50 protein-coding genes (2 of these 50 only partly in view) are annotated in these 56,948 nt (G+C 60.4%); 27 read left to right on the forward strand and 23 right to left on the reverse strand.

Translation table 11 applies throughout. The annotated features are described in order from the left end of the window. The 10 genes from LOY52_RS05285 to LOY52_RS05330 form a co-directional block, all read left to right on the forward strand. A protein-coding gene (locus LOY52_RS05285; RefSeq protein WP_258678595.1) for a hybrid sensor histidine kinase/response regulator crosses the window boundary here: on the forward strand, positions 1-2,196 show its 3' portion. Its footprint begins 99 nt before the window's first position; the window shows 2,196 of its 2,295 coding nt (coding positions 100-2,295); its start codon lies beyond the left edge, outside the window; it ends in the stop codon at positions 2,194-2,196. After that, positions 2,193-3,203, forward strand: coding sequence for a chemotaxis response regulator protein-glutamate methylesterase (locus LOY52_RS05290; protein WP_096795804.1), 1,011 nt, complete (start codon positions 2,193-2,195; stop codon positions 3,201-3,203). The genes LOY52_RS05285 and LOY52_RS05290 overlap by 4 nt, the downstream gene beginning before the upstream one ends. Positions 3,204-3,251: 48 nt before the next feature. Next, entirely contained in the window at positions 3,252-4,253 is a 1,002-nt protein-coding gene (locus LOY52_RS05295) for a PleD family two-component system response regulator (protein ID WP_007964207.1), read from the forward strand. Positions 4,254-4,475: 222 nt separating this feature from the next. Further along, a protein-coding gene (gene prfB / locus LOY52_RS05300; protein ID WP_103485386.1) for a peptide chain release factor 2 occupies positions 4,476-5,571 on the forward strand; the annotation gives its coding sequence in 2 pieces (ribosomal slippage) (positions 4,476-4,547 and positions 4,549-5,571; 1,095 coding nt in all). Positions 5,572-5,683: 112 nt separating this feature from the next. Next, positions 5,684-7,186, forward strand: coding sequence for a lysine--tRNA ligase (gene lysS / locus LOY52_RS05305; protein ID WP_041063265.1), 1,503 nt, complete (start codon positions 5,684-5,686; stop codon positions 7,184-7,186). Positions 7,187-7,291: 105 nt separating this feature from the next. Further along, the gene (locus tag LOY52_RS05310; protein WP_007964212.1) at positions 7,292-8,005 is read left to right on the forward strand and encodes a TetR/AcrR family transcriptional regulator; all 714 of its coding nucleotides are present in this window, start codon (positions 7,292-7,294) and stop codon (positions 8,003-8,005) included. A gap of 142 nt (positions 8,006-8,147) precedes the next feature. Next, positions 8,148-8,705 (forward strand): hypothetical protein, encoded by a 558-nt coding sequence (locus LOY52_RS05315; protein ID WP_258678596.1) that lies wholly within the window; start codon positions 8,148-8,150, stop codon positions 8,703-8,705. Between the two features lie 24 nt (positions 8,706-8,729). Beyond that, the gene (locus LOY52_RS05320) at positions 8,730-10,007 is read left to right on the forward strand and encodes a flavohemoglobin expression-modulating QEGLA motif protein (RefSeq protein WP_003222055.1); all 1,278 of its coding nucleotides are present in this window, start codon (positions 8,730-8,732) and stop codon (positions 10,005-10,007) included. A gap of 151 nt (positions 10,008-10,158) precedes the next feature. Then, complete coding sequence (locus LOY52_RS05325; RefSeq protein ID WP_027610999.1) at positions 10,159-11,064, forward strand: alpha/beta hydrolase; 906 nt, start codon at positions 10,159-10,161, stop codon at positions 11,062-11,064. Then, complete coding sequence (locus LOY52_RS05330; RefSeq protein WP_007964217.1) at positions 11,061-11,390, forward strand: hypothetical protein; 330 nt, start codon at positions 11,061-11,063, stop codon at positions 11,388-11,390. The genes LOY52_RS05325 and LOY52_RS05330 overlap by 4 nt, the downstream gene beginning before the upstream one ends. Before the next feature lie 138 nt (positions 11,391-11,528). On the opposite strand, the gene LOY52_RS05335 is transcribed toward LOY52_RS05330, so the two are convergent. The 3 genes from LOY52_RS05335 to LOY52_RS05345 form a co-directional block, all read right to left on the reverse strand. Beyond that, the gene (locus LOY52_RS05335) at positions 11,529-12,317 is read right to left on the reverse strand and encodes an OmpA family protein (RefSeq protein WP_007964218.1); all 789 of its coding nucleotides are present in this window, start codon (positions 12,315-12,317) and stop codon (positions 11,529-11,531) included. A 56-nt stretch (positions 12,318-12,373) separates the two neighbouring features. Next, positions 12,374-12,778 (reverse strand): DUF4398 domain-containing protein, encoded by a 405-nt coding sequence (locus LOY52_RS05340; RefSeq protein WP_007964219.1) that lies wholly within the window; start codon positions 12,776-12,778, stop codon positions 12,374-12,376. 365 nt (positions 12,779-13,143) lie between these two features. Continuing rightward, positions 13,144-13,488, reverse strand: a complete 345-nt coding sequence (locus LOY52_RS05345) for a hypothetical protein (protein ID WP_003222064.1) — start codon at positions 13,486-13,488, stop codon at positions 13,144-13,146. Positions 13,489-13,701: 213 nt separating this feature from the next. Between LOY52_RS05345 and ppc the strand changes: the two genes are divergently transcribed. The 7 genes from ppc to LOY52_RS05380 all read left to right on the forward strand — a co-directional run bounded on the left by ppc (position 13,702) and on the right by LOY52_RS05380 (position 20,992). Further along, positions 13,702-16,332 (forward strand): phosphoenolpyruvate carboxylase, encoded by a 2,631-nt coding sequence (ppc, locus tag LOY52_RS05350; protein ID WP_258678597.1) that lies wholly within the window; start codon positions 13,702-13,704, stop codon positions 16,330-16,332. A 289-nt stretch (positions 16,333-16,621) separates the two neighbouring features. Then, entirely contained in the window at positions 16,622-17,269 is a 648-nt protein-coding gene (gene adk / locus LOY52_RS05355) for an adenylate kinase (RefSeq protein WP_258678598.1), read from the forward strand. A gap of 93 nt (positions 17,270-17,362) precedes the next feature. Next, complete coding sequence (gene tsaB / locus LOY52_RS05360; RefSeq protein WP_258678599.1) at positions 17,363-18,037, forward strand: tRNA (adenosine(37)-N6)-threonylcarbamoyltransferase complex dimerization subunit type 1 TsaB; 675 nt, start codon at positions 17,363-17,365, stop codon at positions 18,035-18,037. 221 nt (positions 18,038-18,258) lie between these two features. Next, positions 18,259-18,567: a hypothetical protein gene (locus tag LOY52_RS05365; RefSeq protein ID WP_003222071.1), complete on the forward strand. Its 309-nt coding sequence runs from the start codon at positions 18,259-18,261 to the stop codon at positions 18,565-18,567. Further along, positions 18,567-19,427, forward strand: coding sequence for a DUF72 domain-containing protein (locus LOY52_RS05370; protein ID WP_258678600.1), 861 nt, complete (start codon positions 18,567-18,569; stop codon positions 19,425-19,427). Before LOY52_RS05365 ends, LOY52_RS05370 begins: the two co-directional genes overlap by 1 nt. A gap of 33 nt (positions 19,428-19,460) precedes the next feature. Continuing rightward, complete coding sequence (locus tag LOY52_RS05375; RefSeq protein WP_258678601.1) at positions 19,461-20,297, forward strand: oxaloacetate decarboxylase; 837 nt, start codon at positions 19,461-19,463, stop codon at positions 20,295-20,297. Between the two features lie 2 nt (positions 20,298-20,299). Next, the gene (locus tag LOY52_RS05380) at positions 20,300-20,992 is read left to right on the forward strand and encodes an extensin family protein (protein WP_258678602.1); all 693 of its coding nucleotides are present in this window, start codon (positions 20,300-20,302) and stop codon (positions 20,990-20,992) included. A gap of 4 nt (positions 20,993-20,996) precedes the next feature. Here LOY52_RS05380 and LOY52_RS05385 read toward each other — a convergent pair whose 3' ends face one another. After that, positions 20,997-21,617 carry an energy transducer TonB gene (locus LOY52_RS05385; RefSeq protein WP_258679828.1) on the reverse strand — a complete coding sequence of 207 codons (621 nt, stop codon included), beginning with the start codon at positions 21,615-21,617 and terminating at the stop codon, positions 20,997-20,999. 93 nt (positions 21,618-21,710) lie between these two features. Here LOY52_RS05385 and LOY52_RS05390 point away from each other — a divergent pair, with 93 nt between their 5' ends. Further along, positions 21,711-22,493, forward strand: a complete 783-nt coding sequence (locus tag LOY52_RS05390; RefSeq protein ID WP_408980421.1) for a class I SAM-dependent methyltransferase — start codon at positions 21,711-21,713, stop codon at positions 22,491-22,493. 104 nt (positions 22,494-22,597) lie between these two features. Here the strand turns inward: LOY52_RS05390 and LOY52_RS05395 are convergent, their stop codons facing one another. Beyond that, positions 22,598-23,233 (reverse strand): TetR/AcrR family transcriptional regulator, encoded by a 636-nt coding sequence (locus tag LOY52_RS05395; RefSeq protein WP_123587117.1) that lies wholly within the window; start codon positions 23,231-23,233, stop codon positions 22,598-22,600. 94 nt (positions 23,234-23,327) lie between these two features. Between LOY52_RS05395 and LOY52_RS05400 the strand changes: the two genes are divergently transcribed. From LOY52_RS05400 to LOY52_RS05410, 3 genes are all read left to right on the forward strand, one after another. Further along, positions 23,328-24,428, forward strand: coding sequence for an efflux RND transporter periplasmic adaptor subunit (locus LOY52_RS05400; RefSeq protein WP_258678603.1), 1,101 nt, complete (start codon positions 23,328-23,330; stop codon positions 24,426-24,428). A gap of 6 nt (positions 24,429-24,434) precedes the next feature. Beyond that, on the forward strand, positions 24,435-27,503 hold the full coding sequence (locus LOY52_RS05405; protein ID WP_258678604.1) for an efflux RND transporter permease subunit: 3,069 nt from the start codon (positions 24,435-24,437) through the stop codon (positions 27,501-27,503). A gap of 1,533 nt (positions 27,504-29,036) precedes the next feature. Then, positions 29,037-29,432, forward strand: a complete 396-nt coding sequence (locus tag LOY52_RS05410; RefSeq protein WP_258678605.1) for a DUF6124 family protein — start codon at positions 29,037-29,039, stop codon at positions 29,430-29,432. A 62-nt stretch (positions 29,433-29,494) separates the two neighbouring features. Here LOY52_RS05410 and LOY52_RS05415 read toward each other — a convergent pair whose 3' ends face one another. The 4 genes from LOY52_RS05415 to plsB all read right to left on the reverse strand — a co-directional run bounded on the left by LOY52_RS05415 (position 29,495) and on the right by plsB (position 33,937). Beyond that, positions 29,495-30,184, reverse strand: a complete 690-nt coding sequence (locus LOY52_RS05415) for a DUF4197 domain-containing protein (RefSeq protein ID WP_123587114.1) — start codon at positions 30,182-30,184, stop codon at positions 29,495-29,497. Positions 30,185-30,205: 21 nt separating this feature from the next. Beyond that, on the reverse strand, positions 30,206-30,604 hold the full coding sequence (locus LOY52_RS05420) for a YbaY family lipoprotein (RefSeq protein WP_003222082.1): 399 nt from the start codon (positions 30,602-30,604) through the stop codon (positions 30,206-30,208). 50 nt (positions 30,605-30,654) lie between these two features. Further along, a complete protein-coding gene (locus LOY52_RS05425; protein WP_258678606.1) occupies positions 30,655-31,341 on the reverse strand; it encodes a hypothetical protein in 687 nt (228 codons plus the stop codon). Between the two features lie 97 nt (positions 31,342-31,438). Then, positions 31,439-33,937: a glycerol-3-phosphate 1-O-acyltransferase PlsB gene (gene plsB / locus LOY52_RS05430; protein ID WP_258678607.1), complete on the reverse strand. Its 2,499-nt coding sequence runs from the start codon at positions 33,935-33,937 to the stop codon at positions 31,439-31,441. A gap of 237 nt (positions 33,938-34,174) precedes the next feature. Here plsB and LOY52_RS05435 point away from each other — a divergent pair, with 237 nt between their 5' ends. After that, positions 34,175-34,384, forward strand: a complete 210-nt coding sequence (locus LOY52_RS05435; protein WP_003222087.1) for a cold-shock protein — start codon at positions 34,175-34,177, stop codon at positions 34,382-34,384. Between the two features lie 126 nt (positions 34,385-34,510). Here the strand turns inward: LOY52_RS05435 and LOY52_RS05440 are convergent, their stop codons facing one another. From LOY52_RS05440 to LOY52_RS05455, 4 genes are all read right to left on the reverse strand, one after another. After that, positions 34,511-34,888, reverse strand: a complete 378-nt coding sequence (locus tag LOY52_RS05440) for a hypothetical protein (protein WP_258678608.1) — start codon at positions 34,886-34,888, stop codon at positions 34,511-34,513. 75 nt (positions 34,889-34,963) lie between these two features. Then, positions 34,964-35,773, reverse strand: coding sequence for a putative RNA methyltransferase (locus LOY52_RS05445; protein WP_258678609.1), 810 nt, complete (start codon positions 35,771-35,773; stop codon positions 34,964-34,966). Next, a complete protein-coding gene (dapE, locus tag LOY52_RS05450; protein WP_258678610.1) occupies positions 35,773-36,924 on the reverse strand; it encodes a succinyl-diaminopimelate desuccinylase in 1,152 nt (383 codons plus the stop codon). Before dapE ends, LOY52_RS05445 begins: the two co-directional genes overlap by 1 nt. Positions 36,925-37,129: 205 nt before the next feature. Then, complete coding sequence (locus LOY52_RS05455) at positions 37,130-39,718, reverse strand: glycosyltransferase (RefSeq protein ID WP_258678611.1); 2,589 nt, start codon at positions 39,716-39,718, stop codon at positions 37,130-37,132. A gap of 381 nt (positions 39,719-40,099) precedes the next feature. On the opposite strand from LOY52_RS05455, the gene tcdA reads away from it, so the two are divergent. Next, positions 40,100-40,918, forward strand: coding sequence for a tRNA cyclic N6-threonylcarbamoyladenosine(37) synthase TcdA (gene tcdA / locus LOY52_RS05460; RefSeq protein WP_039762445.1), 819 nt, complete (start codon positions 40,100-40,102; stop codon positions 40,916-40,918). Positions 40,919-41,048: 130 nt separating this feature from the next. Here tcdA and LOY52_RS05465 read toward each other — a convergent pair whose 3' ends face one another. The 4 genes from LOY52_RS05465 to LOY52_RS05480 all read right to left on the reverse strand — a co-directional run bounded on the left by LOY52_RS05465 (position 41,049) and on the right by LOY52_RS05480 (position 44,165). Continuing rightward, positions 41,049-41,459: a SufE family protein gene (locus tag LOY52_RS05465; protein ID WP_258678612.1), complete on the reverse strand. Its 411-nt coding sequence runs from the start codon at positions 41,457-41,459 to the stop codon at positions 41,049-41,051. After that, positions 41,456-42,661: an aminotransferase class V-fold PLP-dependent enzyme gene (locus LOY52_RS05470; RefSeq protein ID WP_258678613.1), complete on the reverse strand. Its 1,206-nt coding sequence runs from the start codon at positions 42,659-42,661 to the stop codon at positions 41,456-41,458. Before LOY52_RS05470 ends, LOY52_RS05465 begins: the two co-directional genes overlap by 4 nt. A gap of 128 nt (positions 42,662-42,789) precedes the next feature. Next, positions 42,790-43,824: a 2,3,4,5-tetrahydropyridine-2,6-dicarboxylate N-succinyltransferase gene (dapD, locus tag LOY52_RS05475; protein WP_007954762.1), complete on the reverse strand. Its 1,035-nt coding sequence runs from the start codon at positions 43,822-43,824 to the stop codon at positions 42,790-42,792. A gap of 32 nt (positions 43,825-43,856) precedes the next feature. Next, complete coding sequence (locus LOY52_RS05480) at positions 43,857-44,165, reverse strand: arsenate reductase (RefSeq protein WP_042607053.1); 309 nt, start codon at positions 44,163-44,165, stop codon at positions 43,857-43,859. A gap of 333 nt (positions 44,166-44,498) precedes the next feature. Between LOY52_RS05480 and LOY52_RS05485 the strand changes: the two genes are divergently transcribed. After that, positions 44,499-46,130 (forward strand): Na+/H+ antiporter, encoded by a 1,632-nt coding sequence (locus LOY52_RS05485; protein WP_258678614.1) that lies wholly within the window; start codon positions 44,499-44,501, stop codon positions 46,128-46,130. Between the two features lie 20 nt (positions 46,131-46,150). Here LOY52_RS05485 and LOY52_RS05490 read toward each other — a convergent pair whose 3' ends face one another. The 6 genes from LOY52_RS05490 to map all read right to left on the reverse strand — a co-directional run bounded on the left by LOY52_RS05490 (position 46,151) and on the right by map (position 53,910). Next, the gene (locus LOY52_RS05490) at positions 46,151-46,804 is read right to left on the reverse strand and encodes a hypothetical protein (RefSeq protein ID WP_258678615.1); all 654 of its coding nucleotides are present in this window, start codon (positions 46,802-46,804) and stop codon (positions 46,151-46,153) included. A gap of 387 nt (positions 46,805-47,191) precedes the next feature. Next, entirely contained in the window at positions 47,192-47,863 is a 672-nt protein-coding gene (locus LOY52_RS05495; RefSeq protein ID WP_258678616.1) for a M12 family metallopeptidase, read from the reverse strand. A gap of 252 nt (positions 47,864-48,115) precedes the next feature. After that, positions 48,116-48,808 carry a M12 family metallopeptidase gene (locus tag LOY52_RS05500; protein WP_258678617.1) on the reverse strand — a complete coding sequence of 231 codons (693 nt, stop codon included), beginning with the start codon at positions 48,806-48,808 and terminating at the stop codon, positions 48,116-48,118. Between the two features lie 165 nt (positions 48,809-48,973). Beyond that, positions 48,974-50,173 (reverse strand): succinyldiaminopimelate transaminase, encoded by a 1,200-nt coding sequence (dapC, locus tag LOY52_RS05505; RefSeq protein ID WP_258678618.1) that lies wholly within the window; start codon positions 50,171-50,173, stop codon positions 48,974-48,976. Between the two features lie 210 nt (positions 50,174-50,383). Further along, positions 50,384-53,086, reverse strand: a complete 2,703-nt coding sequence (locus LOY52_RS05510) for a [protein-PII] uridylyltransferase (RefSeq protein WP_210558092.1) — start codon at positions 53,084-53,086, stop codon at positions 50,384-50,386. 41 nt (positions 53,087-53,127) lie between these two features. Continuing rightward, on the reverse strand, positions 53,128-53,910 hold the full coding sequence (gene map, locus LOY52_RS05515) for a type I methionyl aminopeptidase (RefSeq protein WP_007964271.1): 783 nt from the start codon (positions 53,908-53,910) through the stop codon (positions 53,128-53,130). A 373-nt stretch (positions 53,911-54,283) separates the two neighbouring features. Here map and rpsB point away from each other — a divergent pair, with 373 nt between their 5' ends. The 3 genes from rpsB to pyrH all read left to right on the forward strand — a co-directional run. Continuing rightward, positions 54,284-55,021: a 30S ribosomal protein S2 gene (rpsB, locus tag LOY52_RS05520; protein WP_003222119.1), complete on the forward strand. Its 738-nt coding sequence runs from the start codon at positions 54,284-54,286 to the stop codon at positions 55,019-55,021. A gap of 203 nt (positions 55,022-55,224) precedes the next feature. Continuing rightward, a complete protein-coding gene (gene tsf / locus LOY52_RS05525; protein WP_003222121.1) occupies positions 55,225-56,088 on the forward strand; it encodes a translation elongation factor Ts in 864 nt (287 codons plus the stop codon). A 212-nt stretch (positions 56,089-56,300) separates the two neighbouring features. Further along, positions 56,301-56,948 carry the 5' portion of a UMP kinase gene (gene pyrH, locus LOY52_RS05530; protein ID WP_003222124.1) on the forward strand. Its footprint extends 96 nt past the window's final position, so 648 of the gene's 744 nt are visible here — the first part of the coding sequence; it begins with the start codon at positions 56,301-56,303; the stop codon falls past the right edge of the window.

Below are 56,948 nucleotides of genomic sequence, written 5' to 3' on the forward strand. Positions count from 1 at the left end.
GAGCGTAACCCGACTCAGGCCGACTATCTGGAATCGTGCATGCGTGCGGCGCACTCGCTCAAGGGCGCGGCGCGGATCGTCGGCATCGACAGCGGTGTCAGCGTCGCCCACGTGATGGAAGATTGCCTGGTCAGCGCGCAGGAAGGGCGGCTGTTGTTGCGTCCCGAGCACATCGATGCGCTGTTGCAAGGCACTGATCTGTTGATGCGCATCGCCACGCCGGCCAATGCTCCGCAAGCGCCGGACATCGAAGCGTATGTGGCGTTGATGGGGCGCCTGCTCGACCCTTCGGCAGCGCCCGCAGTCGCGCCACCGCCGATGGCCGAATTGCAGATGCAGGCGCCGACGTCTGCACCGGCACCGATTGAAACCCCGGCGCCAGTGATCGAGACACCGCTGGAAACCTCCGACCCGGCACCGCGCAAGAACAAGCGCACCACCGAGGGTGGCGAGCGCGTGTTGCGGGTCACCGCCGAACGCCTGAACAGCCTGCTCGACTTGTCGAGTAAATCGCTGGTCGAAACCCAGCGCCTCAAACCGCATCTGGCGACCATGCAGCGTCTCAAACGCATGCAGAACAATGGTTTGCGGGCGCTGGAAAGCCTCAATGTGCACCTCAAGGAACATGCGCTGAGCCTCGAAGCCCAGGAAGCCCTTGAAGACGCGCGGCGCCTGCTGGCCGAATCCCAGCAATTGCTCGCGGAAAAGAACGCCGAGCTCGACGAGTTCGCCTGGCAAGCCAGCCAGCGCGCCCAAGTGCTCTACGACACCGCGCTGGCCTGCCGCATGCGCCCGTTCGCCGACGTGCTCACCGGTCAGGTGCGCATGGTTCGAGACCTGGGGCGCAGCCTCGGCAAACAGGTGCGGCTGGAGATCGAAGGCGAGAAGACTCAGGTCGATCGCGACGTGCTGGAAAAGCTCGAAGCGCCGCTGACTCATTTGCTGCGCAACGCCGTCGATCACGGCATCGAAACCCCGGAGCAACGCTTGCTCAAGGGTAAGTCCGAAGAGGGCCTGATCCGCCTGCGTGCCTCGCATCAGGCCGGTTTGCTGGTGCTGGAGTTGAGCGATGACGGCAATGGCGTCGATCTGGAAAAGGTCCGCCGCAGCATCGTCGAACGCCAATTGTCACCGGCAGAAACCGCCGCGCAGTTGAGCGAAGAAGAACTGCTGACGTTCCTGTTCCTGCCGGGTTTCAGCCTGCGCGACACGGTCACCGAAGTCTCCGGACGTGGCGTCGGCCTCGACGCGGTGCAGCACATGGTCCGCCAGTTGCGCGGCGCGGTGGTGCTGGAGCAGACGGCAGGCGAGGGCAGCCGCTTTCATCTGGAAGTACCGCTGACCCTGTCAGTAGTGCGCAGTCTGGTGGTGGAAGTCGGCGAGGAAGCCTACGCGTTTCCGCTGGCGCATATCGAACGCATGTGCGATCTGGAGTCACAGGACATCGTGCAGATCGAGGGTCGCCAGCATTTCTGGCATGAAGGCCGACATGTTGGATTGGTCGCGGCCAGTCAGTTGCTGAATCGTCCGGCCAGTCAGAGCAGCGGCGAAACCCTCAAGGTCGTGGTGATCCGCGAGCGTGACGCCATCTACGGGGTGGCGGTCGAGCGGTTTGTCGGCGAGCGCACGCTGGTGGTGCTGCCGCTGGATGAGCGGCTGGGCAAGGTTCAGGACATTTCCGCCGGCGCCTTGCTCGACGATGGTTCGGTGGTGCTGATCGTCGATGTCGAGGACATGCTGCGCTCGGTGGACAAACTGCTCAACACCGGGCGGCTGGAGCGTATTGCTCGCCATGGCAATCAGGCCGCCGAAGTGGTGCGCAAACGGATTCTGGTGGTCGATGACTCGCTGACCGTGCGCGAGTTGCAACGCAAGTTGCTGCTCAATCGCGGCTATGACGTGGCGGTCGCGGTAGACGGCATGGACGGCTGGAACGCGCTGCGTTCGGAGGACTTCGATTTGCTGATCACCGACATCGACATGCCGCGCATGGACGGCATCGAACTGGTCACCCTGTTGCGCCGCGACAACCGTCTGCAATCGCTGCCGGTAATGGTGGTTTCGTACAAGGATCGTGAAGAGGACCGGCGTCGTGGACTGGACGCTGGCGCCGACTATTATTTAGCCAAGGCCAGTTTTCATGACGACGCCCTGCTTGATGCAGTGGTTGAGCTCATTGGAGGAGCGCGGGCATGAAAATCGCAATCGTCAACGACATGCCCCTGGCGGTGGAGGCTTTGCGCCGTGCGCTGGCCTTCGAGCCGGCGCATCAGGTGGTCTGGGTCGCCAACAACGGCGCCGAGGCGGTGCGTCTGTGCGCCGAAAACACCCCGGATCTGATCCTGATGGACCTGATCATGCCGGTCATGGATGGCGTCGAGGCCACGCGACGGATCATGGCCGAGAGCCCGTGTGCCATCGTTATCGTCACGGTCGACCGTCAGCAGAACGTGCACCGGGTCTTCGAAGCCATGGGTCACGGCGCGCTGGACGTGGTCGACACCCCGGCCATTGGCGCGGGGAACGCGCAGGAAGCGGCGGCGCCGTTGCTGCGCAAGATCCTCAACATCGGCTGGCTGATCGGCGAGAAAACCCCGCGCTCGCGCCCGGTGCCAACGCCCCACCGCAGTTCGGCGTCGTGCAAGCGGCTGGTGGCGATCGGCTCGTCTGCCGGCGGACCGGCCGCGCTGGAAGTCCTGCTCAAGGGCCTGCCACGGCATTTCTCGGCCGCCATCGTGCTGGTACAGCACGTGGATCAGGTGTTTGCCGCGGGCATGGCCGAATGGCTGGCCAGCGCCAGTGGCCTCGATGTACGCCTGGCCCGCGAAGGCGAGCCACCGCAGGCCGGCGCAGTGTTGCTGGCCGGCACCAACCACCATATTCGCTTATTGAAAAACGGCACGCTGGCCTACACCGCCGAGCCGGTCAACGAGATCTACCGGCCTTCGATCGACGTGTTTTTCGAAAGTGTCGCCAGTTATTGGAACGGCGATGCCATCGGGGTTTTATTGACCGGGATGGGACGCGACGGGGCGCAAGGGCTTAAGCTCATGCGCCAGCAGGGTTATCTGACCATCGCGCAGGATCAGCAAAGCAGTGCGGTGTACGGCATGCCCAAGGCTGCAGCGGCGATCGATGCGGCCGTCGAAATCCGTCCACTGGAAAAGATAGCGCCACGGTTGCTGGAGGTATTCCCCAAATGAACAGGCTATTCCGCAATCCTGGCCCCCGCAGTACTCAGGTGACCGCCCATGAATGATTTACAGATCGACGACATTAAAACCGACGAAAACGCCGCCATGGTGTTGTTGGTGGACGATCAGGCGATGATCGGCGAAGCCGTGCGCCGTGGGCTGTCGAATGAAGAGAACATCGACTTCCACTTCTGCTCCGACCCGCACCAGGCCATCGCCCAAGCGGTACGGATCAAGCCGACGGTGATTCTGCAGGACCTGGTGATGCCCGGCCTCGACGGCCTGAGCCTGGTGCGCGAATACCGCAATCATCCGGCGACCAAGGACATCCCGATCATCGTGCTGTCGACCAAGGAAGACCCGCTGATCAAGAGCGCGGCGTTCTCCGCCGGGGCCAACGACTATCTGGTCAAGCTGCCGGACACCATCGAACTGGTGGCGCGCATCCGCTATCACTCGCGCTCCTACATGACCCTGCTGCAGCGCGATGCGGCGTACCGTGCGTTGCGCGTCAGTCAGCAGCAGTTGCTCGACACCAACCTGGTGCTGCAACGGCTGATGAACTCCGATGGCTTGACCGGACTGTCCAACCGCCGGCACTTCGACGAGTACCTGGAGCTGGAATGGCGCCGCTCGCTGCGCGACCAGAGCCAGTTGTCGTTGCTGATGATCGACGTCGATTACTTCAAGTCCTACAACGACAGTTTTGGCCACGTCGAAGGCGATGAGGCGCTGCGCAAGGTCGCCACGGCGATCCGCGACGCCAGCGCCCGACCGTCGGACCTGCCGGCACGCTACGGCGGTGAAGAGTTCGCGCTGGTGCTGCCGAACACCTCGCCGGGCGGCGCACGCCTGGTGGCGGAGAAACTGCGCCAGACCGTGGCGGCGCTGAAGATTCCGCACAACACCCCGAGCGAAGGGGCGAGCCTGACCATCAGCATCGGCCTGGCGACCATGGTGCCGCAGGCGGGCAGCGATTGCCGCCTGCTGATTTCGGCGGCGGATCGCGGGTTGTACCTGGCCAAGAATAACGGCCGTAACCAGGTCGGCATCGAATAACCCACGCAAGCCCACTGTGGGAGCGAGCCTGCTCGCGAAAGCGGCCGCACGGGCGACATTGATGTTGTCTGATGCACCGTCTTCGCGAGCAGGCTCGCTCCCACAATGGATCGGCGGCATGTCAAGTGAATCGCCTTAACAGCCGCCAGACGGGCTGCCGTGACAGCGTGATTACGTTATACTCGCCGGCTTTCAAAAGTTCGCCAACGAGTGCTGCCTGTCATGGAAATCAACCCGATCCTGAACACCATCAAGGACCTGTCCGAGCGCTCCGAAACTATTCGGGGGTATCTTTGACTACGATCAAAAGCATGAGCGTCTGACCGAGGTCAATCGCGAGCTTGAAGATCCGAGTGTCTGGAACAAACCTGAATACGCCCAGGAGCTGGGCCGCGAGCGTTCGGCGCTGGCGCAGATCGTCGACACCCTCGACGAACTGAACGGCGGTCTGGCCGATTGCCGCGACCTGCTGGACATGGCTGTCGAAGAAAACGACGAAGGCGCAGTGGGCGATGTCGTCGCCGAGCTGGCCCGTCTCGAGGAAAACCTCGCCAAGCTTGAATTCCGCCGCATGTTCAGCCACGAGATGGACCCGAACAACGCCTACCTGGACATCCAGGCCGGTTCCGGCGGTACCGAGGCTCAGGACTGGGCCAATATCCTGTTGCGCATGTACCTGCGCTGGGCGGACAAACGCGGTTTCGACGCGACCATCATGGAACTGTCGGCCGGTGAAGTCGCCGGTATCAAAGGCGCGACCGTGCACATCAAGGGCGAATACGCCTTTGGCTGGCTGCGCACCGAGATCGGCGTGCACCGTCTGGTGCGCAAGAGCCCGTTCGACTCCGGCAACCGTCGCCACACCTCGTTCTCTGCCGTTTTCGTCTCGCCAGAGATCGACGACAAGGTCGAAATCGAAATCAACCCGGCAGACCTGCGGATCGACACCTATCGTTCCTCCGGTGCCGGTGGTCAGCACGTAAACACCACCGACTCGGCCGTACGTATCACCCACGTACCGACCAACACCGTGGTCAGCTGCCAGAACGAACGTTCCCAGCACGCCAACAAGGACACCGCCATGAAAATGCTGCGGGCCAAGTTGTACGAGCAGGAAATGCAGAAGCGCAACGCCGCTTCCCAGGCGCTGGAAGACACCAAGTCGGACATCGGCTGGGGTCACCAGATCCGTTCGTACGTGCTCGACGCGTCGCGGATCAAGGACCTGCGCACCAACATTGAACGCAGCGACTGCGACAAGGTGCTCGACGGCGACATCGACGAATACCTGGAAGCCAGCCTGAAATCGGGGCTGTAAAAGACGCACGCAGGGTCGCTGATGCAACGCGATCCCTGTAGGAGCCAGCTCAGCTGGCGATTCCCGGGCCGCCAGGCCCGGGGGCAACGAACCTGATGGAATATCTGAAGACATGAGCGACCAACAACTCGACCCGCAAGCCCTGCAACAGGAAGAAAACTCCCTGATCGCCCTGCGCAAGGAAAAGCTGGCTGCCGAGCGCGCCAAGGGCAACGCCTTCCCGAACGACTTCCGCCGCGAAAACTACTGCGAAGATCTGCAGAAGAAATACGCGGACAAGACCAAGGAAGAGCTGGCCGAGGCTGCAATCCCGGTCAAGGTTGCCGGTCGCATCATGCTCAACCGTGGCTCGTTCATGGTGATCCAGGACATGACCGGTCGCATCCAGGTCTACGTCAACCGTAAAACCCTGTCCGAAGACACCCTGGCCGCAGTCAAGACCTGGGACATGGGCGACATCATTGCCGCCGAAGGCACCCTGGCGCGTTCCGGCAAGGGCGACCTGTACGTCGAAATGACCAACGTGCGCCTGCTGACCAAGTCGCTGCGCCCGCTGCCGGACAAGCACCACGGCCTGACCGACACCGAACAGCGCTACCGTCAGCGTTACGTTGACCTGATCGTCAACGAAGAAGTGCGCCAGACGTTCCGCGTGCGTTCGCAAGTGATCGCGCACATCCGCAGCTTCCTGATGAAGCGCGACTTCCTCGAAGTCGAAACGCCGATGCTGCAGACCATTCCTGGCGGCGCTGCGGCCAAGCCGTTCGAAACCCACCACAATGCGCTGGACATGGAAATGTTCCTGCGTATCGCGCCAGAACTGTATCTGAAGCGTCTGGTGGTCGGCGGTTTCGAGAAAGTGTTCGAGATCAACCGCAACTTCCGTAACGAAGGCGTTTCGACTCGTCACAACCCTGAATTCACCATGCTGGAGTTCTACCAGGCTTACGCCGACTACGAAGACAACATGGACCTGACCGAAGAACTGTTCCGTGAACTGGCGCAGCTGGTGCTGGGCAGCACCGACGTGCCGTACGGCGACAAGGTGTTCCACTTCGGCGAGCCGTTTGCCCGTCTGTCGGTGTTCGACTCGATCCTCAAGTACAACCCTGAGCTGACTGCCGATGACCTGAACGACATCGACAAGGCGCGCGCCATCGCCAAGAAGGCCGGCGCCAAGGTGCTGGGCTTCGAAGGTCTGGGCAAGCTGCAGGTGATGATTTTCGAAGAGCTGGTCGAGCACAAGCTGGAGCAGCCGCACTTCATCACTCAGTACCCGTTCGAAGTGTCGCCGCTGGCCCGTCGTAACGACGAGAACCCGAACGTCACCGACCGTTTCGAGCTGTTCATCGGCGGCCGTGAAATCGCCAACGCCTACTCCGAGTTGAACGACGCGGAAGACCAGGCCGAACGCTTCATGGCGCAGGTGGCCGACAAGGACGCCGGCGACGACGAAGCCATGCACTACGACGCCGACTTCGTGCGTGCGCTGGAGTACGGCATGCCGCCAACGGCCGGTGAAGGTATCGGCATCGACCGTCTGGTGATGTTGCTGACCAACTCGCCGTCGATCCGCGATGTGATCCTGTTCCCGCACATGCGACCGCAAGCGTAAACGTTTCAGTTAAAAAGCCGCCTAAAACAGGCGGCTTTTTATTGCCTGTCTGGTACAAATGTATCAATTGGTTAATTTTGCAATAGCAGAGGAAGTCCAGTCGTGATGGTTGCAATCGCTCAAGAAGGTGCAGCGGGTATCGCCACTGCGGTCGCTGAAAGTGTTCAGTACCAGGGCCGCAAGGCCAGCCGACAGGGCAGTGAGCAGCGTCGACAGGACATTCTCGATGCGGCGATGCGCATTGTCGTGCGTGACGGCGTGCGCGCCGTGCGCCACCGTGCGGTGGCGGCCGAGGCCGGTGTGCCACTGTCGGCCACTACTTATTACTTCAAGGATATCGATGACCTGCTCACCGATACCTTCGCCCAATACGTCGAACGCAGCGCGGCCTACATGGCCAAGCTGTGGATCAACAACGAAGGCCTGCTGCGCGAGATGGTCGTCAGTGGTGACGGCAGCCCCGAGTCGCGCTCGCAACTGGCGGACGATATCGCGCGGCTGATGGCTGACTATGTGCACCGGCAACTGGTCAATCGCCGCGAACACCTGATGGCCGAGCAGGCGTTCCGCCAGGAAGCGCTGCTCAACCCGCGTCTGGCGGATCTGGTGCGCTCGCATCAGCAGATTCTGCTGCAGGGCACCTGCCAGTTGTTCCAGGTGCTGGGCTCGCGTGAACCGCAGCAGGATGCCAAGGTGTTGACGGCGATTATCGGACGGATGGAATATCAGGGCCTGCTCAACGACGCCGAGCCTTTGGCCGAACAGGACATGCTCGGGATTCTGACGCGGTATATGCATCTGGTCCTCGCCTCGGTGTAACGCAATGTTGTGCGTCTGACGCTGATCCAATGTAGGAGCTGCCGCAGGCTGCGATCTTTTGATTTTCAAGATCAAGATCAAAAGATCGCAGCCTGCGGCAGCTCCTACAGGGGAGGTGTGGTGGGTTCATAGGGAGTATTGAATGAAAGCCTGGCGTGGCGTGCTGATCGCCTTGTCGTTCCTGCTGCTCAGTGGCTGTCTGGTGACCTTCAAGGATCCGCTGCCTGCCAGTGACCCGGCGCCCAAGGGCCTGCTGGGCAGGTGGTCGAGCACCAATGCCTGGGGCGAGCCGATGAACCTTGAGCTGACCCGCGTCGGCAACGATCGCTATCAGGCCGTCACCTGGTTCAAGGCCCGGCCTCACGAGCGCGAGGCGTACCCGATCACCGTGTCGCGCCATGGCAGTCGCTGGTACCTGTCGGCGAAAGTGCCGGCGCGTTACGGGGGTCAATACACCATCGCCGGTTTCGAACTCACCGACAAACACGAGCTGGTGGTGTACAACCTCGACCTCGAACAGATCAATCAGGCGATCAAACAGCAAGCCCTCGACGGCAAGGCTTTCCAGACTGAGGACGACGGCGACGGCGTGCAGGTCGACAGTAGCCTCGACAAGGTCTTTGCTTACCTCGACGATCCGGCCAATTCCGATGTCTTCGTCGAGGCCGCGCGCTATCAGCGCCAGGCCCGCGCCAAATAATTCAGTTTTCTACAGGAGTTTCGGGTGGACGATTACCAGCAGACGATACGCACGCTGTCCGATCGCATTGTGCTGGCGCAGACGCCGATCCGCGTGCTCGATGCGGTGAAGTGGGACGAGAACATCCGCAAGGGGTTCCTCAAGGCCAAGGGCAAGGAAATGCCGGCGGTGGATCGCGACTACTACCTCAATCGGCCGCTGTCCTTCGATTCGAGCAAGGTCAAACTGGAATTCCAGAACATCGAGCGCGACATCACCCGCCAGCTCGGCCAGTTCAATCCGGTCGGGCAGATCATGCGGCGCATGTGCAAGGAATACCGCATGGTGGTGCGCATGCTCGAAGCGCGCGGCACCGAGGATTTCGGCCTGATCTCCCAGGAACTCTACGGCGCCGCCTCCGATGCGTTCCACGCCGGCGACCCGACCCTGGCCGACCTCGGCCTGATGATGTCCGACTACCTGAACAACATCGATGGCCGTGGCGACCTGAAGGACGAGCCGAAGATCCTCACCGCCAAGGATGCCGTGCACCTGCTGCAAACCCGCTTGAACAAGGTGTTCGGCGAGGCCGAGGAAACCATCCGCGTGTTCGAGTCCGACGGCATCGTCGCCGACGCGGCGGCAGGCGCCGACTACATCAAGATCCGCACCGACGCGCTGTTCAACGACCGCGACGTGCGTGCACTGGAAGTCCACGAAGGCCTGGTGCATGTCGGCACCACGCTCAATGGCTTGAACCAGCCGATCTGCACCTTTCTGTCCAAAGGCCCGCCGTCGTCGACGGTGACCCAGGAAGGCCTGGCGATCCTGATGGAAATCATCACCTTCGCTTCCTACCCGAGTCGCCTGCGCAAACTGACCAACCGCACCCGCGCCATTCACATGGTCGAGGAGGGCGCGGACTTTTTGCAGGTGTTCGAGTTCTTCCGCGAGCAGGGCTTTGAAATGGCCGAAAGCTACGGTAACGCCAGCCGGGTGTTCCGTGGTTCGACCCCGACCGGTCTGCCATTCACCAAAGACTTGTCCTATCTCAAGGGCTTTATCATGGTTTACAACTACATTCAGTTGGCCGTGCGTAAAGGCAAGCTCGAACAGGTGCCGCTGCTGTTCTGTGGCAAGACCACGCTGGAAGACATGCGTACCCTGCGGCAGTTGGTCGATGAAGGTCTGGTGGTGCCGCCGAAATATCTGCCAGAACAGTTCCGCGACATGAACGCGCTGTCGGCGTGGATGTGCTTCTCCAACTTCCTTAATCACTTGAGCCTGGACCGGATCGAGGCGGATTACTCCAATATCCTCTGAACAACCAATATTTCCTGTGGGAGCGAGCCTGCTCGCGAATGCGATTTAACATTCAACATGATTGTTGGCTGACACACCGCTTTCGCGAGCAAGCCCGCTCCCACAATTTTTGATTTGTGTTTAGCTCTCAATTTTTGCGAGGTTTCACCGGATGAGAATCCTCGGCATCCTTTGCCTGCTCCTGACCCTCAGTGGTTGCAGTTCGTTGTTGTTCTACCCCGAACCGGGCCAGATCTTCACCCCGGAAAAAGCCAAGCTCGAATACCGCACCGTCACATTGGTCACGGCGGATGGCTTGAAGCTGAACGCCTGGTGGCTACCGGCCAAACCTGGCGTCGAAGTCAAAGGCACAGTCCTGCACCTGCACGGCAACGGCGGCAACCTGCCGATGCACCTCGGCGGCAGTTGGTGGTTGCCGAAAAACGGCTATCAGGTGCTGCTGGTGGACTATCGCGGGTATGGCTTGTCCGAGGGCAAGCCGAGCCTGCCGGCGATCTATCAGGACATCGACGCTGCGTTCGCCTGGCTCGACAAGGCGCCAGAAGTCAAAGGCAAACCGCTGATCCTCCTCGGCCAGAGCCTCGGCGGCTCGATGGCCGTGCATTGGCTGGTGCAGCACCCGGAGCGGCAGAAGCAACTCAAGGCCTTCGTGCTCGACGGTGTGCCCGCCAGTTATCGCAGCGTCGGCCAGTACGCCCTCAGCACTTCATGGCTGACCTGGCCGTTTCAGGTGCCGCTGTCGTGGCTGGTGCCGGACGGCGACAGCGCGATCAACTCGATGCCGCAGCTCACGGGCGTGCCGAAGCTGATCTTTCACAGCATCGACGACCCGCTGGTACCAATGGCCAACGCCATCCGCCTGTATCAGGCTGCGCCGCCACCGCGCGTGCTGCAACTGACCCGTGGCGGCCACGTGCAGACCTTCGGTGACCCGGTCTGGCGCCAGGTGATGCTGCGCTATCTGGAAGATCCCGAACATTTCAACGGCCTGCGCCGCCTCGGCGAGATCCCGAACTACCCGCAACCCCCGAATTCTGAAGATGAGAGTCCGCAATGACTGAAGAACGTAACGCCATCCCGCTGATCATCACCGGTATCTGCAGCATCCTCGGCACCGTCGGCGCCCTGTGGTACTACGGTTACCTGCACTTCGCCAAACCCGAGGATGCGCTACTGCTCAACGAATTCACCATGCTCAAAACTGTGCCGGGCGAAGACTACAAAGTCTCGCTGGACCCGGCGCCGCAAGTGGCGCAGTGCATCGATGGCGTGCTGGTATTGTTCGACACCGAGCAGAAAGGCCTGACCGGGGTGCTGATCAATGCGCAGAAAAAAGCCGTGCGCTGCATGGGCCAGGAAACGCCGCAGAAACTTGAACCTTAAAAGCAAAAGATCGCAGCCTGCGGCAGCTCCTGCAGGAGAATGCATTCCAATGTAGGAGCTGCCGAAGGCTGCGATCTTTTGATCTTAAAAAGCCCCGCCTGATCACTCAGGCGGGGCTTTTGCGTTAGCGCGTGTTGCTTAGTTCGAGCTGACCGCCGAACGTGGCATCACTGGCTGGTTGTCGTTGGAAATGGTCACTTCCACACGACGGTTCATTGCACGACCCGAGACGCTGCTGTTATCGGCAACCGGGTATTCCTTGCCATAACCCTGAACCACGATGCGCGAAGGATCTACGCCCATCTTGATCAGAGCGACTTGTACCGAAGTCGCGCGACGCTCGGACAGCGACTGGTTGTACGAAGCAGCACCGGTGCTATCGGTGTAACCCTCGACGATCACTTTACGATCAGGGTTTTCCTGAAGGAATTGCGCCAGTTTGTTGATGTTCACCAGACCGCTGGATTTCAGGTCAGCCTTGTTGGTGGCGAACAGCACGTCACCGAAGGTCACCAGGGTACCGCGATCGGTCTGCTTGGCATTCAGGCTCTGCTGCAGTTGTTTGATCTGCTGATCACGAGCGTCCAGACGCGCCTGGGCACGTTGCGCGGCAGCGTTTTTCAGGTTGTTTTCAGCGGTGCGCAGGGCGATGGTCTGCTTGGCCACTTCCACGCGCTGGTTGGTCAGGTAGGCCAGTTGGTCAACCTTGGCTGCGTCTTGCTTGTCCAGATAAGCCTTGTCGGCCTTGTCCAGGTAATCGCTGGCGTCCTTGGTTTCCAGGGCAGCGACTTTGCTCGCCTGTGGGTTGGCCTGCAGGCCGGCGTAGTTGGTGCGCGCCTGTTCCAGGTTCGGGTTAGGCGGGGTGGAGCAGGCAGCCAAGGCAACGCTTGCGGCCAGAAGAGCGGGGATCATCAGTTGCTTACGCATAATTTGTCGTCCTTTCTATCGATAAAAGTTTCAGCTTTGCGATTCGGGATGCGCGCTTACTGCACGGTGCGCTGACTTTCCTGACGCAGTTCCTGAACACCTTTCTGGGAATCCTTCACAGCCTGTTCGGCCTTGGCAGCCTGAGCCTTGCGTTCTGCTACGCGAGCGTCCCATTCAGCTTGCTCGGCGAGGGTACGAGCCTGTTCATATTTCTTGTCGTGCATGGCGATTTCGGCTTGCTTGAGCTTGTCCTGAGCCTGCTTCATTTCCACTGCAGCGAACTCGGTACCACCGGCGCTGACGGCGCTGTTGACGGCCGATTGAGTCACGGCGTACTGCTCGGTCGGCGGGTTACCGGCGCAACCGGCCAGAACGAAGCTGGTACCGATAGCCAGAGCAGCCAGTTTCAGACCGCGCAGGTGGGAGAACGAGGTTTGGGTCTTCATGGTCTTCAACTCCATTGTTTAACTCCTGATAAAACCGAAAATCCATCCTGGTCGAGGAGCCGCAAGCGTCGTGTAAAAGCGCGTTTTTGAAACGCTCGTTCCAGGCGTGGTTACAGCTTCCGACCGGAGGCGTTTTTCAAAAGTTCAGAAAAGATGGCCTATCGCCAAATTTTTTTTTGACCAGACGGACAAGGCTCTAAACCGGGAACTTTAGGGGAGGGGAGAGGTACGCGCGGGGTAACCGTGTGGGATTTTTGAAGTTCAATACACTCAATGTGGGAGCGAGCCTGCTCGCGAAAGCAGTCTTTCAGGCACTGTAGAGGTGACTGTTCTGACGCTTTCGCGAGCAAGCTCGCTCCCACAGTTTGATCTATGTTGTGTCAGTGCTTTTGCTTGCCGGCAGCGGCGGACAAATCCTGCAGATGTCGGCGCGACAGGGCCAGAAATCGCGGTGTCGGCCCGACATCTTCGTACAGCGGATCACCTTCCTCATCAGTCGCCACCACCGTCGAACCTTTCACATACGGCAGGCTCGCCTCGAACTCTTCGAGCGCGGCGCCGATCAGTTCGCCGAGCAGTTCTTCCGGGTGACGTTTGGGGTACATCTCGGCAATCGCCGCCAGTCGCGCAGCGGCCTCGACGTCCAGATGAATCGTGTAGCCGGTGTCGGTCAGGCGACCCTTGGCGTTTTCTTCCCAATGCTGGGCGAGTTCACGAATTTTCATGATGACCTCATTTCGCGCCTGCTCGTGGCAGGCCTGGGTGAGTGTCCGGCGGGGCCGGCGGCAAGCCGTTGTACGGCTTACTGTTGAGACTAGCTCCAAGCCTCAAGGTTTAAAGTCCCTTCGTCGTCTGCTTGTAAGAAGCGCCGTAGAGCGGCACTCTCTGGGCAAAGCATTCGTTTCTGCGCCGTCCCGATTACCGCTGGAGAACTGCTGATGACCGATATTGATGCACGCTTGCGCGAGGACGTTCACCTGTTGGGTGAGTTGTTGGGCAATACCATCCGTGACCAGTACGGCGAGGAATTTCTCGACAAGATCGAGCAGATCCGCAAGGGCGCCAAGGCCGACCGCCGTGGCTCGATGGACGCCGAACTCAGTGCCAGCCTCAACCAGTTGAGCGAAGACGAATTGCTGCCGGTGGCGCGGGCGTTCAACCAGTTTCTCAACCTGGCGAACATCGCCGAGCAGTATCAATTGATTCATCGCCGCGAAGAGTCGCAACCGGCGCCGTTCGAGTCTCGCGTACTGCCGGAACTGCTCGCCCGCCTGCGCAATGAAGGGCACAGCGCCGAATCCCTGGCCCGGCAACTGGCGCGACTGGAAATCGAACTGGTGCTGACCGCGCACCCGACCGAAGTGGCGCGGCGCACGTTGATTCAGAAGTACGACGCGATTGCCGCGCAACTGGCCGCGCAGGATCATCGCGACCTGACCAGCGCCGAGCGCGAACAGATCCAGAACACCCTGCAACGGCTGATCGCCGAAGCCTGGCACACCGAAGAAATCCGCCGCACCCGGCCGACCCCGGTCGACGAAGCGAAATGGGGTTTCGCGGTGATCGAACATTCGCTGTGGCAGGCGATTCCCAACCATATGCGCAAGGCCGACAAGTCGCTGTATGAAGCGACGGGCCTGCGTTTGCCACTGGAGGCGGCGCCGATTCGCTTTGCCTCGTGGATGGGTGGCGACCGCGACGGCAACCCGAATGTCACGGCCGCAGTGACCCGCGAGGTGCTGTTGCTGGCGCGCTGGATGGCCGCCGACCTGTACTTGCGTGACGTCGATCATCTGGCCGGCGAGCTGTCGATGCAGCAGTCCAGCGACGCGCTCAAGGCCAAGGCCGGCGACAGCGCCGAACCTTATCGGGCGGTGCTCAAGCAATTGCGCGAACGCCTGCGCGCCACGCGCAACTGGGCCCATGCGTCGCTGACTGCGCCCACGCCGGCACCGGCCGATGTGTTGCACAACAATCGCGACCTGCTTGATCCGCTGGAACTGTGTTTCAACTCGCTGCACGAATGCGGCATGGGCGTGATTGCCGACGGGCCGTTGCTCGATTGCCTGCGCCGGGCGGTGACCTTCGGCCTGTTCCTGGTGCGCCTCGATGTGCGTCAGGATTCGACGCGGCACAGCTCGGCAATGACCGAAATCACCGACTACCTCGGCCTCGGTCGCTACGAAGACTGGGACGAAGAGCAGCGCATCAGCTTCCTCACCCGCGAATTGAGCAATCGCCGCCCACTGCTGCCGGCGCATTTCAAACCGTCCGCCGACACCGCAGAAGTGCTCGCCACTTGCAAGGAAATCGCTGCCGCACCGGGCGCCTCGCTGGGTTCCTACGTGATCTCGATGGCGGGCGCCGCCTCCGACGTGCTGGCAGTGCAACTGCTGCTCAAAGAGTCCGGCGTGCTGCGGCCGATGCGCGTGGTGCCGCTGTTCGAAACCCTCGCCGACCTCGACAACGCCGGGCCGGTGATGGAGCGTCTGTTGCTGTTGCCGGGCTACCGCGCAAGGCTGCAAGGCCCGCAGGAAGTGATGATTGGTTATTCCGACTCGGCCAAGGACGCCGGCACCACCGCTGCGGCGTGGGCGCAATATCGCGCGCAGGAGCGGCTGGTGGAGATCTGCCGCGAGCAGCAAGTCGAACTGCTGTTGTTCCACGGTCGCGGTGGCACCGTGGGCCGTGGCGGCGGTCCGGCGCACGCGGCGATTCTGTCGCAGCCGCCGGGCTCGGTGGCGGGGCGCTTCCGCACCACCGAGCAGGGCGAAATGATTCGATTCAAATTCGGCCTGCCGGACATTGCCGAGCAGAACCTCAATCTGTATCTGGCCGCCGTGCTCGAGGCGACGTTACTGCCGCCCCCACCACCGACGCCCGAATGGCGACACCTGATGGATGAACTGGCCGCCGATGGCGTCGCCGCGTACCGCGCCGTGGTGCGTGAAAATCCGCAGTTCGTCGAGTATTTCCGCCAATCGACGCCGGAGCAGGAACTGGGGCGCTTGCCCCTTGGCAGCCGTCCGGCCAAGCGCCGTGCCGGTGGGATCGAGAGCCTGCGGGCGATTCCGTGGATCTTCGGCTGGACGCAAACGCGGCTGATGCTGCCGGCGTGGCTCGGCTGGGAAACTGCGCTGAGCAAGGCGCTGGAGCGCGGCGAGGGCGAACTGCTCGGGCAGATGCGTGAACAGTGGCCGTTCTTCCGCACCCGTATCGACATGCTGGAAATGGTCCTGGCCAAGGCCGACGCCGACATCGCGCTGTCGTACGACCAGCGTCTGGTCGAGCCGGACCTGCTGCCGTTGGGCGCGCAGTTACGCGACCTATTGTCGCAGGCGTGTGCGGTGGTGCTTGGTCTGACCGGGCAGTCGCAGCTGCTGGCACATAGCCCAGACACCCTGGAATTCATCCGTCTGCGCAACACTTACCTCGACCCGCTTCATCTATTGCAGGCCGAGCTGTTGGCCCGATCACGGCAGCAAAATGTCGAGCAGGGCAGCCCGGTGGAGCAGGCGCTGCTGGTGTCTGTGGCGGGGATTGCCGCCGGGTTGCGCAATACCGGCTAAGGTTTTTGCGGTGGCATCAGGCGCCCGGTACACAGGCCGGGTGCCGCTTTGTACACAGGGAGAAAGTGCGGGCAGGCGACAGTTAGTGATGGGGTTGCGACTTGGGTTACCGCGTCGCAGGGTCACGGCAGGCGCCGGTTTCTCCGACTTTTGGCGTCTTGTGTGGGCGCAGCCTGCTGTGTATCTTGATCAGCCTTTGGCCGTTTGTGCGGCCACGACCCGTTTTTTAAGATTGGCCCAAAGAGGCGAATCCCGTTGTTTTCTATATAAAAAATTGAGGAGCACATCGATGCGCGTCATTCTGCTGGGAGCTCCCGGGGCCGGTAAAGGTACTCAGGCTAAGTTCATCACCGAGAAATTCGGCATTCCGCAAATCTCCACCGGCGACATGCTGCGTGCTGCGGTCAAGGCCGGCACTCCGCTGGGCATTCAAGCCAAGAGCATCATGGATGCCGGCGGCCTGGTGTCGGATGACCTGATCATCGCGCTGGTGCAGGATCGCATCGCTCAACCAGACTGCGCCAACGGCTTTCTGTTCGACGGCTTCCCGCGCACCATTCCACAGGCCGAAGCACTGGTAACCGCCGGTGTCGAGCTGGACGCGGTGGTTGAAATCGCTGTTGAAGACGAAGAAATCGTTCAGCGTATCGCCGGTCGTCGCGTTCACGAGGCCAGCGGCCGCGTTTACCACATCGTCTACAACCCGCCGAAAGTGGCTGGCAAAGACGACGTCACCGGCGACGATCTGGTGCAGCGCAAGGACGACACTGAAGAAACCGTACGTCATCGCCTGTCGGTCTACCATTCGCAGACCAAGCCGCTGGTGGACTTCTACCAGAAGCTTTCCGCTGCCAACGGCAAGCCGAAGTACAGCCACATTCCGGGCGTTGGTTCGGTTGAAGCGATCACCGCCAAGGTGCTCGAAGCGCTGAGCTGAAAAAGCTGATCGGCTGCATCATCCACGGCCCGCTTGCGGGCCGTAGTTGTTTATACTGACGCACTTTTTCCACCACCTGTTTTGGATACATCGATGAGCACCTTGCTGGCCCTGGACACCGCGACCGAAGCTTGCTCCGTTGCCTTGCTGCATGATGGCAAGGTCACGAGCCATTACGAGGTGATCCCGCGTCTGCACGCGCAGAAGCTGCTGCCGATGATCCAGCAACTGCTGGCGGACGCTGGCACCACGTTGCAAGGGGTGGACGCCATCGCGTTCGGTCGTGGGCCGGGTGCGTTTACCGGTGTGCGGATTGCGATTGGCGTGGTGCAGGGGCTGGCGTTCGCGCTGGATCGCCCGGTGCTGCCGGTGTCCAACCTCGCCGTACTGGCGCAACGTGCGTATCGCGAACACGGCGTGAGCCAGGTCGCGGCGGCTATCGATGCGCGGATGGATGAAGTGTATTGGGGCTGCTACCGCGAAACAGCTGGCGAGATGCGTCTGGTCGGCGTCGAGGCGGTACTGCCGCCGGAAGTGGCAGCGCTGCCGGGCGATGCCAGCGGTGAGTGGTTCGGTGCCGGGACGGGTTGGGGTTATGGCGAGCGGATCGCGGTCAAACCGAGGGGTCAGGACGCTGGCATGCTGCCTCACGCCGAAGACCTGCTGACCCTGGCGCGGTTTGCCTGGGAGCGCGGCGAGTCGATCCCGGCCGATGATGCGCAACCGGTTTACCTGCGCGACAAAGTCGCCACCCCGAAGGCTCGCTGAGCCCTTAAAAGATCGCAGCCTGCGGCAGCTCCTACAGGGATTGCATGCTTTTGCAGGAGCTGCCGAAGGCTGCGATCTTTTGCTTCTACAGCTGCCAATCATCAGTTTCCATCCCCTCGCTTTAAACCTTTTGCGCTTTATGTGTTCTAGTTATCACTCGGCAGTTTGCTAAGTCGGTCAAGTGCCGCTAAATTGCCATCATCGATACCGAGCATGAATTTATGCGTATAGACGGCCTTTCCTCTCAGTCCTACCCCATCAAGCGCAAGCCTCGCAAAGGCAATGTGGCGCTGGATGAATCCGTCGACGATATCGACGGCGAGCTGGAATTCCCGACTGAAGAGCAACTGGCCGCCCGCGCTGCCAAAGCCTCCGCACAACGCCTGGCCAATCTGCCCGCCCGTCAGCAAGACATGATTTATCACCGCGCCATGAGCAAAAGCGTAGCGATGGCCTTGGCCAGCTACCTGAGCACCGCCGGTTTTGTCGATTGGGATGCGGATGTGCTGGGCCTCGACCTGTACATCTGATGGATCTGCCTTACTACCTCGGTTGTCCGTCCTGGAGCGAAAACGCCTGGCGCGATTATCTGTACCCCGAAGACGCCAAGACCGCCGATTTCCTCAATCTCTATTCTCAAGTGTTCAACGCCGTGGAAGGCAACACGACTTTCTACGCCAGCCCGTCGCCGGTCACCGTGCAGCGTTGGGCCGAGACCATGCCCGAACACTTTCGCTTCACCGCCAAGTTTCCCGGCGATATCAGCCACAGCGGTGACCTGCGTGATCAACTGACCGCCGCCGAAACCTTCGTAAATCTTCTCAACCCGCTCGGCGAACGCGTTTCGCCGCTGTGGCTGCAACTGTCGAAGAGCTTCACCCCGCATCGATTGCCGGAGCTGACCGCGTTCATCGACGCGCTGGACCGGCCACTGGCGGTGGAAGTGCGCCACGAGCAGTTCTTCGCCAAGGGCGAAAGCGAACGTCTGCTCAATCGCCTGCTGCTCGACCGTGGCGTGGAGCGCATCTGCCTCGATCCACGGGCGCTGTTCAGTTGCCTGTCCACCGAGTCTTCGGTGATCCACGCGCAATCGAAAAAGCCCCGGGTGCCGACCCGTCCGGCGGCGTTCACCCAGTTCCCGCAGGTGCGCTTCATCGGCCACCCGGAGCTGGAAGCCAACGATCCGTTCCTCGTGCCATGGGTGGCGAAAATCGCCGAGTGGATCGAAGAGGGCCGCACGCCGTACATCTTCCTGCACACCGCCGACAACGTCATGGCGGCGAAGCTGGCGCAACGTTTCCACGCACAATTGATGCAACGTTTGCCTGGCCTGCCATCCCTGCCTGAGCTATACAGAGAACCCGCCGCCGAGCAACTCGGCTTGCTCTGAAGGCGGATTTTTCCCCTGCCCAGGAGCCTGCCGATGGACGCCCACGCCCTTCAAGAACAAACCCGCAAAGCCCAGGCCTTCAAGGCCCTGCACGAGCGTCCGGGGATTTTCGTCATTCCCAACCCGTGGGATGCCGGCTCGGCGAAGATGCTCGCCAGTCTGGGCTATCAGGCGCTGGCGACCACCAGCGCCGGTTACGCGTTTTCCCAGGGCAAGGCCGACGGCGCCCTGAGTCTCGATGACACCTTGGCCAACGTCCGGGCGATTGTCGCGGCCACGGATTTGCCGGTAGCGGTGGATCTGGAAAACGGTTTCGCCGATGACCCCACCGAGTGCGCAAAAAGCCTGTTGCGCGCCGCGGAGGCGGGCGCGGTGGGTGGTTCGATCGAAGATGCCACGGGCCGTGCCGACGCACCGATCTACTGCTTCGAACACGCCGTGGCACGCATCGAAGCCGCCGTCGCTGCGGTGCGCACGCTGCCATTTCCCTTCGTCTTGACCGCCCGCGCGGAAAACTACCTGCACGGCAATCCCGATCTCAACGACACCATTCGCCGCCTGCAAGCCTTTGCCGAGGCGGGCGCCGACGTGCTGTATGCGCCGGGTTTGCGCAGCGCCGAAGAGGTGTTGGCGGTGGTGCGCGCGGTGGCGCCAAAACCGGTCAACGTGCTCATGTCCGGCGGTTTGAAACTGACCGTACAGGAGTTGGAAGAAATGGGTGTGCGCAGGATCAGCACCGGCTCGGCGTTGGCCTTGGCAGCATTCGGCGAGTTCTTCCGCGCGGCTGAAGAGATCCAGCAGCACGGCACCTTCGGCTTCACTGCGCAATCGATGCCGTACGCCCAGGCCAATCAGTTTTTCAAAGGCTGAGCATGGGCCGCTGGATCGCGCTGTCGTTAATGCTAATCATCGCGGGTGCCGTGCTCAGCGTCTGGCGCGGCTGGCTCGATGTGCCGGCCGAGTGGAACCCGTGGGCGCCGCTGGACGTGAGGGCCGCGCCGAACTGGCTGACCGGTTTCAAACTGATGCGCCTGCGCGGCAATCCCGAGTTGTGCGCGCAAGTCCTGAGCAACTCGGGTCTGCGCGTCACAGCGCAAGCCGACAGCCCCGACGCCAAGTGCCCGCTGATCGGCGCCGTGCGCGTGCAGGGTGGCGAGGTGGCGCTGGGCAGCAGCTTCCTCGCCAGCTGCCCGCTGGCGGTGGCTTACGTGATGTTTGAGCGGCATAGCCTGCAACCCGCCGCGCAGTCTGCTTACGGGCAGAGGGTGGCGCGGCTTGATCACCTCGGCAGCTTTGCCTGCCGCAATGTCTATAACCGCGAGAGCGGGGCGCTCAGTCGGCATGCCAGTGCCGATGCGCTGGATATCAGCGGATTTCGTCTGGCGGACGGGCGCAGCATCAGCGTGCTCAAGGACTGGCCGAAACAGAATCAGGATGCGCAGTTTCTGCGTCAGGTGCGCGATGGCGCCTGCGAGGCGTTCAGTGTGGTGTTGAGTCCGGATTACAACGCCGCCCACCGCAATCACTTTCATGTCGATGTCGGGCGCTGGAGCGTGTGTCGCTGAGGGATCAGGCGGCGATGCGCAGGTTCTGCAACACGATCGGGCGTGCCCAGCCGTTGTCGAAGTCCAGCGCTTTCTGCTGCTCGACGATTTCTTCCGGCGGGAACGGCGGATAAGGTTTTTGCAGCAGGTCGAGGTCGAATTCGGCAATCGGCAAGTACAGCGGCTTCTTCTGCGGCGCCGGGCCAGGCTCTGGCAGAGGCTGACCGTTGTTGATCACGATCGGCCGGACCCAGCTGCTGTCGAAGTCCTGCTGCTCTTGCTGAGCCTTGAGTTCTTCTGGCGGGAACGGTGGGAACGGCTTGTCCAGCAGATCGGTTTCGAACTCGGCGATCGGCAGGAACAGCGGCTCCGGCGGACGCACTTCGGTCTCGACCACGTCGCACTGACGCTGCTCGACGATGTGCGCGTGCAGCTCGCTGCCCAGGGTCGGTTCTTCCGGGCTGTTCAGGTCAACCGGTGGAAAGGTGCCACAGGCCGGCACCACATCACTCGTCTGTTCGGCCAGAGCCTGGGCAAAGAAATCCTGCCACAGGTGACTGACGCCGCCCAATGCTTGAGTGTTATGACGGCTGAAGTCGCCCTTGGGCGAAATGTAGCCAATCGATGTGGGAAGAATGCCTGACATTTTTTTCGGTTGACGCTCAGCTCTGGCAAAATGCGCGTTGATTGGTTTATCGGCCACTTTTTGCCGATCCTTAACTTTTTTGAGCGTGTTTTCATGATTGAGCAACCCGCGGCCTGCCGCATCCATGTCCAGGCCCTCGGCCCGACGTTTGAAGCGCAAGCCGAGCAGTGGGCCGAGCGTCTGGGCCTGCCGCTGCAGGTGGACGGCGGCGAGTTCGCCTTGCAGGTCGGCGAGCAGGGTTTGCAGCTGCAGCAGCTCGGCCCGGATGCGCCGGGACCGGTGCGGGTGGACTTTGTCGAGGGTGGCGCGGCGCATCGGCGTCTGTACGGCGGCGGCAGCGGGCAGATGATCGCCAAGGCGGTAGGCATCGCCCAAGGCGTGCGCCCTCGGGTGCTGGACGCCACGGCGGGGCTGGGCAAGGATGCGTTCGTGCTGGCCAGTCTGGGTTGCGAGATGAGCCTGATCGAGCGTCAGCCGTTGATCGGCGCGTTGCTGGAGGATGGTCTGGCGCGGGCGGCGGAAGATTTTGATGTGGCGCCGATTGTCGCGCGGATGAAGCTGCTCAAGGGCAACTCGATCGAGGTCATGCGCAACTGGGAGGGCGAGCCGCCGCAGGTGATCTACCTCGACCCGATGTTCCCGCACCGCGAGAAAACCGCGCTGGTGAAGAAGGAAATGCGCCTGTTCCGGCCGCTGGTCGGGGATGATCCGGATGCGCCGGCGCTGCTGGAGGCGGCGCTGGCGTTGGCGACGCACCGTGTGGTGGTCAAGCGCCCGCGCAAGGCGCCGTGCATCGAGGGGCCGAAGCCGAGTCATGCGCTGGATGGCAAGTCCAGTCGGTATGACATCTACCCGAAGAAAGCACTCAAGGCCTGAGACCGCGTCGACCCCTTCGCGAGCAAGCCCGCTCCCACATTGGAATGCATTGCAAATGTGGGAGCGGGCTTGCTCGCGAAGAGGGCAGCCGTCACACCGCAAAATCAGGGCCGATACGCCCGCATGAACAACCCCACCACTTCCTGCACATGACTCTCTGAAGCCTCTTCGCTCAGCGGCTCACCGCAGCAATACAGCAAACGAAAATTCCCCGCACCCTTGAGCAGGCAGAAGAAATGCTCGGCCGCATTACGCGGCAGGTCGATGCTCAGCGCACCGGTTTCGTCGATGCGTTTCAGCAGCCGCTCCATGCCTTGCACCATGCGCTCGGGGCCGGCCTCGAAGAAAATCTGTGACAGCTTCGGATCCTGCGTGCCCAGCGCCATCATCAAGCGATGCAGATTCACCGACTCGTCGCTGTTGATCAGTTGATGAAAGCCTCGGGCAATGTTCAGCAACACATTTTCCACGGGAATGCCGGCGGGCAATTCGAAGAACAGCGGCGGTAACTGCTCCTCGCATTTGGCCATCACCGCGGAGGAGAACAGCGTCTCCTTGTCGTTGAAGTGGCTGTAAACCGTCAGTTTCGACACGCCAGCCTCGGCGGCGACCGCGTCCATGCTGGTGTTGGCGTAGCCGTGACTCAGAAACAGGATTTTCGCCGCGTCGAGGATCGCCCGGCGCTTGGCCGGATCCTTCGGACGGCCCGGGCCGTTTGGAGCTGCAAGATTGTTCGACATTCTTCGCTTTTAATACTGGACTGGTGAGTTTGCTATTAATACCATACCGGCCAGTATAAATATTCCAAGCACCATTAGCGAAAGGTCCGTCACCATGTTCCGCCATGCGTTGTCGTTTGCCGTGCCAGTCAGCCTGGCTGTTTTATTGTCCGCATGCGGTCAGGAAGAGGCGACGCAAGTCAGCATTCGACCGGCCATGGTGGTGCAGCCAGAGCCTTCAGCGCAGGCGATGGAAAGTTATCCGGGCGAGGTGCGCGCCCGTTACGAACCGGATCTGGCGTTCCGCATTGGCGGCAAAGTCAGCCGACGACTGGTCGAGGAAGGCCAGCGCGTGAAGGCCGATCAGCCACTGGCCGAGCTCGATCCGCAGGACGTGCGCCTGCAACTCGAAGCCACCCGCGCACAGGTCGCCGCCGCCGAAGCCAATCTGAATCTGGTACGCGCCGAGCGTGACCGCTACAAGACCCTGATGGAACGGCAGATGGTCAGTCGTTCGGCCTACGACAACGCGGAAAACCTCTACCGCTCCGGCGAAGCGCGCCTCAAGCAGATCAAGGCCGAATTCAACGTCTCGACCAACCAGGCCAGTTACGCCGTGTTGCGCGCGCCTCAGGATGGCGTGGTGGCCAGGCGTTCGGTGGAAGTCGGGCAGGTAGTCGCCGCCGGGCAAACCGTGTTCACCCTCGCTACCGATGGCGAGCGCGAAGTGTCGATCAGCCTGCCGGAGCAGAGCTTCGGGCGGTTCAAGGTCGGCCAGCCAGTGACCGTTGAACTGTGGACGCAGCAGAACCAGCGCTTCGCCGGGCAGATTCGTGAACTGTCGCCGGCAGCCGACCCGAAATCCCGCACCTTCGCCGCGCGCATCTCGTTCACCAGCGGCAAAGTCCCGGCTGAGCTCGGGCAGAGCGCCCGGGTGTTCGTGCAATCGGCGGATGCTGTGCCGCTGTCGGTGCCGCTTTCGGCCCTGACTGCCGAGAACGGCGCGACCTACGTCTGGGTTGTCAACGCCAACAACACCCTGAAAAAGACTCCAGTGCGCATCGGCCCGTTCGGCGAGAAAAGCGTGCCGGTGCTCGAAGGCCTCAACGCCAGCGACTGGGTGGTGGCCGCTGGTGTTCACGTATTGCTCGAAGGTCAGCAGGTGCGGCCTGTGGATCGCTCCAACCGAGTGGTCAATCTGGCGGACAAGGAGTAAGTCCCGATGCGCTTCAACCTTTCCGAATGGGCGCTGCGTAATCGCCAGATCGTACTGTTCCTGATGCTTTTGCTGGCCATCGTCGGCGCCTTGTCCTACACCAAACTCGGCCAGAGCGAAGACCCGCCGTTCACTTTCAAGGCCATGGTCATTCAGACCCGCTGGCCGGGGGCGACCGCGCAGGAAGTCTCGCGCCAGGTCACCGAACGCATCGAAAAGAAACTGATGGAAACCGGCGAGTACGAACGCATCGTGTCGTTCTCCCGCCCGGGCGAGTCGCAGGTCACCTTCATTGCCCGCGACTCGATGCATTCCAAGGAAATTCCTGACCTCTGGTACCAGGTGCGCAAGAAGGTCAGCGACATTCGTCAGACCTTGCCGCCGGATATTCAGGGGCCATTCTTCAACGATGAATTCGGCACCACGTTCGGCAACATCTATGCGCTGACCGGTGACGGTTTCGACTACGCGGTGCTCAAGGATTACGCCGACCGCATCCAGATCCAGCTGCAACGGGTCAAGGATGTCGGCAAGGTCGATCTGCTCGGTTTGCAGGACGAGAAGATTTGGGTCGAGCTGTCCAACGTCAAACTCGCCACCCTTGGTTTGCCGCTGGCGGCGGTGCAACAAGCGCTGCAAGAGCAGAACGCGGTGTCCACCGCCGGCTTCTTCGAAACCGGCAGCGAGCGTGTGCAACTGCGGGTTTCGGGGAATTTTCAGACGGTCGAGGAGATCAAGAATTTCCCGATCCGCGTCGGTGATCGGACGTTCCGCATCTCCGATGTCGCCGATGTGCATCGCGGTTTCAACGACCCTCCGGCGCCCCGCATGCGTTTCATGGGCGAAGACGCCATTGGCCTCGCCGTAGCGATGAAGGACGGTGGCGATATTCTGGTGCTGGGCAAGGCGCTGGAAGGCGAGTTCTCGCGTCTGCAGAAAAACCTCCCGGCCGGCATGCAACTGCGTAAGGTGTCTGACCAGCCCGCCGCGGTGAAAACCGGTGTCGGCGAGTTCGTCCAGGTGCTGGTCGAGGCGCTGGCAATCGTGTTGCTGGTGAGCTTCTTCTCCCTCGGCGTGCGCACCGGCATGGTGGTCGCGCTGACCATTCCGCTGGTGCTGGCGATGACCTTCGCTTGCATGTATTACCTCGGCATCGGTCTGCACAAGATCTCGCTCGGCGCGCTGGTGCTGGCGCTGGGCTTGCTGGTGGACGACGCGATCATCGCCGTGGAAATGATGGCGATCAAAATGGAACAGGGCTTCGACCGGATCAAGGCCGCGAGTTATGCCTGGACCAGCACCGCGTTCCCGATGCTCACCGGCACGCTGATCACCGCCGCCGGCTTCCTGCCGATTGCCACTGCGCAGTCCGGCACCGGCGAATACACCCGTTCGATCTTCCAGGTGGTGACCATCGCGTTGCTCGCCTCATGGGTGGCGGCGGTGATGTTCGTGCCGTATCTGGGGGAAAAACTCCTGCCGGATCTGGCAAAGATTCATGCCGCCAAACACGGCACGACCGACGGCCAGGCCGACCCGTATGGCACGCCGTTCTATCAACGGGTGCGACGTCTGGTGGAGTGGTGCGTGGCGCACCGCAAGACCGTCATCGTGCTGACGGTGGGGCTGTTCATCGCGTCGGTGATGCTGTTCCGTTTCGTCCCGCAGCAGTTCTTCCCGGCCTCCAATCGACTGGAGTTGATGGTCGACCTGAAACTGGCCGAAGGTGCGTCGCTGGCCAACACCACGGCCGAGGTCAAACGCCTGGAAGCGATGCTCAAGGATCACGCCGGTATCGACAATTATGTGGCGTATGTCGGCACCGGCTCGCCGCGTTTCTACCTGCCGCTGGATCAACAACTGCCGGCAGCGAGCTTCGCCCAGTTTGTGGTATTGGCGAAAAACATCGAGGAGCGCGAGACACTGCGCACTTGGTTGATCGACACGTTAAACGAGCAATTCCCGGCCATGCGCTCGCGGGTCACGCGTCTGGAAAACGGCCCGCCGGTTGGCTATCCGGTGCAGTTCCGCGTCACCGGTGAACACATCGAGGAAGTCCGTGCGCTGGCGCGCAAAGTGGCGGCCAAGGTGCGCGAGAATCCGCACGTGGTCAACGTGCACCTGGACTGGGAAGAACCGAGCAAAGTGGTGTACCTGAACATCGATCAGGACCGCGCCCGGGCGCTCGGTGTGAGCACGGCCAATCTGGCGAAATTCCTCCAGAGTTCGCTGACCGGCTCGAGTGTCAGCCAGTACCGCGAGGACAACGAGTTGATCGAGATTCTGCTGCGCGGCACGGTGCATGAGCGCACCGAGTTGTCGTTGCTGCCGAGTCTGGCGGTGCCGACCGATAACGGTCGCAGTGTGGCGCTGTCGCAGATTGCCACGCTGGAATACGGGTTTGAGGAAGGGGTCATCTGGCACCGTAATCGTCTGCCAACCGTGACGGTGCGGGCGGACATTTATGGCAAGGAGCAGCCGGCGACGCTGGTGAAGCAGATCGAGCCGACGCTGGATCCGATTCGTGCCGAATTGCCTGACGGGTATCTGCTGGATGTTGGCGGCACGGTGGAGGATTCGGAGCGTGGGCAGAAGTCGGTGAATGCCGGGGTGCCGATGTTCATCGTGGTGGTGCTGACGTTGCTGATGGTGCAATTGCGCAGTTTCTCCCGCACGGCGATGGTGTTTCTGACGGCGCCGCTGGGGTTGATCGGGGTGGTGTTGTTTCTGATGGTGTTCCGCCAACCGTTCGGGTTTGTGGCGATGCTGGGGACGATCGCGCTGTCGGGGATGATCATGCGTAACTCGGTGATTCTGGTGGATCAGATCGAGCAGGATATTGCCTCTGGTCTCAGGCCTTGGCAGGCGATTATCGAGGCGACGGTGCGGCGGTTTCGGCCGATTGTGTTGACGGCTTTGGCGGCGGTGCTGGCGATGATTCCTTTGTCGCGCAGTGTGTTTTTCGGGCCGATGGCGGTGGCGATCATGGGGGGGTTGATTGTGGCTACGGCTTTGACGCTTTTGTTTTTGCCTGCTTTGTATGCGGCCTGGTTCCGAGTGCGTCGGGAGGGGTGAGGGTTTTGGACTTGGCGGCCTTTGGGCCGACCAGGTTCCTGGGGTTTTGGGTGAATATCCGTTGCTTGGGGGGGGGCACTGGCGGTTTCGCCCTTACGGCGACTCCCTTTGGCAAACGCCCCAAAGGAAGCAAAGGTCTTGGCCCCGGCGTACGGCCCTCGCCGTGGCTCGGGTTCCTTCGCTGCGGGATTCATCCGGGGGCATCGCCTCCGGTTTGCTTCGCTGCACCTCCTCTCGATGTGTTTGGCTGCGCCAAACGTCGCTGCGCTCCCACCCCCGGATAAACCCCTCTACTCAGCCTGCCGAAGGGGCCGGCACGGCAAGATCAAAAGCTTTCGGCGAGCTGACACTCGGCCAGTGTAGGAGCTGCCGGAGGCTGCGATCTTTTGATCTTGATCTTGATCTTGTGAGAGCTGGCTTGCCACCGATAGCGGCCTGACAGCCGACCAATCTCCAACTGCTTGCACCCAATCCCACTGTGGGAGCTGGCTTGCCAGCGATGGCGGCCTTCGAGCCGACCACTCTCCAACAGACCACCCCCAATCCCCTGTAGGAGCTGCCGAAGGCTGCGATCTTTTGATCTTGATCTTGTGGGAGCTGGCCTGCCAGCGAAGGCGGCCTTCGAGCCGACCACTCTCCAACAGACCACCCCCAATCCCCTGTAGGAGCTGCCGAAGGCTGCGATCTTTTGATCTTGATCTTGTGGGAGCTGGCCTGCCAGCGAAGGCGGCCTTCGAGCCGACCACTCTCCAACAGACCACCCCCAATCTCCTGTAGGAGCTGCCGAAGGCTGCGATCTTTTGATCCTGATCTTGTGGGAGCTGGCCTGCCAGCGAAGGCGGCCTTCGAGCCGACCACTCTCCAACAGACCACCCCCAATCTCCTGTAGGAGCTGCCGAAGGCTGCGATCTTTTGATCCTGATCTTGTGGGAGCTGGCCTGCCAGCGAAGGCGGCCTTCGAGCCGACCACTCTCCAACAGACCACCCCCAATCCCCTGTAGGAGCTGCCGAAGGCTGCGATCTTTTGATCTTGATCTTGTGGGAGCTGGCCTGCCAGCGAAGGCGGCCTTCGGGCCGACCACTCTCCAACAGACCACCCCCAATCTCCTGTAGGAGCTGCCGAAGGCTGCGATCTTTTGATCCTGGCTTTTCAAAAATCAAAAGCAAGATCAAAAGATCGCAGCCTTCGGCAGCTCCTACATTGAGTCAGGTTGTGTTTAAGGATGTGTGAAAAATCCAGAACCTTCCCACAATGTTTTCAGGTTGCCTGTCGGAAGCGCGATCTCTAGCCTGAGTTTGTCGCTGCCAATTCAGCGACCGGTCTGCAAGCCCGCCGATAGTTTGTTAGGTGCTGATAAGCGCCCCTATAATCGTGGCGCTTTTCAGTGGCCATCGTTTTATGGTGGCTGTGTGCGGGATACCTTCGGGTATGCCGAGGGCCTAACAACTCGGTCTTGCAGACCCGTGCACAGCTGCCACCCATCATCTGCAAGTGATGGTGGTAGCTCCACTTGAATAGTTAGGAGTTCCACCATGTTCAAACACACCCCGAATCCCCCAGAATCCGCACCCGAAACCACCCCCGAACGGCCAACCGACCCCGTTTCCCCCTACGCCTTCCTCGATTCGCGCAAGCTCCACGACGCAGCCCTGCGTGCGCTCGATCACTACCTGCTGCCCGAGGCTGAAAAACAGCCCAAGCCTGCCACTCAGCCCAGCACAATCTTCACCGTCCTCCCCGAAGTCGATTCCGAAACCCTGCTGGCCCATGCCTGTGAAACGCTGGCCTCGGCCAATGTCATGGCCAGTGAGTTGGCGTTTACCCTGAGCGGCTCGACGTGCAGTCAGCTTCTCGGCATCCAGCAGATGATTTCGCTCGCTGAGCTGTCGGTAAACCGCGTCCTCGATCAGGTCGATCCGCAAGGCTGACACGCAACAAAAAGCCCGCTGACCTTCACCGGTTCAGCGGGCTTTTGCATGCAGCGGAAAAATTACAAGGTGCCGAACACCTTCTTCGCCAGACCGGTCGCTGCAGCAGCCGGATTCTTGCGGATGGTTTCTTCCTGTTTGCCGATCATTTCGAACAGGCCGTTCAGTGCTTGTTCGGTGACGTAGTTTTCGACGTTGGCGCTTTTCGCATCCACCACGCCCAGGGTCGCGGCCTGGCCGGCGAAGGCGTTGTACTTTTGTGCTACGCCGACTTTGTCGGTGGCTTGTTTGACGATGGGCAGGAACTTGGCGCGGATCTGTTCGCGGCTGGTCTTGTCCAGGTATTGGGTGGCCGAGTCGGTGCCGCCGCTGAGGATGCCTTTGGCGTCGGCCACGGTCATTTTTTTCACGGCGTCGACGAGGATCGGTTGGGCCTGGGTCACGGCGCTTTCTGCGGCCTTGTTCATGGCGGTTTCGAGTTCGTCGACCTGGGCACCCATGCCGAAGGCTTTCATCTTGCCGGCGACTTTGCCGAGTTTGCCCGGCAGTTCGATTTTCACCTCCGGATTGTTGCTGAAACCGCCCGGGGTGCCGAGTTGTTTGACGGCGATTTGCGCGCCTTGGGTCAGGGCGTCCTTGAGGCCGCCGGTGGCGTCTTGTTGCGAGAGGTCGCTGAGCGACAGTGCCAGAGCGCTGGCAGAGATCATCAGACCCGCGCACAGGCCGGCGAAGCGAAGGGTAGGGCGGAACATGGCAGCTTCCTTGAAAGACAATTAGCGAATCGCGTCGACGCGGATTTTCAGCGGCTGCGGATCGTTGCCGTCCAGTTGCACGGCGTGGTTTTCGGTGGTGATGAACATCAGCTCGCCGTTGACTTCAATGCGCGCGCTGACCGAGTAGCGGTGGCCGGGTTTGACCTGGGCCGGATCGTAACTCAAGTGGAACGGCAGCGGCACCTGACCTTTGACCGGGCCTTTCTGTTCGTCGAGAACCACCGCCGGCGCGTCGGCCAGCGACACGTCCTGCAGGCTCACGCTCAGGGTCGCGCTTGGTGGCAGGGCGATGCGTTGCAGGTAGAACACTTCGCCGTCGAGGCCGACTTTGCCGGCGGGGGTGGTCGACTGGCAGGCACTCAACAGGGTGGCTGCGGCGAGAAGGGTGAGTTTTTTCATCGGGACCTCTGAGACTTTTGCGCCGGAAGAATCCCGGCGCCGAAGCAAATCTAGCGGATTCTGGCGCCAGCGTCAGTGAACAAACGTAAGGGTTTTTCCAGCCAATGCATCAGGGCTTGAAATGACCACGCGCGGTGTTCGCGCGATGCAGGGGAGAGTTCGATCGATCCAGGCGAAACCGAAACCGCTTGGTGGTAGCGGTTTTCCACGGCGCCGAGTGCATAACGTTTGCCAGGGACGACGCTGCCGGGATCGTATTTCAGATAAAACGAAGTGGCGGTCTGTTCATCATGGTCGACGCGTGCCAGTTCAACTTGCGGCTGCTCATACTCATGCAGGCTGACGGTCACGGCTTTTTCAGTTGGGACCGTCGCGGGTTCCTGTACTTCGACATAAAGTTGCCCGATCGGGCTCAAGTGCAAAGTCTGGCGATGCGGCGCCTTGTTGACGATGACGTAGTAGTCCAGTTCGATCAGCAACGGTTGGTGGTTGTGGACCATCTGGACTCTGACCTGATACTTCACGCCTACATCGCTGTAAGGGTGAGGGAAGTCAAACTTCCATCCGACGTCATAAAGCGAAGCTTGGCGCCACTCCTTGATCATCACAGGCGCTGAAGCGTTAACGCGTTTGACGCTGACTCGCGTTTCGCTGGGGCCGCCCTGTGGGGCGACAAAGTCCGCTGGCAGACTGAAGTGCAAAGTGACGTTAGGGGTGTTTTGATTTAACAGGCTCATCTCGATATCCGTATCGTGATTGGTTGGTTGAGCCTATTAATTCATGGATCAACTAACGGGGCCATTGAAGTACATCCCCGTTAGTTGTCGGCAAGTTTCAGACTGGTGGTGCGTCCGCTGTTTCCGCGGCATCCTCACTGCGATGCAGGGCCACCTGACGAATCGACAAACGAATCTCCGCCGGCAACACGCGTTTGGCCGCGCCTTCGGCCAGTTCGCCGAGCAGTTCGTGGTAGCTCAACTTGCCCGCTTCGTCGCGACGCAGCACGTCGAGGTCGAGCAGGGTCTGGATGAAGTGGCGGAACAGGCTCTTGTCGAAGAATTCCGGGGCATTCAAACCGTGGAGGATCGACAGGCGCTGGGCCATGACCGTGCACAGGTCCTCCAGCTCTTCGGCGCTGATGCTGTTCTGGCCGCTGTTGAGCAGCAGGGATACGGTCATGTAGAAGCGCTGCAGGGTCTGCGCGATGCTTTTCGACAGCAGGGTCAGCAGCACAAAGTGCCGCGAACTTGGCGCCGGACGCATATACACGTCCTTCTCGAAACGCAGCAGGCCTTGCTCGACGAAGGCTTCCAGCCATTGATCGACCACGCCGTCCAGTTCTTCCAGCGACCAGCGAATGAACAGCTCCGCCTGCAGGTACGGATACAACGCGCGGGTGTAGCGCAGGATCTGCTCGCGGCTCATGCGCGAGGTGCTCTGGAAGAAGCTCGCCAGCAGCGCCGGCAAGGCGAAGATGTGCAGCACGTTGTTGCGGTAGTAGGTCATCAGGACGGCGTTCTGCTCGTCCAGATAGAGAATCTTGCCCAGCGCATCGTTCTGCTCGGACAGCAGATCCATGTCCTTCACATGCTCGATCAGCGCGCGGCCATCGCCTTCCGGCAGGGTTGTGTGCGGCGAGTACGGGACTTTGCGCAGCAGCGCCAGGTACAGATCCAGCACCCGCGCCATGGCCCGGTCATCCAGTGCCAGGCGGGTGGTCGACAGCAGCGCCAGCGCCACCAGATTGACCGGGTTGATCGCCGCTGCTTCGTTCAAGTGCTGCGCGACTTTCTCGCCAAGGCGGTTGGTGGTCTCGTTGAGCCACGCCGGTTTGTACTGCGGGCCGAGTTCCTGTTGGCGCCAGTCTGGCTGTTCGCTGTCGAGGAATTCCGCGAGTTTGATCGGCTCGCCGAAGTTCACCGCGACCTGACCGAAGCGCTGCTTGAGTGCGCCGATGACTTTGAAGATGTCGAAGATCGACTCTTTCTTCTTGCTCGCGCCACGCAGTTCGCCGAGGTAGGTGCGACCTTCAAGAACGCGCTCGTAGCCGATGTACACCGGCACGAAAACGATCGGCATGCGCGACGAACGCAGGAAGCTGCGCATCGTGATCGCGAGCATCCCGGTTTTCGGTTGCAGCATGCGCCCGGTGCGCGAGCGGCCGCCCTCGACGAAGTATTCGACCGGGAAACCTTTGGTGAACAGGGTGTGCAGGTATTCGTTGAACACCGAGGTGTACAGCGGATTGCCCTTGAACGTGCGGCGCATGAAGAACGCGCCGCCACGGCGCAGCAGGCTGCCGATCACCGGCATGTTGAGGTTGATCCCGGCGGCGATATGCGGCGGGGTCAGGCCGTTGCGAAACAGCAGATACGAGAGCAGCAGGTAGTCGATGTGGCTACGGTGGCACGGCACGTAGATCACTTCGTGACCCTGGGCGACCTTCTGCACGCCTTCGATGTGGTTGACCTTGATCCCGTCGTAGATCTTGTTCCAGAACCAGCTCAGCACCACTTCGAGGAAGCGGATCGCGGTGTAGGTGTAGTCCGAGGCGATCTCGTTGCCGTAGCGCAACGCCTGAGCCTTGGCTTTTTCCAGGGAGATGTTCTCGCGCTCGGCCTCTTCGACGATCGCTTGCTTGACCAGCGGCTGGTTGAGCAGGCCCTTGACCAGATTGCGCCGGTGGGAAATGTCCGGGCCGATCACTGCCGCCTTCAGGTTGCGGAAGTGCACGCGCAGGATCCGCTGGGCCATGCGTACGGTGCGCTCGTGGCCCTTGTTGTGCTCGATCAGTTCGCGCAGGTGAATCGGCGCGGAGAACTGCACGCGGGTCTTGCGCCCCAGAACGATGATGCTCAGCAGCCGGCGCAGGCGTCCGGTGACGGCCCAGCTGTCGGCAAACAGCAACTTCCACGGACTGTTTTCGCTGTCCGGCGACTGGCCCCAGAACACGCTGACCGGAATGATCTGCGCGTCTTCGGCAGCGTTCTGGGTCAGGGCGCTGACCAGACGGGTCAGGGTCGGCGGTGCGCCGCGCTTGTCCTGACGACCGAGCCAGTCAGGGTCCGGCGTCAGATAGAAAAACGCCGCCGGTTCGATCAACGGCCCCACCGACACCGGCAGCACCGGACGCGGCAGACCGGCCTTGGTGCACTCGGTGTCGACCACCGCCAGATCGGTGAGCGAAGGGTTTTGCAGGACGTAGAACACCGGACGACTGCGGTCGAGGTTGAGGGTGAACGACGACTGGTTGATCGTCTCCGAGCGAACCCAGAGGTACAACAGTCGGCGCAAGGTGCCAAACACAAGACGGCGGAACGGGGAACGGGTCATACGGCTTCTGCGTGAGTGAATAAAACCGAGCGTTTGCTCGGGCGGTCGACAGTTTGCCGTATTAGTCGAAAATCGGCAAAAAAGCGGCGAAGTAATCTCCTGTTGAGACTTTTTGCGCCTGTCATATACTCGGCAATCTGTCGCCGGGGCCCTTTATGGACGTCGGGCGCAGGCTGACGTTCCGCAAAGGCTTTCCTGCGAAAAGCCTGTTCAATAATAAAAAAGGAGTATGAACAGATGGCAACACGTGAAACCGGCAATGTGAAGTGGTTCAACGACGCCAAGGGCTACGGCTTCATTCAGCGCGACGACGGGGTGGACGTGTTCGTGCACTACCGCGCGATTCGCGGTGAAGGGCATCGCTCGCTGACTGAAGGTCAGCAGGTTGAGTATGCGGTGGTGACGGGGGAGAAGGGGTTGCAGGCTGAGGATGTTGTAGGCCTGTAAGTCCCTGAAAACCATTGTGGGAGCGAGCCTGCTCGCGAATGCGGTGTATCAGTCAACATTCATCTCAATTGACACTACGCCTTCGCGAGCAGGCTCGCTCCCACATGGGATTTATGTTGCCCGGGATTAAGCAGTCTTCCAGGTGATCTCTTCTTCACCGTCGGCGCTGATGCGAATCCAGCGATCCGCCGTTTCCTCACCTTCTTCCTCGACCCAAGTGCCCGGTGCGCAACGCACTTCGACGTTCAGCGCGGCAAAGGCGGCGCGGGCACAGGCGATGTCGTCGTCCCATGGGGTCGCATCGCTTTCCAGGTACAGGCTGTTCCACTTGCCCACGGCTTTCGGCAGCCAGGTCACCGGCACGTTGCCGGCCTTGCACTTGTAGGTCTGGCCTTTCTGTACCCAGTCACTGCACGGGCCCAGGGCTGCGCCCAGCCAGGCGGAAATCGCCTTGTGGTCGACGTCGGCGTCTTTCAGGTAAATCTCGATATCCGGTTGGCGCATGGATGTCCTCACTGCGGGTCTGAAAAATCCATTCGCGGATTTAGCCGGCCCCGGGCACTTGCCCGAGACCAAAAGTTATTGAAGAACGAAATAATCGTAGCGCATCGACACGGTGGTCACGAACGGCTCGGTCTGTTCGATCACGGCGGCGCGGCGTTCGGCACTGGCGCGCCAGCCGTGGGGTGTCATTGCCAACAGGTTGGCGCGATCCTCGGGCTTGTCCAGCGTCAGTTTGAATTCCAGGGTTTCGCTGTGCGCCAGCGCCATGCCTTCGGGCACTAATGCCAGATGCTTGTCGTCGGTGTATTCGCGCACTTCGTCGTACAGGCGTTCGCGCAGTTCCATCAGGTGGCCGCTGGTCGGGCCGACTTTCATCAGACCGCCGCCGACGCTGAGCAGACGCTTGGCCTCTTCCCAGTCCAGAGGACTGAAAACGCTGGCAAGAAACTGGCAACTGCTCGATGCCAATGGCACGCGGGCCATGCTGGCGATCAACCAGGTGAGCGCCGGGTTGCGCTTGCAGGCGCGTTTCACCGCCTCGCGAGAAATGTCTAGCGCGTAGCCATCGGCGTTCGGCAGGGCATCGGCGATCTGTGCGGTGTAATAACCCTCGCCGCAACCGATATCGACCCAGCGTGCCGGCGCATAACTCGCCGCCAGCTCGGCCAGACGCTTGGCCACCGGCGCGTAATGCCCGGCGTTCAAGAAGTCGCGACGTGCCTCGACCATCGCCTGATTGTCGCCAGGATCGCGGCTGTTCTTGTGCTGCACCGGCAACAGGTTCAGGTAACCCTGACGCGCGCGGTCGAAGCGGTGGCCGGCGGGGCAGACCACGCCGTTGTCGACGCTGTTCAGCGGTTCACTGCAGATCGGGCACGCGAGCATCAGGCGAGCAACTTGATCAGGGTCTGGTAGTAGATCTCGGTCAACACATCGAGATCGGCCGCCAGCACACGCTCGTTGACCTGGTGGATGGTCGCGTTGACCGGGCCCAGCTCAACCACTTGGGTGCCCATGGTCGCGATGAAACGACCGTCGGATGTACCGCCGCTGGTCGACGCCTTGGTCTCGCGGCCGGTGATGTCCTTGATGCTCGACGACACCGCGTCGAGCAGCGCGCCCGGTTCGGTGAGGAACGGCAGGCCGGACAGCGCCCAGTCGATGTGCCACTCCAGACCGTGTTTGTCGAGGATGTCGGCCACGCGTTTCTGCAGGCCTTCGACGGTGGATTCGGTGGAGAAGCGGAAGTTGAACACCGCCACCAGATCGCCCGGGATCACGTTGGTCGCGCCGGTGCCGGAGTTGACGTTGGAGATCTGGAAACTGGTCGGCGGGAAGAAATCGTTGCCATGGTCCCAGTGCTCGGCGGCCAGTTCGGCCAGCGCCGGAGCGGCGAGGTGGATCGGGTTCTTCGCCAGATGCGGGTAGGCCACGTGGCCCTGCACGCCGCGCACGGTGAGCTTGGCGCCCAGCGAGCCGCGGCGACCGTTTTTCACCACGTCACCAACCAGCGTGGTGCTCGACGGTTCGCCGACGATGCACCAGTCCAGACGTTCCTTGCGCGCGACCAGACGTTCAACCACCGCTTTGGTGCCGTGGTGCGCCGGGCCCTCTTCGTCGCTGGTGATGAGGAACGCGACCTTGCCCTTGTGATTCGGGTAGTCGGCGACGAAACGCTCGGCGGCCACGGTCATCGACGCCAGGCTGCCTTTCATGTCCGCTGCGCCACGGCCGCAGAGCATGCCGTGTTCATCGATCACCGCGTTGAACGGGTCGATCTGCCAGGCGGTCACCGGACCGGTCGGTACCACGTCGGTGTGGCCGGCGAAGCACAGCACCGGGCCGTCGTTGTTGCCATGGGTCGCCCAGAAGTTATCCACATCCTCGATGCGCATCGGCTCCAGGGTGAAACCGGCATCGCCCAGGCGCTGCATCATCTGCTTCTGGCAATCGGCGTCGACCGGCGTCACGGACGGACGGCGGATCAGGTCGATGGCGAGTTGGAGGGTCGGCGAAAGGTCGGCGTGGGCCGTCATGTAATAACTCCGGGGTGCGCACGGTAAACCTGTAGGAGCTGCCGCAGGCTGCGATCTTTTGATTTTGTTTTTGAAAATCTACAGCAAGATCAAAAGATCGCAGCCTGCGGCAGCTCCTACAGGATGTGTCGGCATTGAAAAAGGCGACCATTCTAATGCAAAACGGCGACCCGAAGGCCGCCGTTTGACGTTCAACAATAACTGATCAAGCGGCGGCCGGTTCAGGCTCCGCCGCAGGTTTCGGCAGCGACGACAAGAACGCCATGATCAGCGCCGCGACGTACGGCAGCGACTGCACCAGCAGCATCGCCACCCAGAAACGCATGTCGTTGCTCGGAATGCCCTGCACCAGGTAGATCCCCAGCGCCGCGCCCCACAACAGCAGCATGATGAACAGCTCTTCCCGCGCTTCGGAAATCGCCACCCAGAAGCCGTGGTTGTCGGCGTTTTTCGGTGTGCGGAAGAACGGAATGCTGCTGGTGAAGAAGCCGTACAGCACCGCTTTGGCGATGGTGTGCGACAACGCCAGGCCGGCCAGTGCCGCGCAGAACGCATCCTTGAGGTTCACGCCGACGGCGCGACGGTAGAGGAAGATGATCTTGCCGACCTTGAACACGAACAGCGCCAATGGCGGGATCGCGAAGATCAGCAGCGGCGGATCGACCCGTTGCGGCACGATGATCATCGCCGCCGACCACAGCAGGGCGCCGACGGTGAAGAAGATGTTCATGCCGTCCGCGACCCATGGCAACCACCCCGCAAGGAAGTGGTAACGCTGGCCACGGGTCAGCTCGGTGTCCTTGCCGCGCAGCAGGCTGCGGGTGTGGCGCTTGATGATCTGAATTGCGCCGTAGGCCCAGCGGAAACGCTGCTTCTTGAAGTCGATAAATGTATCCGGCATCAGACCCTTGCCGTAGCTGTCGTGGTAATACGCCGCCGACAGGCCTTTTTCGAACACGCGCAGACCGAGTTCGGCGTCTTCACAGATGCACCAGTCGGCCCAGCCCAGCTCTTCCAGAACCGAACGGCGGGTCATGGTCATGGTGCCGTGCTGAATGATCGCGTCGCGGTCGTTACGGGTGACCATGCCGATGTGGAAGAAGCCTTTGTATTCGGCGTAGCAGAGTTTCTTGAAAGTGCTTTCGTTCTGGTCGCGATAGTCCTGCGGCGACTGCACCACGGCGATTTTCGGATCGGCGAAGTGCGGCACCATGTGCTTGAGCCAGTTCGGATGCACGCAGTAGTCGGAGTCGATCACCGCGATCACTTCGGCGTCCTTGGCGGTGTGCGGAATCAGATAGTTCAGCGCACCGCCCTTGAACCCGGCCAATGGCGCAACGTGGAAGAACTTGAAACGCGGGCCGAGGGTTGCGCAGTAGTCGCGCACCGGCTCCCACACGGCCGGGTCCTTGGTGTTGTTGTCGATGATCAGGACTTCATAGTCCGGGTAATCGAGGGCGGCCAGGGCGTCGAGGGTCTGTTTGACCATGTCCGGCGGCTCGTTGTAGCAGGGCACGTGAATCGAGACTTTCGGCCGGTAGTCCGAATCACCGATCACCGGCAGGAATTCCCGCCGACGCTTGTGAATCCACACCGCCTCGGCCAGTTCATGCGCTTCGGTCAGCAACACGATGAACACCCCGAGCGCACCGAGCGCCAGCAGGAAACCCACCGTCAGGCTGAACCACGTGCTGTATTGCTGGCTGTAGTCATAACCGATCCACACCAGCACCGAACCGCAAAGGAACGCGATAAAGGTCAGGAAGGTGCGGCCACGCTGGCGCAGGGCCGAGCCGTCGATCATCAGCAGGGTCAGCGACAACAGCGCCAGCACCACCGAACCGATGGCCAGCACGCGCCATTGCGGGATGGCGACGACCGGGCCTTCGAAGTTGAATTTCTGCTGGCGTGCGGCATTGAATACGCCCCAGTAAGCGCCCACCGAACCTTCGTCACTGGCCTTCCACGGCTGGTCGAAGGCTTCGATCACGAAGTAGTTGAAGCCCTGACGGTTGAGTTTGTTGACCAGCGTGCGCAGGTAGATCGCCTGATCCGCCGGCGACGCATCGGCGCCACCGCGCATGCGCCCGTTGCTCGGCCAGCCGACTTCGGACAGCAGCAGCGGTTTTTTCGGGAACAGCTTTTTCAGGTCACGGGCGCGGTCGAAGACGAATTGCCCGGCCTTGTCGACGGGGATGAATTCCCAGTACGGCAGGACGTGCGCAGCGATCAGGTCAACGTGCTTGGCCAGTTCCGGGTGTTCCTCCCAGACGTGCCATTGCTCGGAGGTGGTCACCGGCACTTTCACCGCTGCGCGCACGCGATCCAGCAGCACGCTCAGTTGCTCGGCGGTGATTTCCTTGCGGAAGATTGCCTCGTTACCGACCACCACGCGAACCACGCTGCGCGAGGTGTTGGCCAGTTCGATGGCGCGCTGGATTTCCCTCTCGTTGCGCTCCTGATCGGGGCTGATCCAGATCCCGAGGGTCACGCGCAGACCGAACTCTTCCGCCAGTTTCGGGATGTCCTGCAGCGAACCATCGACCGAGTAGATGCGGATGTTGTCCGTCAGCTTGCTCATGATCTCCAGGTCGCGGCGCATTTCGTCGTCAGTCGGATACTGATCCTTCTGTGGGAATTGGCCCTGCTGGAATGGCGAATAAGAGAAACCGGAGATCTGCTCCGGCCAGTTGGGCGCGGAGACCGGGCGATTGATCAGCGCCCAGAAACCGGTGAACAGGGCGGCGATTGCCAGAACCACCACCAGGTTGAGACCAAATTTACGCGATGACATAGCTATTTCGGGTTCCAAAGGCTGTGGAACGAAGGAACGGGTCGGCTTACGCCAAAGGGGCGCGAATCCTACACCGGCAGTTCACTGCTCGTACACCGGGCAGGAAAATGCCCGACATTGGGCAGTCCAACCTGATTTAAGTTCTTTAGTAACAGCTTGTAAGAGAAAACTTTGTTATTCAGTTATAGCAATTCCCGTGGCGAGGGAGCTTGCTCCCGCCGGGTCGCGAAGCGGCCCTTCAAAAAGCGGCCTGCTTCGCAGTCCAGCGGGAGCAAGCTCCCTCGCCACAAGGTTCGTGCAAACGGCTGCGTTCACCGTTCATAGCATCAAAGATGCTCTTGGCCGCCGACGGCCCTATAATGCGCGCCGGTTTTTGGGGTAATGGTCATGAGTACAGAAGATCCGCGGTTTGCAGGCATCGCCCGTTTGTATGGCATCGAGGGCCTCGAGCGCCTGCGTGCGGCCCATGTGGCGATTGTCGGCGTCGGTGGCGTCGGTTCCTGGGCGGCGGAGGCCATGGCCCGCTGTGGCGTCGGTGAGATTTCGCTGTTCGACCTCGACGACGTCTGCGTCAGCAACGCCAATCGCCAGTTGCACGCGCTGGACAGCACCGTCGGCAAACCCAAGGTCGAAGTGATGGCCGAGCGCCTGCGCGGGATCAACCCGGACTGCACCGTGCATGCGGTGGCGGATTTCGTCACCCGCGACACCATGGCCGAATACATCACGCCGAACATCGACTGCGTGATCGACTGCATCGACGCGGTCAACGCCAAGGCTGCGCTGATCGCCTGGTGCAAGCGCCGCAAGATCCAGATTATTACCACCGGCGGTGCGGGCGGGCAGATCGATCCGACGCTGATTCAGGTCTGCGACCTCAACCGCACGTTCAACGATCCGTTGGCCTCGAAAGTGCGTTCGACGTTGCGTCGCGACTATGGCTTCTCGCGTACCGTGACCCGCCATTACAGCGTGCCGTGTGTGTTCTCCACCGAACAACTGCGCTATCCGAAGCCGGACGGCAGCATCTGTTTGCAGAAGAGTTTTGTCGGCGACGGGGTGAAGCTCGACTGCGCTGGTGGCTTTGGCGCGGTGATGATGGTGACGGCGACGTTCGGCATGGTCGCGGCGACCAAGGCTGTGGACAAGATTGTGGCGGGTGTGCGGCGGCCGGCGGATCGGGTCAAGCCTCAGGCTTGATGCTGGGGCTGAGGGCCTCATCGCTGGCAAGCCAGCTCCCACAACTCCCTTGTAGGAGCTGCCGAAGGCTGCGATCTTTTGATCCTGATTTTAAAAAACAAGATCAAAAGATCGCAGCCTTCGGCAGCTCCTACAGGGTGGTGGCCAACTCATTCATGCGCTGGAGCACGGCATTCAAGCCATTACTGCGCGACGGCGACAACTGCCGCGACAGCCCCAACTGATTGAACCAGTCCGGCAGATCGACCTGCTGCAACTCGGCAGCGCTCAAGCCGTTGACCCGCAACAGCAGCAACGCCACCAACCCACGAATCATCCGCGCATCGCTGGCAGCGCTGAACCGCCAGTGGCCGTCCTGCAATTCCCCCACCAGCCACATCTGACTCTCACAGCCATGCACCCGGTTGGCTTCGCATTTGTCCGCGTCATCCAGCGGCGGCAGACGATCGCCAAACTGCATCAGCAACCGCGCCCGTTGTTCCCAACCGGCGGTATTCTGAAAGGTTTGCAGCGCTTCGGCGGCGGCAAGAGGCAGGCTCATCGCAGCAACTCCAGGGCCTGATCCAGCGCGTCAAAGAAACGTTCCAGATCCTCGGAATCGTTGTACAGCGCCAGCGACACGCGAATCGCCCCGGCCAGTTCGAAGCTTTTCAGCAACGGCATGGCGCAGTGATGCCCGGCGCGCACGGCGATGCCTTGCTCGGTCAGCAGGTGCGCCAGATCGGCGTTGTGCACACCTTCGACGACAAAACTCGCCAGCGCCAGTTGCGGCTTGCCCAGCAGGCGAATGCCGTTACGCGCGGCCAGGCCTTGCAGCAGATAGGCGTGCAGCGCCGCTTCGTGGGCCGACACCGCGTCCTGATCCAGCCCGGCCAGATAGTCGAGGGTCGCGCCGAGGCCGATCACGCTGGCGATCGGCGGCGTGCCCGCCTCGAAACCCAGCGGGGCAGGGCGGAAGCGTGAATCGTGATAATTGGCTTCCAGCACCATTTCGCCGCCGAATTGCCACGGCTGCAGTTGCTCCAGCGCCTTGTGGCGCCCGAACAGCACGCCGAGACCATCGGGGCCGTACAGCTTGTGGCTGGAAAACACATAGAAGTCGCAACCCAGCGCCTGCACGTCGTGGCGACCATGCACCACACCTTGTGCGCCATCGACCACGGTCAGCGCGTTCTGCGCCTTGGCCATCGCCAGCAGCGCTGGCAGCGGTTGCCAGGCACCAAGCACGTTGGACAGCTGACTGACCGCCAGCAAGCGAGTGCGCGGGGTGATCAGACGCACAGCGGCGCCGAGGTCGATCACGCCGTCGGCGTCCAGCGGCAGGATCACCAGTTTCAGCTCGCGACGCTGTACCAGTTGCTGCCACGGCAGCAGGTTGGCGTGATGCTCCAGGGCGCTGATGACAATTTCATCGCCCGGGTGGAAAAGATGTTCCAGGCCATAAGCCAGGAGATTCAGCGCACTGGTGGCGCCGTGGGTGAAGATGATCTGCCCGCTGTCACCGGCATTCAGCCACTGGGCAACCTTGAGCCGACTGTCTTCGAACGCCTGCGTCGCATGGGCGCCGGGCAGGTGCTGCGCACGATGCACATTGGCCGCGCCGTTGGCGTAGTAATGCGTCAATGCATCGAGCAGGGCCCGGGGTTTTTGCGTGGTGGCGGCGTTGTCCAGATAGGTCTGGTCTTGCCGTTGCAGGGCGGCGATGGCCGGAAAGTCGGCGCGCCACGGGGAGGGAATCATCATCTGTTCAGCCCTGTGAACTTGGGCGGGGTGTACACAAGGCACTGTGGGAGCGAGCCTGCTCGCGAAGCTTTTTGCGACCTCAAGGACGCCTTCGCGAGCAGGCTCGCTCCCACAAGTGCCTGCGGCACTTAGTTGTGAGCGTGCAGTGCTTCGTTCAGTTCGATCGCCGATTTGTGGGTCTTGCATTCCACGGCACCGGTTTCCGAGTTGCGACGGAACAGCAGGTCAGTCTGACCGGCCAGCTCACGCGCTTTCACAACCTTGACCAGGTTGTTGTGCTCGTCGAGCAGCGCGACTTTGGTGCCGGCGGTCACGTACAGGCCCGACTCGACGGTGTTACGGTCGCCCAACGGAATACCGATACCTGCGTTGGCGCCGATCAGGCAGCCTTCGCCGACCTTGATCACGATGTTGCCGCCACCCGACAGGGTGCCCATGGTCGAGCAGCCGCCGCCCAGGTCCGAGCCCTTGCCGACGAATACGCCAGCGGAAACGCGGCCTTCGATCATGCCCGGGCCTTCGGTGCCGGCGTTGAAGTTGATGAAACCCTCGTGCATCACGGTGGTGCCTTCGCCCACGTACGCACCCAGACGCAGACGAGCCGCGTCAGCGATACGCACACCGGCCGGTACCACGTAGTCGGTCATTTTCGGGAACTTGTCCACCGAGAATACTTCCAGCAGCTCGCCGCGCAGACGGGCTTCCAGTTGCAGTTCGGCCAGTTCGCTCAGGTCGATTGCACCCTGGCTGGTCCAGGCCACGTTCGGCAGCAGCGGGAAGATCCCGGCCAGGCTTACGCCGTGTGGTTTGACCAGACGATGCGACAGCAGGTGCAGCTTGAGGTACGCCTCTGGCGTCGAGGTCAGCTGTGCGTCTTCGGCCAGCAGGGTGGCGACCAGTGGCTTGTGGCTCTCGGCCAGACGGGTCAGCAGCTTGCCTTGAACGGCGTCGATGCCTTTGACCGCTTCAGCCAGTTGCGCCGCCTGCGCGGTGGTGAAGGTGATGGCCTGGTTGCCTTCGGTGTAACCGAGGATCGGCGCAACAGCGGCGACCAGTTCGGCCGACGGGTTGAGCAGTGGCTGAGCGTAGAACACTTCCAGCCAGGCGCCTTGACGGTTTTGCGTGCCGACACCAAAGGCGATGCTGAACAGAGAGTTGGACATGTGAATACCTCTAGCAATAAGTGACGGGCTGCTTACTTGAGTGCGGCCGCGTAGATGTCTGGCTTGAAGCCAATCAGGGTTCGGTCACCGAGATCGAGCACCGGGCGCTTGATCATCGAGGGTTGAGCGAGCATCAGTTCGATGGCTTTCGACTGGTCGAGATCGGCTTTACGTTCGTCGTCGAGTTTGCGAAAGGTCGTGCCTGCACGGTTCAACACCGTTTGCCAGCCGTGCTCGTCACACCATTGGGTCAGGTGCTCACGGTCGATACCGGCGGTTTTGTAGTCGTGAAAGTCGTAGCTGACAGCGTGTTCATCGAGCCAGGTGCGCGCCTTCTTCATGGTGTCGCAGGCTTTGATGCCGAAAAGGTGCAACGTTTTACTTGAAACGGTCAAGGAATCGCCCCCTTTACAGGTGCTGGAAAAAAATGGTGTCGGATTATGCCATGACCAAAGCGTTTCGTCGGCCACGGTTGTCGTAACGCTGCAAAACCTGTGGGAGCGAGCCTGCTCGCGAAGGGGCCATGACAGGCAATATCTCTGTTGAAGGAGACACCGCATTCGCGAGCAGGCTCGCTCCCACAAGGGCAGTGCGACATAGGTGCAAACGCCAGACGCATCCTAAGCGGCTAATATGGCAGTTCAACGCTGTCGATTGTCTGAGATTTCCGCTTTATGCAAACCGCTTACACCGTCCTTATCCTGCTGATGCTGGTCAGCGTCTCGCGGCTGGTCGGACGGGTCATCCCGCTGCCGCTGCCCCTCGTGCAAATCGCCGCCGGTGCCTTGCTGGCCTGGCCAACACTGGGCCTGCACGTGGCGCTGGACCCCGAATTGTTCCTGTTTCTGTTCCTGCCGCCGCTGCTGTTTTCCGACGGTTGGCGCATGCCCAAACGCGAATTCTGGCATCTGCGCGGGCCGATCCTGACGCTGGCGGTTGGCCTGGTGCTGTTCACCGTGGTCGGCGCCGGGTACTTCATTCACTGGCTGTTGCCGAGCATTCCGTTGCCGGTGGCCTTTGCGCTGGCCGCTGTGCTCTCGCCGACCGACGCCGTGGCGGTCTCGGCGATCTCGCAGAACCGCTTGCCGACACCGCTGATGCACATCCTGCAAGGCGAGGCGTTGATGAACGATGCCTCGGGTCTGGTGACGTTCAAGTTTGCCTTGGTGGCGGCGGTGACCGGGGTGTTCTCGCTGGCCAATGCCAGCCTGACGTTCGTGTTGGTGGCGGTCGGGGGCTTGGCCGTCGGCGTCGCGCTGAGCTGGCTGGTCGGGCGCTTGCGCGCGTGGATGATCGCCCGTGGCTGGGACGATCCGGCCACCCACGTGGTGTTCATGTTGCTGCTGCCGTTCGCCGCCTATGTATTGGCCGAGCGACTGGGCGCATCGGGAATTCTTTCGGCCGTCGCGGCGGGGATGATGCAGAGCTGGCTCGATCTGCTGCCGCGGCAGACCAGCACCCGGCTGCTCAATCGCAGCGTGTGGTCGTTGCTGGAATTTGCCTTCAACGGTCTGATCTTTCTGCTGCTGGGTCTGCAATTGCCGGACATCATCAAAGCGGTAGTTAGCCACGAACCGACGTTGTGGCCGACGCTGATGTATCGCGGCCTCGACGTGATGGCGATTTTCCTCGCGCTGGTGCTGTTGCGCTTTATCTGGGTGCAGAGCATCTGGCGTTTGTCGGTGCTGCTTCGACGGCTGCGCGGCAAGGGTGATCTGACGCAAGTACCGACCGCGCGATCCTGCTGGTTGCTGACTGTCGGCGGAGTGCGCGGGGCGGTGACGCTGGCCGGTGTGATGTCAGTGCCGATGTTGATGGGGGCCGAGGCGTTCCCCGAGCGTGATCTGCTGATCTTCATCGCCGCCGGGGTGATTCTGTTGTCGCTGATTTGCGCCTGCATCGCCTTGCCGTTGCTGTTGCGTGGCATCGAGAAAAGCCCGGACGACAAGCGTCGCCAGGAAGTACGGGATGCCTGGCGCAAGACCGCCGAGGCGGCGATCCATGCGCTGGAAACCGAAGAGGTCGGTCCGCAGGATGCTGCGCAGGCCGCGCTCTCGGCGGAACTCAAGGCGCGAATCATGTCCGAGTATCGCCATCAGCTCGACGTCTTCAACGACTCCGCCGAAGCCCAGGCGCTGGCGTTCCAGATGGATCTGCTGGAGCGCCGTCTGCGGCTCAAGGCGCTGCGTGCGCAGCGCCTTGAGCTCTATAGTCTCAGTCGTCAGCACCAGATCGGGGATGACGTGTTGCGCGAAGTATTGGCGGACCTGGATTTAAGCGAAGCGAATCTGGGTCAGGTCAAATAGCTGTTCGCTGTCGGATGACCTTACTGGCTCGTTTCTGCAGGATAGGGATAGGCCTCCGACATGAAGGCTTTATCCTTATCGCTCAAACTGAAATTTAAAAGGTTCTGGAAGTCGCCTTGTGTCCAGGACTGATAAATGACGTAGTGCATGATCGATTTTCGGTCGTACTCCGAATAAATGCTTGCGTTGGGATCTGCGCGATCCAGATACCATTGGTGCAGTCTTTCACGCGCCTCTCTGCCTTCAGAGTCATCATCTTCCGGGTTTTCGGTGATCCCAAATTGAGCATAGATGGCTGGCTTGTCCCAAGGAATGTTTGCCGTGGGATTGGTCTGTTCATGCTCCGCGCCCAGCATATGACCGAACTCATGCATGACATTGGCTGCGAAGTAGCGTGCCTGACTGGGTGGGTGGGGCCAGAGTGTCATGGTCGGCTCATCGGCATATAACAGAGCATCTGTACCTATCCGAGAGGAAAACGTCCCTTCCTCACTGAGTATGCGGATGTCGCCCACTTGACCCTCGACGAAATCGAATCTCAAGTTGATGTGCGGCAACCAGTTGCTGGCAGCGGCGATGGTCGCGTCCTTGAATTCCTGAGTGCCGTTGAGGAAGGCGATGCGAAGTGTGCTGCCGGGAGTCCAGAATTTTGCCGGATTGTTTTTAGCCCACATTTTTCTGAGTCTCCCGAGTGCATTTGATGTTGTGCGAGAAGAGTGCCGTTTCGGTTTTTTTGCTTGGCTGACGCCAGGTTAAGTGCATAAGTGAACATCCATGTTTTAATTCCATATTTAACTTGTCGAGTTGCTTGTTGTTTCCGACAAGTCGCTTTTTTTGAAGAGTGCTAGGTGCTGGGCTTGAATAGATAAACTTAAGGTGTGTACGGTTTTATGACCGGTTACCGTGCCAGCAGAACTGGCATGGCTATGACTGGCGATTGACGAACGCGCGAATCCGCTCTGCAGCCTCGACGCTCTCAGCCAGCGGCGAACTTGATTTGAGCGAAACCAATGTCGGCACAGTGAAGCAAGACGGTGCGGGCGTTTGAGTATTTGCCCGGGTCAGCGAGGATAAACGCTACGCGCCAAGTGTTTATCCTTTTCACTTAACTCCATGTTTTCACCGACTTCAAATACGCCATCAGTCCAATCCTTGTCAATCGAATAGTGCATGATCGATTTGGAGTCGTAGGCGGTGACAGTCATTGGTTCGTTGATCTGGTTGAAGATGTTGTGGTCAATAGACTCTCGGCTCCAGCCTTCTTCCTCCATGTAGTACTTGTAGACCTTTGGCTTGTTCCAAGGGATTTTTATATCCGGGTGCAGATGTTCGTGCTGAAAACCCAGGGCATGACCAAATTCGTGTAATACCGTGGATCGAAAGAACTCGGTATCTGGCTTGTCAGCAATGTGCATGGTTGGATCTGCCGGATCGACGAGAAGCGCTTCGGTCCCGATTGCTGAGCTGTTGAAACTGGTTTCGGTCTTGATACGAATATCTGCTTTGGGATCGCTGGTGAATACAATGTTCAGATTGATATAGCTCGCCCATTCTCGAATCACTCTTATATATTCCCAGCGAACGGCTTTTGACATGTCATCAAGAAAAGTCACAGTAAGTGTATGGAATGCTTTCCATAACCTTCTATCAAGGGCTACACCCTGTAACGAATTTTCTTGGCAGGGAATGTTGAGGGCTTTTGGGGTTAATGTTTTACAGAATTTTTTGGGCATTCTTTAAATCCTTTTCAAGTGATGCGTCGGCTTGCTGGGCGATTTGTAAAAGCGTCCACATGGAGTATTTTGGTCGTTGTCTTAACCGCGAGTGACGAGCGTACGATCTGGTTGCGCAGCATCGACGCATTCAATCAAGGCACAGTGAAATAATGCAGTCGCGGTATTTGGCTGTGTCTTCAAGTATCGAATTAAAGATCCTGATGTTCACAGCTCGAGCAGCTTTTTACTGTTGATGATTTTTTTCGTGATTCAACGCGGGTAGATCAATCGCATGAGCTGTTTGTCTTTCTCGCTGATTTCGCGATTTATCGGGTTTTCCCAATTGCCAAGCGTCAAACTGTTGGAAACCGGATGATGCATGATGGATTTTCGATCGTATGGCAAGTAAAGCGCATCGGCATCGTTAAAAGGGGTAAATATGTTGTCGTCAACTTGGCCTGGCGACAGAGGATCTAACGGTCTGTTCTGGTAGTAGTTGTAAACGTTTTCTTTGTTCCAGGGGATTTGCGCCTTGGGGTGCTGGTGTTCGTGCATCGCGCCCAGTGCGTGGCCAAACTCATGCATGACGACCGTTTCGAAGTCTTCGTGTTCGGGGTCGATGCCAAGCCACATGGTTGGCGAGTCAGGAAACATATCCAGTGCGTCGGTGCCCAGAAATGAACTGTTCCCAACGCCTTCTGTGGAAATTCGGATGTGACCCTCTACGCCCTCGACGAACTCAAATTTCAAACTGATATAAGGCAGCCAGCGTTCGGCGGCGGCAATGATTTTCTTTTTGTGTTCCGGAGTTGGATTGTCCATGAAAGCTATTTTCAGGGTGTGTCGGCTTGGCCAAAGTTTGGAGTAGTGCACTAAAGCACGTTTTTTTCGGCTGTTTTCGAGACTCTTGGGTTTTGGCTCTTTAGTCGGTTTTTGAAGGGTGCAATATTGAAAGTTGTCCATGCTTTGTCTTGCTCCTTGATTTGTCTTTTTGGTTGTTTCGCACATGCAAAAAAAACACTGCGCGAGATTAAGCTTCGGGCAGTGTCTGGAGTAGTCGTAAAGTGGTTTTAAATGTAACTTGAGGGGCATGTCCGTGCCAGATGACTGGCACGGATAATAAAAAACTCAGTGTTGGCGGGTGATGAAGTCGCGGATCCGTTCTGCTGCTTCAACACATTCAGCCAAAGGCGCAACCAGTGCCATGCGCACGCGCCCGGCACCCGGATTCACGCCGTCGACCTCGCGCGACAGATACGAGCCCGGCACAACGGTAACATGCTCCTGTTCGAACAGGTCGCGGCAGAACGCGGCATCGTCGCCGGCCACATTCGGCCACAGGTAGAAACTGCCATCCGGGCGCTGCACGTCCAGCACCGGGCTGAGAATCTCCAGTACCGCATCGAACTTCTCGCGATACAGCGCACGGTTGGCGCGAACGTGCACTTCGTCATTCCACGCGGCAACGCTGGCCAGTTGGGTTTGCACCGGCATCGCGCAGCCGTGGTAGGTGCGGTACAGCAGGAAGCCTTTGAGGATGTCGGCATCACCAGCCACGAACCCGGAGCGCAGGCCCGGCAGGTTGGAGCGCTTGGACAGGCTGTGGAACACCACGCAACGCTTGAAGTCCTTGCGGCCCAGTTCAACGCAGGCGCTGAGCAGGCCCGGAGGCGGGGTCTGTTCGTCGAAGTACAGTTCGCTGTAGCACTCGTCGGCGGCGATCACGAAATCGTATTCGTCGGCCAGGGCGATGAGTTTTTTCAGCACATCGACCGGGATCAGCGCGCCGGTCGGGTTGCCCGGCGAGCACAGAAACAGGATCTGGCAGCGTTTCCAGATGTCCGGCGACACGGCGTCGAAATCCGGGTTGAAGCCGTTTTCGTCCAGGCATGGCAGGTAGTGCGGCTTGGCCCCGGCTAGAAACGCTGCGCCTTCGTAGATCTGATAGAACGGGTTCGGGCTCACCACCAGCGCGTCGTCACCGCGGTTGACCACGGTCTGGGTGAAGGCGAAGAGAGCTTCGCGGGTACCGTTGACGGGCAACACATTACGCGCCGGATCAATCCAGACGCTTGGTACGCCGAAACGACGCTCGCACCAGCCAGCGATGGCTTCGCGCAGGGCCGGGATGCCGAGGGTGGTCGGGTACACCGCCATCTGATCCAGATTGTTCGCCAGCGCTTCGGCGACAAAGCCTGGCGAGCGATGTTTCGGCTCGCCGATCGACAGGGCGATCGGGCGTTTGTCCGGGTTCGGCGTCACGGTGCCGAGCAGGGCGCGGAGCTTTTCGAACGGGTAGGGCTGGAGCTGGTTCAGAGCGTTATTCATGGGGGCCTCGTTCAATGTGGAGAGAACTCCGTGGCGAGGGAATTTATCCCCGATCGGCTGCGCAGCAGTCGCAAAACCATCGCGTGCGGTGTAGCGGATACACCGCGATTGCAGGTTTTTGGGGCCGCTTCGCAACCCATCGGGGATGAATCCCCTCACCACAAAAGCCCCGGGCAGCTATATCTGCCTCCACAGGGATAGTGTGTTAATTCAAATACTGATGCGCGAAAGCTTGATATCCGGTTCCTGATTGACGCTCAGTTGCTCGACGATCGCGTCCTGCAGGCGGCTGCACAGCAGCGGGTCGGAGAGCGGCTGGTTGTGGGCGTCGGTGATGAAGAACACGTCTTCCACGCGTTCACCCAGGGTCGCAATCTTGGCGTTCTGCAGCGACAGGTCGAACTCGAGGAAGATCCCGCCGATCCGTGCCAGCAGGCCCGGGCGATCCGGTGCCGTCAGTTCCAGCACCGTCACCGGACGCTGGGCGTCGTTGTGGATCGTCACCTGCGGCGCAAAGGCGAAGTGCTTGAGCTGGCGCGGCACCCGGCGCTGAATGATTGTCGGGTAATCGTCAGGATTGCGCAGTGCTTCGGTCAGGCCGTCGCGAATCTGTTTGACCCGGGCCGGGTTGTCGCCGATCGAGTCGCCGTCGGTGTCGAGCACGATGTAGGTGTCGAGGGTGAACTGGCTGCTCGAAGTGATGACCCGGGCGTCGTGAATGTTCAGGTTGAGCTGGTCCATCGCGGCCACGGTCACGGCGAAGAAATCGTGCTGGTCCGGGGCGTAGATGAAGATCTGCGTGCCACCTTCGAACTCGCGCTGGGTGGTTTCCTTGATCAGCACCAGCGGACCGCCATCAGCCGGCTGCTGCAGGATCGCGTCACTGTGCCAGGCCACGTCGCCAGCGGTGTGACGCAGGAAATAGTCATCGCCCAACTGCGCCCACAATTGCTCGACGTCGTCCGGATCGGTGCCGCCGCGCACGAGGATGTCCAGCGCCGCACTCTGGGTCTGGCGGATCTGCTCTTCGCGATCCACCGGGTTTTCCAGGCCACGGCGCAGAGCGCGTTTGGTCTCGGTGTAGAGCTGGCGCAGCAGGCTGGCGCGCCACGAATTCCACAGGGTCGGGTTGGTCGCGTTGATGTCGGCCACGGTCAGCACATACAAGTAGTCCAGACGGGTCTCGTCGCTGACGATCTGCGCGAAGTCGTGGATCACCTGCGGGTCGGACAGATCCTTGCGCTGCGCGGTGGTCGACATCACCAGGTGGTTCTGCACCAGCCAGACGATCAGGCGGCTGTCCCACAGGGGCAACTGATGGCGCTGGCAGAACGCTTCGGCATCGACCGCGCCGATGTCCGAGTGATCGCCATGCCGGCCCTTGCCGATGTCGTGGTACAGACCGGCCATGTAGATCAGTTCAGGCTTGGGCAGTTTGGCCATGAGCTTGGCGGCCAACGGGAATTTTTCCGACACCTGGGTGTACTGCAACTTACGCAGGTGCTTGATCAGGTTCAGGGTATGCGCATCGACCGTATAGATGTGGAACAGGTCGTGCTGCATCTGCCCGACGATGAAGCCGAACTCCGGCAGATAGCGCCCGAGGATGCCGTAGCGGTTCATGCGGCGCAGGTTGCGGTGCACGCCGATCTTGCACTTGAACAGCTCGATGAACAGGCTGGTGTTGCGGATGTCGTTGCGGAAATTGTCGTCTATCAGGTGCCGGTTCTCGCGCAGCAGACGAATGGTGTCGGCGCGCACGCCTTTGATTTCCGGCTGCTGGGCCATCAGCACAAAGATCTCGAGCATGGCGAACGGCGTGCGGCGGAACACGTTGTCGTTGCGTGCTTCGATGTAGCCGTCGTGCAGTTGAAAGCGCGAGTTGATCGGCTGCGGCGGCGCTTCGTCTTCCGGGGCGAGGATCACTTCCTCGAAATGCTGAATGATCAGGTCGCTGAGCTGGGCGATGCTCATCACCACGCGGAAATATTGCTGCATGAAGTTTTCGACGGCCTGTTTGGCGTCGTCGCCTTCAAAACCGAGCAGGCCGGCGATGGTCCGTTGATGATCGAACAACAGGCGGTCTTCCGAGCGCCCGGCGAGCATGTGCAGGGCGTAACGCACTTTCCAGAGGAATTCCTGGGAGGACGCCAACAGGGCGTTTTCGCTTTCGACCAGGAAACCTTCGCCGGCGAGGGCGCGCAGGTTCAGGGTGCCGTACTGACGCCGGGCCACCCACAAAATCGTCTGAATATCCCGCAGGCCACCGGGCGAGCCTTTGACGTTGGGTTCCAGGTTGTATTCGGTGTCGTTGTACTTGTGGTGACGGGCCTTTTGCTCGGCGCGCTTGGCCAGGAAAAACTCCTTGGCCGGCCACATGTGCGCGGTGCTGGTGACATCGAGCATGCGCTGGCGCAGACGCTCGGGGCCGCAGATGGTGCGGCTTTCCATCAGGTTGGTGACCACGGTCAGATCGGCGCGGGCCTCTTCGGCGCATTCGTCGACCGAACGCACGCTCTGCCCGACCTCCAGACCGATGTCCCACAGCAGCGTCAGAAAACGCTCGATGGAATCGCGGAAGACTTCGTGATCGGCGCTGTCCAGCAGGATCAGCAGGTCGATGTCGGAATAGGGGTGCAACTCACCACGGCCGTAGCCGCCGACCGCGACCAGCGCGATATCGGCGTCTTCGCTCCAGTTGAACTGCTCCCAGGCCTTTTGCAGGATGTTGTCGACGAACCAGGCACGGTCTTCGATCAGCCGGCGAATGTCGCGGCCACTGCGAAAACGCGTGTCGAGGACCTCGCGAGCCTGGCGGATCGCCTTTTTGAACGCCGCAATGGGACTCGCTTTCAGGGCCAGTTCCGCCTGGAACTGGCCGCGGTCGAAGAGTTCGGGATCCACCTGCGGCATCGATTGGCTTTCCTTCTATAAGGCTGGGAGCGTTCTTGGGATCAGGCCGAGACGCGCGGGATGGTGTCGTCGGCGCGCAGGGTGAAGATCTCGTAGCCGGTGTCGGTCACCAGCAGGGTGTGTTCCCACTGTGCCGAGAGCTTGCGGTCCTTGGTGATCGCAGTCCAGCCGTCGCCCAGTACCTTGGTGTCGGCCTTGCCCTGGTTGATCATCGGTTCGATGGTGAAGGTCATGCCGGCCTTCAGTTCCATGCCGGTGCCGGCGCGACCGTAATGCAGGATCTGCGGCTCTTCGTGGAACACCTTGCCGATGCCGTGGCCGCAGAACTCGCGAACCACCGAGAAACCGTTCTTTTCCGCGTGCTTCTGGATGATTTCACCGATGTCGCCGAGGCGGCAGCCAGGTTTGACGATTTCGATCGCCTTGTACATGCATTCCTGGGTGACCTGCGACAGGCGTTCGGCCCAGACCGGCACTTCGCCAACGTGGAACATGCGGCTGGTGTCGCCGTGGTAGCCGTCCTTGATTACGGTGACGTCGATGTTCAGGGTGTCGCCATTCTTCAGCGGCTTGTCATTCGGAATGCCGTGGCACACCACGTGGTTGATCGAGGTGCAGATCGACTTCGGGTAGCCCTTGTAGTTGAGCGGGGCAGGGATGGCCTGCTGCACGTTGACGATATAGTCGTGGCAGATCTGGTTCAGTTGATCGGTGGTAACGCCCGGTTTGACGTGTTCGGCAATCATTTCCAGCACATCGGCGGCCAGTTTGCCGGCGACACGCATGCCAGCGATGTCCTCGGGGGTTTTGAGGTTGACGGTCATACAGGCTCTCTCTGCGCTCGGAGGCGCTTGCTGATACGGACAGGGTGGCAGGTGTGCGTTTTGCGACCCGGAAAAACCCGATTCTACCAGACGAAAGGCGCAAATCCGCGCCTGCGTGCATCGTCTCTCTCTATACAATGGTGTGCCTGAAGGCGATTCCAAGGGGGCTGCGACCATGTCCCTGGTGCGATTACAGATTCCGGGTTCCGTTTCTGCGCACCCTGTGGTATAAAATGCGCCGCTTTCCGGGGATACCCCGAAAAGCTTAAATCCACACACGTGTCGACACGATGACCTGGGTGCTTTTGGCTTTATGCCACTGGTTGGTCATTGGGATACGTGGAGGCCAAACCCGACTTATTAAGGAACTATCATGTCCCAAGTCAATATGCGCGATATGCTGAAGGCCGGTGTGCACTTCGGTCACCAAACCCGTTACTGGAATCCGAAAATGGGCAAGTACATTTTCGGCGCGCGTAACAAGATTCACATCATCAACCTTGAAAAAACCCTGCCAATGTTCAACGAAGCTCTGACTTTCGTAGAGCGTCTGGCCCAGGGCAAAAACAAGATTCTGTTCGTCGGCACCAAGCGTTCCGCTGGCAAGATCGTTGCTGAAGAAGCAGCACGTTGCGGTTCGCCGTACGTCGATCACCGCTGGTTGGGCGGCATGCTGACCAACTTCAAAACCATTCGTGCTTCCATCAAGCGTCTGCGTGACCTTGAAGTTCAAGCCGAAGACGGTACTTTCGCCAAGCTGACCAAGAAAGAAGCGCTGATGCGCTCCCGTGACCTGGAAAAGCTGGATCGTTCGCTGGGCGGCATCAAGGACATGGGCGGTCTGCCAGACGCACTGTTCGTGATCGACGTTGACCACGAGCGCATCGCGATCACCGAAGCCAACAAGCTGGGCATTCCGGTCATCGGCGTTGTCGATACCAACAGCAGCCCGGAAGGCGTTGACTACATCATCCCAGGCAACGATGACGCAATCCGCGCTATTCAGCTGTACATGGGTTCGATGGCTGACGCAGTGATCCGTGGTCGCAACAATGTTGCTGGCGGCACTGTTGAATTCGCAGCTGAAGAAACTCAGGCTGCAGCTGAGTAATCGACGCCCTGGCGTTGACTCAGTAAGCAAAAAGGGGGCTTGGCCCCCTTTTTGCCACCTCGAAAACCGTTTGTTGGCGCCCACTTGTGGCAGCGCACCTCCTGCATTTGTAACGTGCAGCAGCTACAAGGTGTTTCGGGAAGAATTGAACGCCCGTTCGATCGGGTGGAATGGTTGAAAACCTATCCAAGAGGAATTTGAAAATGGCAGCAATTACTGCAGCGTTGGTTAAAGAACTGCGCGAGCGTACCGGCGAAGGCATGATGGACTGCAAGAAAGCCCTGGAAAAGGCTGACGGCGACATCGAAAAAGCCATTGATGACATGCGTGCTTCGGGCGCGATCAAGGCTGCGAAAAAGGCTGGCAACGTTGCCGCTGAAGGCGCAATCGCAATCAAGGACGACGGTAAGGCTGCCGTTATCCTGGAAGTGAACTCGCAGACGGACTTCCTGGCTCTGCAAGACGACTTCAAAAACTTCGTCGCTGCCAGCGTTGAAAAGGCTTTCGCTGACAAGCTGACCGACGCTGCTCCGCTGATCGCTTCGCAAGAAGCTGCTCGCGAAGCGCTGGTTGCCAAAGTAGGCGAGAACGTCAACATCCGTCGTCTGACCCGTATCGAAGGTGACGTTGTAGGTTCGTACCTGCACGGCAACAAGATCGGTGTTGTTGTGGCTCTGAAAGGCGGTGACGTCGAGCTGGCCAAAGACATCGCGATGCACGTAGCTGCCAGCAACCCTGAGTTCCTGCTGCCTTCGCAAGTTTCGGCTGAAGCGATCGAGCGTGAAAAAGCTGTGTTCCTGCAGCTGAACGAAGAGAAGATCAAAGGCAAGCCAGAAAACATTGTTGAGAACATGGTCAAAGGCCGTATCAGCAAGTTCCTGGCAGAAGCAAGCCTGGTTGAGCAGGCGTTCGTCAAGAACCCTGAAATCAAGGTTGGCGAGCTGGCCAAGAAAGGCGGCGCAGAAATCGTTTCCTTCACCTACTTCAAAGTAGGCGAAGGCATCGAGAAGCCGGTCGACAACTTCGCTGAAGAAGTTGCTGCCCAGCTGGCTGCCGCCAAGCAATAAGACGGTTTTTCAACTGTCGCCCGAAAGAGGCTGCCCGCTCACGCGCGCAGCCTCTTTTCAGATGGGGTTACCAATTTTTAATTGGTTTCCACTGGGAACTGACTTACAAAGCCAGGTTCCGATGGCGCTGAAGCAGCGCCAAGCTAGAGTGAACGGCAGCTGTAAAACAGCTTGCACAGAATTTTTTAAATACGCCGCAGGAGAGATTGGCAATGGCTCAGCAGGGCAGTGGTTATCAGGCTCGCTATAAACGCATTCTACTCAAGCTTAGCGGCGAGGCCCTGATGGGCTCGGAAGAGTTCGGGATCGATCCGAAAGTGCTGGATCGGATGGCGCTGGAAGTCGGCCAACTGGTCGGCATCGGCGTACAGGTCGGTCTGGTGATCGGCGGTGGCAACCTGTTCCGTGGCGAGGCCTTGAGCAAGGCTGGCATGGATCGGGTAACAGGTGACCACATGGGCATGCTGGCCACTGTGATGAACGCCCTGGCCATGCGTGATGCGCTGGAACGTGCCAATATCTCGGCCATCGTGATGTCGGCCATTTCCATGGTTGGCGTGACCGATCACTATGATCGTCGCAAAGCCATGCGCCACCTGAACTCCAAGGACGTGGTGATTTTCGCCGCCGGTACCGGCAATCCGTTCTTTACCACGGATTCGGCAGCCTGCCTGCGTGCCATCGAGATCGACGCCGATGTCGTTCTGAAGGCGACCAAGGTCGATGGCGTCTATACCGCTGACCCGTTCAAAGACCCGCATGCCGAGAAGTTCGATCATCTGACTTATGATGAAGTACTGGATCGCAAGCTGGGTGTAATGGATCTGACAGCAATTTGCCTGTGCCGCGACCACAAGATG

This window comes from Pseudomonas sp. B21-051, from assembly GCF_024748795.1.
Lineage (GTDB): Bacteria > Pseudomonadota > Gammaproteobacteria > Pseudomonadales > Pseudomonadaceae > Aquipseudomonas > Aquipseudomonas putida_A.

Coding starts and splice junctions, on each gene's coding strand:
- LOY52_RS05455 (WP_258678611.1), bottom strand. CDS start 39,718: ATGTCATCGCGTAAATTTGGTCTCAACCTGGTGGTGGTTCTGGCAATC.
- LOY52_RS05510 (WP_210558092.1), bottom strand. CDS start 53,086: ATGCCGCAGGTGGATCCCGAACTCTTCGACCGCGGCCAGTTCCAGGCG.
- rpsB (WP_003222119.1), top strand. CDS start 54,284: ATGTCCCAAGTCAATATGCGCGATATGCTGAAGGCCGGTGTGCACTTC.
- LOY52_RS05440 (WP_258678608.1), bottom strand. CDS start 34,888: ATGCGCCAACCGGATATCGAGATTTACCTGAAAGACGCCGACGTCGAC.
- tsf (WP_003222121.1), top strand. CDS start 55,225: ATGGCAGCAATTACTGCAGCGTTGGTTAAAGAACTGCGCGAGCGTACC.
- LOY52_RS05435 (WP_003222087.1), top strand. CDS start 34,175: ATGGCAACACGTGAAACCGGCAATGTGAAGTGGTTCAACGACGCCAAG.
- LOY52_RS05345 (WP_003222064.1), bottom strand. CDS start 13,488: ATGAAAATTCGTGAACTCGCCCAGCATTGGGAAGAAAACGCCAAGGGT.
- LOY52_RS05375 (WP_258678601.1), top strand. CDS start 19,461: ATGGACGCCCACGCCCTTCAAGAACAAACCCGCAAAGCCCAGGCCTTC.
- dapE (WP_258678610.1), bottom strand. CDS start 36,924: ATGACGGCCCACGCCGACCTTTCGCCGACCCTCCAACTCGCCATCGAC.
- LOY52_RS05335 (WP_007964218.1), bottom strand. CDS start 12,317: ATGCGTAAGCAACTGATGATCCCCGCTCTTCTGGCCGCAAGCGTTGCC.
- adk (WP_258678598.1), top strand. CDS start 16,622: ATGCGCGTCATTCTGCTGGGAGCTCCCGGGGCCGGTAAAGGTACTCAG.
- LOY52_RS05425 (WP_258678606.1), bottom strand. CDS start 31,341: ATGAGCCTGTTAAATCAAAACACCCCTAACGTCACTTTGCACTTCAGT.
- LOY52_RS05420 (WP_003222082.1), bottom strand. CDS start 30,604: ATGAAAAAACTCACCCTTCTCGCCGCAGCCACCCTGTTGAGTGCCTGC.
- dapC (WP_258678618.1), bottom strand. CDS start 50,173: ATGAATAACGCTCTGAACCAGCTCCAGCCCTACCCGTTCGAAAAGCTC.
- map (WP_007964271.1), bottom strand. CDS start 53,910: ATGACCGTCAACCTCAAAACCCCCGAGGACATCGCTGGCATGCGTGTC.
- lysS (WP_041063265.1), top strand. CDS start 5,684: ATGAGCGACCAACAACTCGACCCGCAAGCCCTGCAACAGGAAGAAAAC.
- LOY52_RS05485 (WP_258678614.1), top strand. CDS start 44,499: ATGCAAACCGCTTACACCGTCCTTATCCTGCTGATGCTGGTCAGCGTC.
- LOY52_RS05385 (WP_258679828.1), bottom strand. CDS start 21,617: ATGTCAGGCATTCTTCCCACATCGATTGGCTACATTTCGCCCAAGGGC.
- LOY52_RS05395 (WP_123587117.1), bottom strand. CDS start 23,233: ATGTCGAACAATCTTGCAGCTCCAAACGGCCCGGGCCGTCCGAAGGAT.
- tsaB (WP_258678599.1), top strand. CDS start 17,363: ATGAGCACCTTGCTGGCCCTGGACACCGCGACCGAAGCTTGCTCCGTT.
- LOY52_RS05465 (WP_258678612.1), bottom strand. CDS start 41,459: ATGAGCCTGCCTCTTGCCGCCGCCGAAGCGCTGCAAACCTTTCAGAAT.
- LOY52_RS05410 (WP_258678605.1), top strand. CDS start 29,037: ATGTTCAAACACACCCCGAATCCCCCAGAATCCGCACCCGAAACCACC.
- LOY52_RS05295 (WP_007964207.1), top strand. CDS start 3,252: ATGAATGATTTACAGATCGACGACATTAAAACCGACGAAAACGCCGCC.
- LOY52_RS05390 (WP_408980421.1), top strand. CDS start 21,711: ATGATTGAGCAACCCGCGGCCTGCCGCATCCATGTCCAGGCCCTCGGC.
- LOY52_RS05290 (WP_096795804.1), top strand. CDS start 2,193: ATGAAAATCGCAATCGTCAACGACATGCCCCTGGCGGTGGAGGCTTTG.
- LOY52_RS05405 (WP_258678604.1), top strand. CDS start 24,435: ATGCGCTTCAACCTTTCCGAATGGGCGCTGCGTAATCGCCAGATCGTA.
- LOY52_RS05470 (WP_258678613.1), bottom strand. CDS start 42,661: ATGATGATTCCCTCCCCGTGGCGCGCCGACTTTCCGGCCATCGCCGCC.
- LOY52_RS05490 (WP_258678615.1), bottom strand. CDS start 46,804: ATGTGGGCTAAAAACAATCCGGCAAAATTCTGGACTCCCGGCAGCACA.
- LOY52_RS05380 (WP_258678602.1), top strand. CDS start 20,300: ATGGGCCGCTGGATCGCGCTGTCGTTAATGCTAATCATCGCGGGTGCC.
- dapD (WP_007954762.1), bottom strand. CDS start 43,824: ATGTCCAACTCTCTGTTCAGCATCGCCTTTGGTGTCGGCACGCAAAAC.
- LOY52_RS05445 (WP_258678609.1), bottom strand. CDS start 35,773: ATGCTCGCGTGCCCGATCTGCAGTGAACCGCTGAACAGCGTCGACAAC.
- LOY52_RS05365 (WP_003222071.1), top strand. CDS start 18,259: ATGCGTATAGACGGCCTTTCCTCTCAGTCCTACCCCATCAAGCGCAAG.
- plsB (WP_258678607.1), bottom strand. CDS start 33,937: ATGACCCGTTCCCCGTTCCGCCGTCTTGTGTTTGGCACCTTGCGCCGA.
- LOY52_RS05500 (WP_258678617.1), bottom strand. CDS start 48,808: ATGGACAACTTTCAATATTGCACCCTTCAAAAACCGACTAAAGAGCCA.
- ppc (WP_258678597.1), top strand. CDS start 13,702: ATGACCGATATTGATGCACGCTTGCGCGAGGACGTTCACCTGTTGGGT.
- LOY52_RS05480 (WP_042607053.1), bottom strand. CDS start 44,165: ATGAAGAAGGCGCGCACCTGGCTCGATGAACACGCTGTCAGCTACGAC.
- LOY52_RS05340 (WP_007964219.1), bottom strand. CDS start 12,778: ATGGAGTTGAAGACCATGAAGACCCAAACCTCGTTCTCCCACCTGCGC.
- LOY52_RS05325 (WP_027610999.1), top strand. CDS start 10,159: ATGAGAATCCTCGGCATCCTTTGCCTGCTCCTGACCCTCAGTGGTTGC.
- tcdA (WP_039762445.1), top strand. CDS start 40,100: ATGGTCATGAGTACAGAAGATCCGCGGTTTGCAGGCATCGCCCGTTTG.
- LOY52_RS05310 (WP_007964212.1), top strand. CDS start 7,292: ATGGTTGCAATCGCTCAAGAAGGTGCAGCGGGTATCGCCACTGCGGTC.
- LOY52_RS05495 (WP_258678616.1), bottom strand. CDS start 47,863: ATGCCCAAAAAATTCTGTAAAACATTAACCCCAAAAGCCCTCAACATT.
- LOY52_RS05330 (WP_007964217.1), top strand. CDS start 11,061: ATGACTGAAGAACGTAACGCCATCCCGCTGATCATCACCGGTATCTGC.
- LOY52_RS05415 (WP_123587114.1), bottom strand. CDS start 30,184: ATGTTCCGCCCTACCCTTCGCTTCGCCGGCCTGTGCGCGGGTCTGATG.
- LOY52_RS05400 (WP_258678603.1), top strand. CDS start 23,328: ATGTTCCGCCATGCGTTGTCGTTTGCCGTGCCAGTCAGCCTGGCTGTT.
- LOY52_RS05370 (WP_258678600.1), top strand. CDS start 18,567: ATGGATCTGCCTTACTACCTCGGTTGTCCGTCCTGGAGCGAAAACGCC.
- LOY52_RS05315 (WP_258678596.1), top strand. CDS start 8,148: ATGAAAGCCTGGCGTGGCGTGCTGATCGCCTTGTCGTTCCTGCTGCTC.